The 56863-nt window shown below is 66.8% G+C and carries 51 protein-coding genes (1 of these 51 cut by a window edge); 20 read left to right on the top strand and 31 right to left on the bottom strand.

Going from position 1 to position 56863, the window contains the following annotated elements; genetic code table 11:
- The 14 genes in view from GQY20_RS12370 to GQY20_RS12305 are tightly spaced (at most 33 nt apart) and all read right to left on the bottom strand, a layout consistent with a single transcriptional unit that may run on beyond the window.
- Window positions 1-1487, bottom strand: the 5' portion of a protein-coding gene (locus GQY20_RS12370) for a putative baseplate assembly protein (RefSeq protein ID WP_157217414.1). 523 nt of this gene lie to the left of the window's left edge; 1487 of the gene's 2010 nt are visible here — the first part of the coding sequence; its start codon is at window positions 1485-1487; the stop codon falls past the left edge of the window.
- Window positions 1477-1896, bottom strand: a complete 420-nt coding sequence (locus GQY20_RS12365; RefSeq protein ID WP_157217413.1) for a GPW/gp25 family protein — start codon at window positions 1894-1896, stop codon at window positions 1477-1479. Before GQY20_RS12365 ends, GQY20_RS12370 begins: the two co-directional genes overlap by 11 nt.
- A complete protein-coding gene (locus tag GQY20_RS12360) occupies window positions 1893-2660 on the bottom strand; it encodes a hypothetical protein (RefSeq protein WP_157217412.1) in 768 nt (255 codons plus the stop codon). Before GQY20_RS12360 ends, GQY20_RS12365 begins: the two co-directional genes overlap by 4 nt.
- 7 nt (window positions 2661-2667) lie before the next feature.
- Window positions 2668-3183, bottom strand: coding sequence for a phage baseplate assembly protein V (locus tag GQY20_RS12355; protein ID WP_157217411.1), 516 nt, complete (start codon window positions 3181-3183; stop codon window positions 2668-2670).
- The gene (locus GQY20_RS12350) at window positions 3180-4397 is read right to left on the bottom strand and encodes a phage late control D family protein (protein ID WP_157217410.1); all 1218 of its coding nucleotides are present in this window, start codon (window positions 4395-4397) and stop codon (window positions 3180-3182) included. Before GQY20_RS12350 ends, GQY20_RS12355 begins: the two co-directional genes overlap by 4 nt.
- The gene (locus tag GQY20_RS12345) at window positions 4394-5131 is read right to left on the bottom strand and encodes a CIS tube protein (protein ID WP_157217409.1); all 738 of its coding nucleotides are present in this window, start codon (window positions 5129-5131) and stop codon (window positions 4394-4396) included. The genes GQY20_RS12350 and GQY20_RS12345 overlap by 4 nt, the downstream gene beginning before the upstream one ends.
- The gene (locus GQY20_RS12340) at window positions 5131-5310 is read right to left on the bottom strand and encodes a hypothetical protein (RefSeq protein ID WP_157217408.1); all 180 of its coding nucleotides are present in this window, start codon (window positions 5308-5310) and stop codon (window positions 5131-5133) included. The genes GQY20_RS12345 and GQY20_RS12340 overlap by 1 nt, the downstream gene beginning before the upstream one ends.
- Window positions 5311-5315: 5 nt before the next feature.
- Window positions 5316-5834, bottom strand: a complete 519-nt coding sequence (locus tag GQY20_RS12335) for a phage tail protein (RefSeq protein ID WP_198350938.1) — start codon at window positions 5832-5834, stop codon at window positions 5316-5318.
- Window positions 5831-8170 (bottom strand): phage tail sheath subtilisin-like domain-containing protein, encoded by a 2340-nt coding sequence (locus tag GQY20_RS12330; RefSeq protein ID WP_157217407.1) that lies wholly within the window; start codon window positions 8168-8170, stop codon window positions 5831-5833. Before GQY20_RS12330 ends, GQY20_RS12335 begins: the two co-directional genes overlap by 4 nt.
- 4 nt (window positions 8171-8174) lie before the next feature.
- Window positions 8175-8621, bottom strand: a complete 447-nt coding sequence (locus GQY20_RS12325; RefSeq protein WP_157217406.1) for a phage tail protein — start codon at window positions 8619-8621, stop codon at window positions 8175-8177.
- 11 nt (window positions 8622-8632) lie between these two features.
- Complete coding sequence (locus GQY20_RS12320) at window positions 8633-10693, bottom strand: phage tail sheath C-terminal domain-containing protein (RefSeq protein WP_157217405.1); 2061 nt, start codon at window positions 10691-10693, stop codon at window positions 8633-8635.
- Window positions 10694-10726: 33 nt separating this feature from the next.
- Complete coding sequence (locus tag GQY20_RS12315) at window positions 10727-11785, bottom strand: hypothetical protein (protein WP_157217404.1); 1059 nt, start codon at window positions 11783-11785, stop codon at window positions 10727-10729.
- Window positions 11785-12372 carry a DUF4255 domain-containing protein gene (locus GQY20_RS12310; RefSeq protein WP_157217403.1) on the bottom strand — a complete coding sequence of 196 codons (588 nt, stop codon included), beginning with the start codon at window positions 12370-12372 and terminating at the stop codon, window positions 11785-11787. Before GQY20_RS12310 ends, GQY20_RS12315 begins: the two co-directional genes overlap by 1 nt.
- Window positions 12365-12727, bottom strand: coding sequence for a hypothetical protein (locus GQY20_RS12305; RefSeq protein ID WP_157217402.1), 363 nt, complete (start codon window positions 12725-12727; stop codon window positions 12365-12367). The genes GQY20_RS12310 and GQY20_RS12305 overlap by 8 nt, the downstream gene beginning before the upstream one ends.
- A gap of 630 nt (window positions 12728-13357) precedes the next feature.
- On the opposite strand from GQY20_RS12305, the gene GQY20_RS12300 reads away from it, so the two are divergent.
- Window positions 13358-16546, top strand: a complete 3189-nt coding sequence (locus GQY20_RS12300) for a beta strand repeat-containing protein (RefSeq protein WP_157217401.1) — start codon at window positions 13358-13360, stop codon at window positions 16544-16546.
- A 78-nt stretch (window positions 16547-16624) separates the two neighbouring features.
- On the opposite strand, the gene GQY20_RS12295 is transcribed toward GQY20_RS12300, so the two are convergent.
- The 6 genes from GQY20_RS12295 to GQY20_RS12270 all read right to left on the bottom strand — a co-directional run bounded on the left by GQY20_RS12295 (window position 16625) and on the right by GQY20_RS12270 (window position 26235).
- Window positions 16625-18244: a dipeptide ABC transporter ATP-binding protein gene (locus tag GQY20_RS12295; protein WP_157217400.1), complete on the bottom strand. Its 1620-nt coding sequence runs from the start codon at window positions 18242-18244 to the stop codon at window positions 16625-16627.
- The gene (locus GQY20_RS12290; RefSeq protein WP_232476025.1) at window positions 18241-19035 is read right to left on the bottom strand and encodes an ABC transporter permease; all 795 of its coding nucleotides are present in this window, start codon (window positions 19033-19035) and stop codon (window positions 18241-18243) included. The genes GQY20_RS12295 and GQY20_RS12290 overlap by 4 nt, the downstream gene beginning before the upstream one ends.
- A gap of 8 nt (window positions 19036-19043) precedes the next feature.
- Window positions 19044-21575 (bottom strand): ABC transporter substrate-binding protein, encoded by a 2532-nt coding sequence (locus GQY20_RS12285; protein ID WP_157217398.1) that lies wholly within the window; start codon window positions 21573-21575, stop codon window positions 19044-19046.
- 107 nt (window positions 21576-21682) lie between these two features.
- Window positions 21683-23047, bottom strand: a complete 1365-nt coding sequence (locus tag GQY20_RS12280) for a tetratricopeptide repeat protein (RefSeq protein WP_157217397.1) — start codon at window positions 23045-23047, stop codon at window positions 21683-21685.
- 2 nt (window positions 23048-23049) lie between these two features.
- Window positions 23050-24006 carry an alpha/beta fold hydrolase gene (locus GQY20_RS12275; protein ID WP_157217396.1) on the bottom strand — a complete coding sequence of 319 codons (957 nt, stop codon included), beginning with the start codon at window positions 24004-24006 and terminating at the stop codon, window positions 23050-23052.
- Window positions 24007-24015: 9 nt separating this feature from the next.
- Window positions 24016-26235 (bottom strand): TonB-dependent receptor, encoded by a 2220-nt coding sequence (locus GQY20_RS12270; protein WP_157217395.1) that lies wholly within the window; start codon window positions 26233-26235, stop codon window positions 24016-24018.
- A 218-nt stretch (window positions 26236-26453) separates the two neighbouring features.
- On the opposite strand from GQY20_RS12270, the gene GQY20_RS12265 reads away from it, so the two are divergent.
- The 8 genes from GQY20_RS12265 to GQY20_RS12230 all read left to right on the top strand — a co-directional run bounded on the left by GQY20_RS12265 (window position 26454) and on the right by GQY20_RS12230 (window position 34256).
- Window positions 26454-27107 (top strand): CerR family C-terminal domain-containing protein, encoded by a 654-nt coding sequence (locus GQY20_RS12265; protein ID WP_157217394.1) that lies wholly within the window; start codon window positions 26454-26456, stop codon window positions 27105-27107.
- The gene (gene hlyD, locus GQY20_RS12260; protein WP_157217393.1) at window positions 27104-28111 is read left to right on the top strand and encodes a secretion protein HlyD; all 1008 of its coding nucleotides are present in this window, start codon (window positions 27104-27106) and stop codon (window positions 28109-28111) included. Before GQY20_RS12265 ends, hlyD begins: the two co-directional genes overlap by 4 nt.
- 7 nt (window positions 28112-28118) lie before the next feature.
- Window positions 28119-29891, top strand: a complete 1773-nt coding sequence (locus tag GQY20_RS12255; RefSeq protein ID WP_157217392.1) for an ATP-binding cassette domain-containing protein — start codon at window positions 28119-28121, stop codon at window positions 29889-29891.
- Window positions 29888-31012, top strand: a complete 1125-nt coding sequence (locus GQY20_RS12250) for an ABC transporter permease (RefSeq protein ID WP_157217391.1) — start codon at window positions 29888-29890, stop codon at window positions 31010-31012. The genes GQY20_RS12255 and GQY20_RS12250 overlap by 4 nt, the downstream gene beginning before the upstream one ends.
- Before the next feature lies 1 nt (window position 31013).
- Window positions 31014-32114 carry an ABC transporter permease gene (locus GQY20_RS12245; RefSeq protein ID WP_157217390.1) on the top strand — a complete coding sequence of 367 codons (1101 nt, stop codon included), beginning with the start codon at window positions 31014-31016 and terminating at the stop codon, window positions 32112-32114.
- 4 nt (window positions 32115-32118) lie between these two features.
- Complete coding sequence (locus tag GQY20_RS12240) at window positions 32119-33510, top strand: efflux transporter outer membrane subunit (protein ID WP_157217389.1); 1392 nt, start codon at window positions 32119-32121, stop codon at window positions 33508-33510.
- A 97-nt stretch (window positions 33511-33607) separates the two neighbouring features.
- The gene (locus GQY20_RS12235; RefSeq protein WP_157217388.1) at window positions 33608-33880 is read left to right on the top strand and encodes an AbrB/MazE/SpoVT family DNA-binding domain-containing protein; all 273 of its coding nucleotides are present in this window, start codon (window positions 33608-33610) and stop codon (window positions 33878-33880) included.
- Window positions 33867-34256, top strand: coding sequence for a type II toxin-antitoxin system VapC family toxin (locus tag GQY20_RS12230; protein ID WP_157217387.1), 390 nt, complete (start codon window positions 33867-33869; stop codon window positions 34254-34256). Before GQY20_RS12235 ends, GQY20_RS12230 begins: the two co-directional genes overlap by 14 nt.
- Before the next feature lie 184 nt (window positions 34257-34440).
- Here the strand turns inward: GQY20_RS12230 and GQY20_RS12225 are convergent, their stop codons facing one another.
- Entirely contained in the window at window positions 34441-34941 is a 501-nt protein-coding gene (locus tag GQY20_RS12225; RefSeq protein ID WP_157217386.1) for a nuclear transport factor 2 family protein, read from the bottom strand.
- A 237-nt stretch (window positions 34942-35178) separates the two neighbouring features.
- Here GQY20_RS12225 and GQY20_RS12220 point away from each other — a divergent pair, with 237 nt between their 5' ends.
- The 5 genes from GQY20_RS12220 (at window position 35179) to GQY20_RS12200 (ending at window position 38059) form a co-directional block, all read left to right on the top strand.
- On the top strand, window positions 35179-35583 hold the full coding sequence (locus tag GQY20_RS12220) for a RidA family protein (protein ID WP_157217385.1): 405 nt from the start codon (window positions 35179-35181) through the stop codon (window positions 35581-35583).
- A 25-nt stretch (window positions 35584-35608) separates the two neighbouring features.
- Window positions 35609-36448, top strand: a complete 840-nt coding sequence (locus tag GQY20_RS12215) for a Coq4 family protein (RefSeq protein WP_157217384.1) — start codon at window positions 35609-35611, stop codon at window positions 36446-36448.
- 7 nt (window positions 36449-36455) lie between these two features.
- Window positions 36456-37079: a TetR/AcrR family transcriptional regulator gene (locus tag GQY20_RS12210; protein ID WP_198350937.1), complete on the top strand. Its 624-nt coding sequence runs from the start codon at window positions 36456-36458 to the stop codon at window positions 37077-37079.
- Between the two features lie 23 nt (window positions 37080-37102).
- Window positions 37103-37522 carry a hypothetical protein gene (locus tag GQY20_RS12205; RefSeq protein WP_232476024.1) on the top strand — a complete coding sequence of 140 codons (420 nt, stop codon included), beginning with the start codon at window positions 37103-37105 and terminating at the stop codon, window positions 37520-37522.
- Window positions 37523-37621: 99 nt separating this feature from the next.
- Window positions 37622-38059: a hypothetical protein gene (locus GQY20_RS12200; protein WP_157217381.1), complete on the top strand. Its 438-nt coding sequence runs from the start codon at window positions 37622-37624 to the stop codon at window positions 38057-38059.
- Between the two features lie 25 nt (window positions 38060-38084).
- On the opposite strand, the gene GQY20_RS12195 is transcribed toward GQY20_RS12200, so the two are convergent.
- The 8 genes from GQY20_RS12195 to GQY20_RS12160 all read right to left on the bottom strand — a co-directional run bounded on the left by GQY20_RS12195 (window position 38085) and on the right by GQY20_RS12160 (window position 49451).
- Window positions 38085-38708 carry a TetR/AcrR family transcriptional regulator gene (locus GQY20_RS12195; RefSeq protein ID WP_157217380.1) on the bottom strand — a complete coding sequence of 208 codons (624 nt, stop codon included), beginning with the start codon at window positions 38706-38708 and terminating at the stop codon, window positions 38085-38087.
- 169 nt (window positions 38709-38877) lie between these two features.
- Window positions 38878-40131, bottom strand: coding sequence for an MFS transporter (locus tag GQY20_RS12190; RefSeq protein WP_157217379.1), 1254 nt, complete (start codon window positions 40129-40131; stop codon window positions 38878-38880).
- Window positions 40128-41222 (bottom strand): amidohydrolase family protein, encoded by a 1095-nt coding sequence (locus GQY20_RS12185; RefSeq protein WP_157217378.1) that lies wholly within the window; start codon window positions 41220-41222, stop codon window positions 40128-40130. The genes GQY20_RS12190 and GQY20_RS12185 overlap by 4 nt, the downstream gene beginning before the upstream one ends.
- A gap of 181 nt (window positions 41223-41403) precedes the next feature.
- Window positions 41404-43875: a TonB-dependent receptor gene (locus GQY20_RS12180; protein ID WP_157217377.1), complete on the bottom strand. Its 2472-nt coding sequence runs from the start codon at window positions 43873-43875 to the stop codon at window positions 41404-41406.
- 195 nt (window positions 43876-44070) lie between these two features.
- Window positions 44071-45222 (bottom strand): thiolase C-terminal domain-containing protein, encoded by a 1152-nt coding sequence (locus tag GQY20_RS12175; RefSeq protein ID WP_157217376.1) that lies wholly within the window; start codon window positions 45220-45222, stop codon window positions 44071-44073.
- Window positions 45219-45599 carry a Zn-ribbon domain-containing OB-fold protein gene (locus tag GQY20_RS12170; protein WP_157217375.1) on the bottom strand — a complete coding sequence of 127 codons (381 nt, stop codon included), beginning with the start codon at window positions 45597-45599 and terminating at the stop codon, window positions 45219-45221. Before GQY20_RS12170 ends, GQY20_RS12175 begins: the two co-directional genes overlap by 4 nt.
- Before the next feature lie 228 nt (window positions 45600-45827).
- Complete coding sequence (locus tag GQY20_RS12165) at window positions 45828-48317, bottom strand: CaiB/BaiF CoA transferase family protein (RefSeq protein WP_157217374.1); 2490 nt, start codon at window positions 48315-48317, stop codon at window positions 45828-45830.
- Window positions 48318-48431: 114 nt separating this feature from the next.
- Window positions 48432-49451: an AraC family transcriptional regulator gene (locus GQY20_RS12160; protein ID WP_157217373.1), complete on the bottom strand. Its 1020-nt coding sequence runs from the start codon at window positions 49449-49451 to the stop codon at window positions 48432-48434.
- Window positions 49452-49857: 406 nt separating this feature from the next.
- Here GQY20_RS12160 and GQY20_RS12155 point away from each other — a divergent pair, with 406 nt between their 5' ends.
- Together GQY20_RS12155 and GQY20_RS12150 are read left to right on the top strand one after the other, a co-directional pair.
- Window positions 49858-51192: a carbohydrate porin gene (locus GQY20_RS12155; protein ID WP_157217372.1), complete on the top strand. Its 1335-nt coding sequence runs from the start codon at window positions 49858-49860 to the stop codon at window positions 51190-51192.
- A 108-nt stretch (window positions 51193-51300) separates the two neighbouring features.
- Window positions 51301-51576, top strand: a complete 276-nt coding sequence (locus tag GQY20_RS12150; RefSeq protein WP_157217371.1) for a hypothetical protein — start codon at window positions 51301-51303, stop codon at window positions 51574-51576.
- 95 nt (window positions 51577-51671) lie between these two features.
- Here the strand turns inward: GQY20_RS12150 and GQY20_RS12145 are convergent, their stop codons facing one another.
- Window positions 51672-52502 (bottom strand): acyl-CoA thioesterase, encoded by an 831-nt coding sequence (locus GQY20_RS12145; protein WP_157217370.1) that lies wholly within the window; start codon window positions 52500-52502, stop codon window positions 51672-51674.
- A 101-nt stretch (window positions 52503-52603) separates the two neighbouring features.
- Complete coding sequence (locus tag GQY20_RS12140; RefSeq protein ID WP_157217369.1) at window positions 52604-53608, bottom strand: aromatic ring-hydroxylating oxygenase subunit alpha; 1005 nt, start codon at window positions 53606-53608, stop codon at window positions 52604-52606.
- 267 nt (window positions 53609-53875) lie between these two features.
- On the opposite strand from GQY20_RS12140, the gene GQY20_RS12135 reads away from it, so the two are divergent.
- From GQY20_RS12135 to GQY20_RS12120, 4 genes are read left to right on the top strand one after another with little or no spacing between them, the layout of a single operon-like run.
- Window positions 53876-55030 (top strand): acetyl-CoA C-acetyltransferase, encoded by a 1155-nt coding sequence (locus GQY20_RS12135; protein ID WP_157217368.1) that lies wholly within the window; start codon window positions 53876-53878, stop codon window positions 55028-55030.
- Window positions 55030-55488 (top strand): MaoC family dehydratase, encoded by a 459-nt coding sequence (locus GQY20_RS12130; protein ID WP_157217367.1) that lies wholly within the window; start codon window positions 55030-55032, stop codon window positions 55486-55488. Before GQY20_RS12135 ends, GQY20_RS12130 begins: the two co-directional genes overlap by 1 nt.
- Before the next feature lie 2 nt (window positions 55489-55490).
- Entirely contained in the window at window positions 55491-55811 is a 321-nt protein-coding gene (locus GQY20_RS12125) for a 2Fe-2S iron-sulfur cluster-binding protein (RefSeq protein ID WP_157217366.1), read from the top strand.
- Between the two features lie 25 nt (window positions 55812-55836).
- Window positions 55837-56721, top strand: a complete 885-nt coding sequence (locus GQY20_RS12120) for an SDR family NAD(P)-dependent oxidoreductase (RefSeq protein ID WP_157217365.1) — start codon at window positions 55837-55839, stop codon at window positions 56719-56721.
- Window positions 56722-56863 lie beyond the last annotated feature (142 nt).

Genomic DNA, 56863 nt, shown 5'->3' with positions numbered 1-56863 from the left:
GCGCGGCGCACGCCCGCCTCCAGCGCGCGCACCTCGAAATCCTCGGTGGTGACGGCGCGGGCATTGCTGCGAATCTCGCCCGCCGCGCGGAGCTTGGCGGCGCCCACAGTCTCCTCTTCCGCTCCGCCCTCGGCCGGATAGGGGTTGGTGACGGAGGAAATCCCCGGCAGGTAGGTCTGGATCGCCGTCAGCGTGCCGGCAGCGAGGTTGCCGCGCCGGCCGCCGCCGGTCAGATAGCTGCGGGCGACGATATTGCCGCGTCCGCTGGCCGGCACGAATGCGGCAGGAATGCGCCCGTTCACATTGTCGCCGAAGCCCACCACGCCGGTCGTGCGGTTGAGCGTGAAATGGGGATCGTCGGGCCCAGATCCGTAGAAATCCGGCACCTCCTGCCACACCGCAGGTCCGGCCCCCTCGTCCACCTCCAGCCGCAGGCTCGTCACGGTCATGCCGGCGCCATCGGCACCGACGACCTGCTCGGGCGCATCGAGCATCAGCACGGGCCGGGCGGCAAGCGCAAAGCTCTGCCCCGGCCGCGCGTTGGAGAGGCCGAGCACCTCATCCTGCATCAGCGAGGCCTGCATCGCCGGCACACAGTTGATCAGCACGGCATCGAGCCGCGGCGCGCGATCCCAACCTGGCGCCTCGACCCGGCAGCGCAGCCAGAAGAGCTGGTCGGCCACGTCGCCGATCTTGGCCTTACGCGCCGCAGCCCCCGGCCCGCGCAACACGATATGGCCGTCGCGGATCAGCCCCTGCGTACCATCCTCCATCACGGTCAGCGGCTGCCACTGGACGAGATCCCAATATTCCCAGTGCAGCTTGGCCGGCGGCGGTATCGTGCCGGCGGTCGTATCGAAGGATTCGAAGCCGTCCGCTCCCGCCTGCGGATCCGGCACCGTGCCGTCCCGCCCGATCCGCACCAGGAGGTCGATCCCGCCGGCGGTCAGCTGCCCCGAGGAGGCGAAGCCGAGCAGCAGCGCGGAGCCGTCCCTGGCATTGGGGCCGAACGGATAGAACCACTGGCCGTCCGCCGCCGCCTTGGTGGTGACCACCTCATAACCGAGCCCGTCATAGGCTTGGATCGCCGCCAGCTTGGCGCCGAGCACGGCGAGCGGCTTCAGCGTTTCGAACAGGATCGGGCCGTCCGCGTCGGCCGGCGCCGCGACCTGGGTTCCCTCGGACACCCAGGTTTCGGGAATGTCGTCGCGCGCGGGCACGAATTGCAGTTCGGCCCGCGCCGCCGCGGCGGGAATCCGCTCGATCCCCACCATCTGCAGGAACTTGACGTAGTTGCGCTCCGGAACCTGGTTGAGCCGGAACAGGGTCAACTCGGTCATCCAGGCGAACAGCTTGGCGATCGCGATGCCGGGATCGCTGTCATTGCGATCGGTCCATTCGGGCGCCCAGCGGGGGATCAGCGCGCTCGCGTCGGAGACGATATCGGGAAAGCGCCGATCGTCGAGATTGGGAGCCTCAAGCGGCATCCTGCCCTCCCACGCCGTCGAGAATGTAGAATGGATAGACCAGGCTGCCGAACGCATGGTTCGAGCGCAGCCGATAGTCGATCTCGATCATCAGGGTGGTTTGCGTGTCGCCGGAACGCACGCGCACGTCCATCAGCTCGATCCGCCGTTCCCATTCCAAGAGCGCGTCGCGCACCTGATGGGCAAGCTGGGCGCGATTGGCCGGCGTGTCCGCCATGGACACGAAATCGTGGATGCCGCATCCGAAACGGGGATTGCGCTGCATCTCACCCTTGCCGGTCGCCAGGATCACCCAGATGGATTGCTGGACGAGCGATTCCTCGCTGGCCCAGGCGATGCCGCCCTGCGGCGTCACCCGCAGCGGAAAGGCCGGCCCCTTGCCGAGGAAATCGCGGGACGGCGCGGTCATGGCAGCGTCTCCAGCACGGACTCGATGGTCGTCACCGTGTCCTTGAGCGTGTCGATCGTATTCTGCAGCGCCGCACTGTCCTCGGCGCTGCCGAGCGCCGGCAATTCCAGGCTCACCCCCGCCATTTCGAGGAACACGCTCACCAGCGGCATGATGTTGGTGACTGGTCCCAGCGACTGGCCGGCGTGATTGGCCGCGTTGGTCGCATTTTCCTTGGCGCATTGCAGCACGGCGGCAAGCTCGGTGTTGCCGGCCGCCTCGGCCTCCCCGAGCCGCAGCTCGATGCCCTGCATGATGCCCAGCACGGTTTCGAGCTGGCCGATCAGGCATTTGATGATCTTGATGATGAGGAGCAGCAGGTCCTTCACGAAATCGAAGATACCGGCGGCCGGGATGAGGATCTTGAAGCAGTCGGCCAGTCCTTTCAGCGCATCGATCACGCCGCCGACCGAACCGGCGATCTTCACGAGATCGGCCGACTTCAGCGCCTCCATCACGTCCATCAACGGCTTCAGCACCGCGAGGACCTTCACCAGGCACTCGATGCTCGCCAGAAACGGCGCGAGCTGCAGGAAGATGTTCGCGACCAGCGAGCAATCGGTCGGTATGCCCTTGGTGAGATCGGGGATCGCCTGGATCTTGGCGCCGGTCGGCAGGCGCAGCACCAGCGGCTCCATATCGGGCAGCGAGATCGCGGAGCAGGTCGGGATCTCGAACAGCTTCTGGAGATCGACCGGAATGGTGATGGGATCGTCGTGCGTCATGGCTGCCTCACAACGGCGACTGGTTGGGCGTCACCACCCGTTGCCAGCCCGGCCCGCCGATGGTGACGACGGGCGCATGGATTTCGACGACCGCGACTGCATCGAGACGGATCTTTCCGTTCGACATGACCACCTTGTTGCCATTGGCATCCTCGATGGTGATCGATCCCGAACCCTGTGCACCTTTCGGCGAGTCGATCATGCGGATCACATGGCCGTTGTAGGAACGGATGATCCGCTCGCGCGGGTGGGAACTGGGCGAGGCATCCTTGCCGTTCCAGGTGAAACCCAGCACCACCGGCTGGTCCACGTCGCCGCTGAGGAAACCGACCACCGCCTCGTCGTCGAGTTCGGGCATGAAGGCGAAGCCGCGATTATTGCCGGCCATCGGCATCGCGATCGGCATCCAAGCCGTGCGCGATCGACCTTCGAAGGCGGGGTAATCCACCTGGATCCGGCCCTGGTTGTCCGGATCGTCGACATCCTTGACGATGCCGGTGACGAGGCCGGCCATCCGGGTCATGATGCGAACTCCGGGCCGATGCGGCGGGCGGTGAAGCTGGTGCGATAGCCGTTGTCGGCCAGCGTGTGGGTGCTCGAGACGACGGCATAGCGGCCATCGAAATGCCAGCCGGTGCCGCGGATGTTCACGGTGCGGCCCGCGCGCAGATCCGGCAGGCCGATCGTCGTTCCCGTCGCCTCGACGAGGCCCTGCTGGCTGGTGACGAGGATCGCGTCGGCGCGGTCCTTCGCCTCCTTGTCCGTCCGCGCCGGCGGTTCGGCGACCACCTCCTCGCGATTGCAGACCTTCACGACATCGACATGATCGGCATTGGGCAGCGGCGCACCCTGCGGCGGATCCTTCAGCAGATCGTCGATCGTGCGGCGCACGGAGATCGCCTTCTTCGCGGTGCGATCATAGCCGCCCACGGTCGCGGCATAGACGCGCTTCGAATCCGAGAAGCTCGGATGGAAGGAGATCAGGGACTTGCCCCATTCGAGATCATAGGCGACGTCCCTCAGCGACCGGGTCGGGCCGAAATAGACATGCTGGCTGACCTTGCCGTTCTCGTCCGCCTCCTCGCCCAGCAGCACCTCGTAACCGCGCTCGCGGGCGCGCTGCATCAGGAACAGGATCGGGAACTGGTTGCTCATCACGATCTTGTCGAGCGGTGGCTCCTTGCCCTTGGCCGCGTCGTCCACGCGCACCTCGATGCCGAAGCCCGGCTTGCCGCGCTTGTCGTCCGGCTTCGTGGCGAGCGCGAGCGCGACGTCGCTGTCGCGGATGCTGAGGCTGCCGTCGTCGGGCCATGTCCAGGTGAACTGGCGCGTGCGCAGTTTGTCGAGGATGTTGAGGCCCGATACGACCAGCTTCGAATGGCCGGTCTCGGGGAATTGCACGTCCACCGATGTGACGCGGCCGGTCATCATCAACCGCGTATCGCCGGTCCAGCCCATGAACAGCATGAGCTCGGTGCCCGGTTCGAACAGCGTGGGATGTTCGGCCGTCGGCTCGTCTTTGTAATAGCCATAGTAGATCGGCCGCTGGGTCTGGGCGTTCCAGTTGTTGACGGTCAGCGTGAAGCCGTCGATCCGCTCCAGCGCGTCCTCATATTTGATCTCGATGATATCCCGCACGACGGTGGGCGCGGCCGGGCTGTTGAATACCCACAACTCGAAATCGGGCGCATAATAGGCGTCCTTGGACGCGGTGAGCTGGATCACCTCGGCGCTCATGCCGCACTCCCCTGCTGCTGGCGGGGCGGCAGCTGCAGCACCTGGCCGGGCACGATCGCGAAGGGATCGTCGATGCCGTTCCACTCGGCGATGCGCCGCCAGTCCGCCCCGGCATCGCGCGAGCCGTCATTCTCCAGCTCGGCGATGCGGGTGATCGTCTCGCCCGCGGCGACGACATGCGCCTTGGTGCGGTCGGGCGACTGCTTGTTGAGCTCGGCGATCTGTTCGGCGAGCGTCTTATATTCCTTGATCACCAGCGAAAGTGTCGCCCGCAGCGGCACGCCGAGCGACGAGAACATGGTGTAGCGCTGGCGAATGCTCTCGACGATGCCCTTGAAACCGAACCGGTTCTGCCCGGCGAGCGTGTCGTAGGTCCGCGCGCCGGGAAAACTGTCTTCGCCCCAGCTGAACAGCACGATCGGCGGCGCGTGGCTTTGCGCCTCAATCTTCAGCAGCCGGTAGAAAGTATCGGTCTTGTCCGTCACCGACTTCGCATCGGCGCCGGTCCCGCCGTCGTCGCTACTGTCGAAGAAGAGATCGAGGGTCAGCGTCTCGGATTGACCGCGAATGAACTGGATGAGCGGCGATCCGAGCCCGGGAATGGGAATCTCGGCGAACTGATTGGTCTTGCTCAGCGTATATTCGGTCGGATTGAACAGCACATCTATCGCCGCGCCGACCGCCGTGCCGTCGGCCTTGAGGCGCTGGACCTGGGCTTTTGCCAGCCACTGCATCAGAGGTCGTCCGGCCGGCGCGATGCGCCATCGGCGAGCTTGCGGTCATTTTCCCGCCGCTTCTCGAGCCGCTTGTCGTCGGACAGGCGCGCCATCACCTCGGCGATCACCTCCGCCTTGATCGCCTTCAGGTCCATGACCGTCAGGCTCGCGTTCATCTCTTCGATCTCGACGTCCATCGATCCTATCCGAACAAGTTGCTGACGGTATCCGCCAGGCTGCCGCTGCCCGCGCCGGTCTGGCGCAGGCCCTCATGCGCGATCTCGATTTCCTCGACGGCGACCTGGCCCTGCATCGCGTTCATCGCCGGCCCCTGCCAGCGCACCGGCAGGCCGCGGCGGAAGCGCCAGACGCGCACCGAATGACCGGTTTCGTCGAGCAGCGTGATCACCCCGTCACGCCGCTTGCCGCCGCCTTCGATGAAGTCGTTGTGCCAGCGCCACAGGTCCGCCGAAGTGACCACGCCCCGTTTCAGCCGGATGTTCGACCAGCTGGCACGGCCGCGGAACTTCAGCGTCGTGCCGTTATTGCCGCCCTCGGCATAGCTCTCCGCCGGGATCGCCACTTCCAGGCCCGAGCATTCGGCGAAGCCGCCCTGCGGCGGCCGCCCGATGCTGGCCTGAATGAAAGCCCCCGCGCTCGCCGTCTCCGCCATCGAGATGGTGAAGTTGAAGCCCAGCACCGGATCGCCGACACGGTTCATTTCGGCCAGCCTCCATCCTGGATCTCGGCGACGTCGAGCCGGTCCGCGGTGCGCGCCAGGCGCAGGATCAGGAATTCCGCCGGCAGGCTCGGCGCGATGCCGATCTCCAGCACGAAGCGGCCATTGTCGAAATCGTCCTGGGTGGTGCGCGGCGTGACGTAGAAGGCGTCCTGCGCCGTGGCGCCGCGCAGGCGCTGCGCAATCCACTCGTCTTCCAGAAAACCCTCGATCACCGCGATCACGGTGTCGGTCAGATGCCGGTCATTGGGTTCGAACGTCGTCCAGTCGAGCGCGCGGGCCAGCAGCAGCTTCAGGCGGATGACCAGACGGCGGACATTGAGCATCTTCCAGTCGGCATCCGAGGAAAGCGTGCGCGCGCCCATGATCCGCGGCCCCCGGCCGGGACGGCAGGTGAGGACGTTGATGCCCGCCTCGTTGAGCAGCGCATGCTCCTCCTCGCCGACATCCTTGGGTAGGGCCGCGACCCAGCCGAGCGGCCGGTTGGCCGGGACAGGCCGTCCCGGCTCGGCATCGGCGAGCGAGAATTGGCCGAGCGCGTGGCCCGATGCGGGGATGGCGCGCGTCGTCGCCGGCGGCGTGGCGATCGGATCGACGATCGTCGCCCACGGGAAATAGGCGGCGGCATAGGAAGAGTCGAAGCTCTGCCGCCAGCTCTGCAGATCGTCGATCGCATAGGGATCAGGGCCGGCGGCGAGCGGCGGATCGACCAGCGCGATACGCATGCCCGATGCTTCGCAATGCGCGATCAGCCCCTCGTCGATCGTCCGCACGTCATCGGCGGAAAAGGTCGGCGACGCCTCGATCCGGACCGGCACCGGCAAGGGGCGCGACGGCACCGCGAGGCCCGGGCATAGCAGGCAGGGATCGGGCGCGGGCGGCACCGGCACGTCGCGCATCACCGCCGCCATCGCCGGGATCACCGCATCCGGGATGGCGAGCGCGCTGGGCTCGCCAACCACCTCGAAACGACGCAGGCCGCGCCGCTCCGCCTCGTCGGCGCGGCCGAGCAGGTCGTCCGGGCGCAGCATCGCGATCCCGTCCCGTCCGCCTGCGAGCAGGCAGCGGCCGAGATGGAGCAGTCCCGAGGCCGGATCCGGCCAGCCATAGTCCGCGCCTCCGGCGATCGGACGGATGCGGATGGTGCGCGATCCGACATTCACCGGCGAGGCATCGACCGTCGCCGCCGTCGGCAGATCGAGATCGACGAAGGTTTCGACCAGCTGGCCTTGGTTCGCGATCGAGAGGGTGAAGGACCGGCGGCGCAGGCGGATCGGCTTGGTGCCGGCCGCCGCCCCCGCCAGATCGAAGCCCGCCAGCGCGAGATCGAGGCCGACCCGGCGCGTCGCCGGATCCAGCGACGCGACGCGCCGGCGCACCGTCGTCGCGCCGTCCTGGAGCAGTTCGACGAGGCTGCCGACGGCAAGGCCGGTCAGCGCCTCCACCGAAAGCCGATCGGCCGCGTCCGGCGCATCCCGCCGACGGGTTTGCGTCTCACGCGCCAGCGTCGTCGTCACGCGTACGGCAAGTCCATTGCCCCATTGGCCGGGGCTCGCCGCGGCGATGCCGAGCAGCGGCAGACCGTCCTCGCCGGGGATCGTGCCCCCGGCGGTGCCGGCGCCGGCCGCGAGCGTGAGCGGCAATGCCGGATCCAGTCGCCCGGCGATCGGGCGATCCCAGCCGATCGTCGTGCCGCCGATCGTCGTAACCAGCCTGTTGTCGGCATAATGAGTCGCGAGGCTGATCGGCTGGGTGATATCGAAGCCGGCCGGCAGCGGCTCTGCCCAGTAGATCCGCTTGGCCGGCAGATCGACGGCGCGCACCCGCGCCACCGCATTGGGTGCCCCCGGCTGAGTGACGAGCACCGGCGCGCCCTCGGCGAAACCATGGGCATCGAGCACAAGCGACGAGGCGCGATCGGCCGGCTGCACGCCGGTGGTGGCGACGGTGGTCTCCTGCGTCAGCGTGACAAGCGCGCCGGGCAGAATCGGGCCGGTCACCGCAACAACGGACGCGCTGCCATCCGCCGGCTGCGCCCCCGTCGTGACGGTCAGATATTCCGGCGCCGCGGCGCGCACCACGATGCAGCGCCGCCCGCCATTGTCGAAGAAGCCCCGCACCGCATAAGCGAGAAAGGCGTTGGGCAGGAAATCGCCGAACTGCGCGACGAACTGCGGCCATCCCGTCAGCGTGACGGCCGTGCCGACCGGACCCTTCGCCGCGATGCCGACGAACCCAGCCGTATCGGTGGCGAACTCCACCGGTGCGGCCGGCGGCGGCGGCGCGACATGGACACCAGGGGCAAGGCCGGCGGGCATGGGATCAGGCCGCCTTCGTGAGCTCGACGCGGTCGACGCAGATCTCGATCATCTCGATCGCGACGTCGTTGGCCGTGGCGTTGAAGCTCGGCCCTTCCCACTTGCTGATCCAGCCGTTCTTGAAGGACCAGCGGATCCGGTCCTTCTGCACCTCGTCGGTCAGGATGATCGCGCCGTCGCGCAGGTTCGCGCCGCCGACCAACAGCTCATGATACCATTTGTAGAGCTGCAGGTCGGTGGTGATGCCGCGCTTGGCCTGCAGGTTGGTGAACTTGCGCAGGCCGAACAGCTTGCGCACGTGCAGATGCTGCTCGTTGCCTTCGCGATATTCCACCGGATCGATCTCGAAGGTGAGGCCGCTCACCTCGCGGAAGGCAGCGCCGGTCACGCCATCGAATTCCACCCGGAAATTATAACCGCGAAACGGATCGGGCACGGGCCGGTCAGGCATGATGTGTCTCCTCAGGCTTCTTCGGCGAAGGAACCGCCGGCCCATTGGCCGATACGGATGATGACGAATTCGGCGGGTTTCACGGGCGCCACGCCGATTTCCATGATCAGCCGGCCATTATCGATGTCGTCCTGCGTCATCGTCGACAGGCCGATATTGATGTAGAAGGCCTGCGTCTTGTCGGCGCCCATCAGCGCGCCCGCGCGCCACTGGGTGGTCAGGAAGGCGTCGACGCTGTCGGCCAGCTTGTCCCACAGCCGCTGGTCGTTGGGCTCCAGCACCGCCCATTGCGTACCGATGTCCAGGGATCTTTCCAGGAAGACGAACAGGCGCCGGACCGGCAGATATTTCCAGTCATTGTCGCTGGTGATGCAGCGCGCGCCATAGATGCGCAGGCCCCGGCCGCTGTCGCGGAAATCGCGGATCACGTTGATATTATTGGGCGCGGGATTGAGGACTTCGTGCTCGCCCTGGGTCAGGATCGCCTCGATGTCGACGATGTTGCTGATCGTCTCGTTGCCCGGCGCCTTGAACACGCCGCGCTCATTGTCGACCCGCGCGCAGACGCCCGCCATGTGGCCGGAGGCGCCGATCGCGCGGTTCGCATCGTTCACGTCGCGGACGATGATGCGCGGATAATAGATGGCGGCATATTTGGTATCGAACTGCAGCCGCTGCGTCTGGATGTCGTTGAGCGACGGCGCGGTGCCGCCGGACACGTCGGGATCCAGCAGGGCGACGCGATATTTCAGCCGCTCGCACTGCTCGATCATCGCTTCCTGCACGGAGATCTCGCCGACGCCGGGCACCACGATGATGCTGATGTCGGCCACTTCCTCCAGCGCGTGGAGGCCACTGCGCTGGCCCGGCCCATTGTCGACGCCACGGATCGCCGCCGCGTCCGGATCGTCGTCCACTCCGGCGGTGGTGACGGTCAAGGTCAACCCATCGTCGCCGCTCGGGAAGAAGAAGGGATTGGTGTCGGCCGGCAGCGCCGCGTTGATGCGCAGCAGCCTGGATCCCGAATTGATCACGTCCGTCACGAACTTGCCGGTGACGTTCTCGAGTGTGAGCGACGGGAAGCTTTCGGTCGTGCCGTCCAGGCTGGCGGTGAGCGCGAATTCGCGCACGGACAGGAGCGTTTCGGTGACCGAGGCGTCGGGAGCGAAGTCGCCCGCCACCAGCGCCGGGCCCGCAAGGGTGACGACCGGTCCGTTGACCGCGAGAACCTTGCGGAACCGGCGCGCCACCGGCGATCCGCGATCGATCTCGACCCAGGCGTTCACATAGAAGCCGCTCGCCGATTTGAGGCGGACCTGGTTGGCGTCCACGCCGCTGCCGTCCAGCGACACGAACACGCCGCGCGCGGCGCGCACCGGGCTGGCGGTGATCACGATGCCGCTGCCGGCGGCGCCGACATCCGCCGCATCGATGACGATGCTGGCCGGGCGCGCGCCGGTCTGCGGAATGCCATCCGCGTCCAGCCCGTTGAGCTGGGTGATCACCGCGGTGCTGCGCGCCGCATAGCTCGCCGGGCCGGTGGGCGTGATGTCGAGATTGCCGCCCAGCGTCACCGCGCCGGTCGCACGGTTGATGCCGCCGGCAGCGATCGTCTCGGCGGTGGCGACATAGGTAACGCCGTCGCGCAGCATCGAAAGCTGGATCGATGCGCCGTCCATCAGGCCCATCGTGTCGGCCGGCCGGATCACCGCCTGTCCGGTGGCGGCGTCCGCCCCGGCGGCGAGCCGGCCGATGAAGCCGCCCCGCGTCGCGAACTGCGCCGCGCTGGCCGCCGCCCCGGCCGCGCGCACCACGTAGAGTCGCCGGCCGCCATTGGCGAAGAAGCCCTGCGCGGCATAATAAAGCTCGCTGCCCATGCCCGTGCCGGTCACCGGCCCGCCGAAGCTCTGGCGGAACTGGAACAGGTTGGTGACCAGCACCGGCCGCCCGACCGTCGGCCCGCGGAGCGCGGCACCGACCATGCCGGTCGTCGAAGTGCTGACTCCTTCGATCGAAGGCGCCTTGAGCTGCACCTCCTCGAGGAAAACGCCTGGCGCTAGATACTCGGGCATGAGCTTAGTCCTTTGCTTGCGCGGATCGGCACGTCACGGCTGCAGCCGCCAATCGAGGGTGAAGGAGCGTCCGGTGTCGGGCAGAGGCACCATCCGGGTCTGGCCGGAAAAACCAGACGCCGTGATCGCGAGACGCAGCTTGGCAAGGCGCGCCACCCCGTCGATCGCATAGTCGCCCGACGCGCCGGTGAGTGCCCCCAGGCCGTGATAACGCGGCGGCTCGGGCGGATCGGTGATGACGAGGATGGCTCCGCCGGGCGCAGCGTCGGCGATGAGGATGCCCTCCCCGGCATAGGCCGCGCCCAGCGCCGAAGCGAGCGGGCCGACCGCGGCGTTGAGCGCGAACGGCGCCGCCGGATCGCCCTCCCGCACCGATCGGGCCAGCGGCTCGGCCAGCCGCACGAGCCCCGGTGCGCCCGGCAAAAGCGCGATCTCCGTCCAGAAGGCCCGGTCGGGCTGGCCGAAGCGCAGCAGGCTGCCCGGCGACAGACCTTGCAGATCGTCGAGCACCAGCTCCCGCGATCCGGCGGTCGCGGCATGCGCCGTCTTGATCGGCACGGGCGACGCGATCGGGGCGATCCCATGGCCCTGCAGTTGCGCTCCACCGCTCAGATTCGCGACCAGCGGCGAAGACAGCAGCACGGCCACCGCCGGAGCCGCCAATACCGGCCCGGTCAGCGCGACGGCCGCACCGGCTATGCCCGCGCCGGTGGCGGCGTTGATGACGCGGCCGGTCAGGCGCAGCGGCAGGCGGCGGAGCGCGACCGGCCGCACCAGCGGCAGGATCGGGTTTGCGGGCACCGTGATCGTCTGCGTGGCCGGGCGATAGCCGTCGCTGGTCACGCCGATCTGCAACGCATGGGCGATGCTGGTGTCGGCCAGCGCCACGTCCGGATCGCCGGCCAGCGCGTAGCCGAGATCGTGGATACTCGCGTCGAGCAGCGGTTCGTCCACGCTCACCGCGTAAGGCGGCAGCATCGCGCTTCCATCGCTGTCGTCGCTCACCGATCCCCAGACGAAGACCTGGCGCCGCGTCACGATATCGAAATCGATCTCGTAGCGGCGGCCTGCGGTGATGACGACGGCGTCCATCAGGCCACCCGCTCGATCGCGGCATAGCCGGTCAGCTTCTCGAGGACGGGGGGCGCATCCATGACCGAGAGCGTCGTCTCGATCGGGACATATTGGAGGAGATAGGCCGTCGAAAGCTGATAGGGCTGGTGCAGCGCGTGCCAGATCCGTGTCGCCTCCTCCAGCGTCTGCGGTTCCAGGTGGATGCCGATCGGGCTGTCGCCGCTGTCGATCAGCGCGGTGTGGAGAAATTCGGCGTTCAGGCGCGGCTCCTGATGGAGCGCCTGCATGCCGATGCCGAGCAGCCGCTGCGCGGTGAGCGCGTCGCCGGCGATCGGCGTCATCAGGAAATGCAGGTTCAGCGGTAGCGGACGCTGCACGATCCGGCCGTCCGGACGCCGGACCGGCGGCGCATTGTTGAGCTCGTCGAGCCGGGTCACGCGATAGAGCCAGAGCGACAGCAGCGCCTGGCTGCTGGCGGCGCCGATCTCGCGCGGTGAACGCAGATCGACCTGCGCCGTCGACAAGGCACCGCTCGCCGCGATCGCCGCGCGCAACAGGGCCCGCAGGCTTTCCGTCACATGGCTGATGCCGGCGGCGTCAGCCATGGCTCGCTCCGCTGCGTCCGCGCACCGCTTCCAGCAGCGCCGCCGATGAAAGATCGCCGATCACCGCGACGTGCGGCCGCAGCTCGTGCAGGCACGCTTCCTCTCCCTTTGCGGAGAGTGCGATCACGCGCACCGGCCGCCCGCCGCCACACATCAACGCGTCGAGCGGCGGGGCGTCGAGCCCCGCTGCGTTGAGGATCACCACGTCCGGCCGCAGGCTGCTCACGACATCGGCCAGATCGCCGGCCGGCACTGCATCCGCGACGATCGCACCTTCTGCCGCGAGGGCGACATCCCGCACGATGCCGGCGAGGACTGGCGGCATCTCCCCCTGGACTATGCGTATCTCGGCCAAAGCGGATCTCCGCCGTGCCGCGCCGGACCATACCGGGCGAACGGCATAGCGATAGGACACCGGCTTGCGGGCGGAGACCGCCCAAGGATGCGTTTTGGGTTCCGATCCGAAGGGCCGGTCCGTGGAGTGGCCCGATCCGGACCGCTGCTGAACCAAAGGATGCAGACGAAGATCCGGATCGCCGCCCGTCTCGCGACGAATGCGATCGCCCCGTTGCCGCGCGGCGAGGCTTACGGACGGTAATCATTGCTAAAATTTCGATGATGATCGGATCGCGCGCATCACATGGATAATATCCGTGCAAGATTGCCCAAGCACCGGGAGAGAAATAATCAGTCCGATCTGAGTCGTTCCTGGCACCTGACGTTGCATTGTCACGAATTCGAAGATAATTTCTTGTTAGAAGCCTTTGTCCTTTCCGCATGCCGGGAAGGTGTCCGAAGTAGATACGGTGCTTTTACGGGGCAGCACGGGGGAGGAATGATGAACGCGGCCTATCGCCCTTCGGCAGCAATGCTGGCCACCAACGGCGACGCTCCCCCACCGCGTCCCCGCGCCAGCGCGGCGCACCCATCCTCTTCGCTTCGCTGAGCCTTCGCCGGAAACGGCGCATCCAATGAAGGAGCCGACATGCCTACCTACAACGGAACATCCGGCAACGACACGATCAACGGCGATCAGGGCGGTGCCGCCGCGGATATCATCAACGGTCTGAATGGTGACGACACGCTCTCAGGTGGCGCGCTCAACGACCAGCTTTATGGCGGCAGCGGCAGTGACACCCTCTATGGCGGCGACGGTAACGACAACCTCGACGGCGACACAGGCGTCGACAGCTATTATGGCGGCGCGGGAGACGACGTCCTCAACGTCACCTATGTGGACGGTTCCAATCCGATCGACGCGGGCGAAACGCTGAGCGGCGGGGAGGGCAACGATCGCCTCTCTATCGTCGGGACTACGTTCGTCCCTGGATTTAATGTCGGAAACGACACCATCGATATCAGCGCCCTGAACATCGACGACAGCGTAGAGTCGATCGACACTTATGGCGCCTGTTATATCGAATTGGATTTCTTCGTGTATTATTACAATCTCTGGATGACGGCATCGCAGTTGGACCATTTCTCAGGCGTCTATCTGTTCGATGGCGGTATCCAGCTGACCACCGGCGGCACGGTGGATTTGACCGGCGCGGACATCGAAACGAACTGGATCGGCCTTAACGGTTCCGGCAACACGTTGATTCTCACCGGAGTGGACAGCCAGGGCTTCTGGGTTCTCGGAGGAGGGGCGGCGGATACTGTTCTTGGTGGTGTCAAGGATGACAGGCTTTCGGGCTATGACGGCAACGATACGCTGAGCGGGCAGGAGGGCAACGATACGCTCGACGGCGGCGCGGGGCTGGACATGATGAGCGGCGGCATCGGAGACGATCAGTTCGTCGTTTCCCACGCGTCCGACGTCATTGCCGGCGAGCAATATGATGGCGGCGATGGCACCGATACCCTCACGCTAAGCTTCGCTGGCGGCTCCGTTGACTTCTCTGGGACTACGTTCACCGGCATTGAACAACTGACGGGCAATGGCCAAAGCGTCACTTTCACGGCAATGCAGCTCGACGCTCTCACCACCGTGACCGGCATCGGTTCGATCACGCTCACCACCGGTGGTACGGTCGATCTCGCTGGCGGCCAGGTCCAAGTCGGAACCTTCAACCTGAGCGCCGCAGGCAACACGCTCAATCTCGGCGGGCTCACCTCATCCGCCTTCACGGCCAATGGCGGCGCCGGCGCCGACACGGTGACCGGCGGCGAGCTCGGCGACAGCCTTTACGGCGGCGCCGGAAACGACGTGCTGAATGGCGCGGGCGGCAACGATCTGCTGCTGGGCGGCGCAGGCAACGACGCGCTGAACGGCGGAGCCGGCAACGATACCGCCTCCTATGCCGGAGCGACCGGCGCGGTGACCGCCAATCTGGCGACCGGCAGCGCCAGCGGCGGCGGCGGAACCGACACGCTTACCGGCATCGAGAATCTGGTCGGCTCCTCCTACAGCGACACGCTGACCGGCGATGCCGGCGACAATGTGATCGACGGCGGCGCGGGCACGGCCGCCGACACGCTCTCGGGCGGCGGCGGGATCGACACGCTCAGCTATGCGAACGCGACCAGCAAGATCACGGTCAGCCTGGCGCTCTCCGGGGTGCAGGCGACGGGCGGCGCCGGCAACGACACCATCTCCGGCTTCGAAAACCTCATCGGATCGGCCTATAACGACGCGCTCAATGGCGACGGCAACGCCAACATCATCTATGGCGGCGCGGGCAACGACGTCATCAGAGGCGCCGCCGGAGCGGACACGCTCTATGGCGGCGCCGGCGACGATACGCTGAACACGGTCTCCACCGGCGGCGCGACGCTGGACGGCGGCACGGGCAACGACATCGCGTCCTTCGCCGGGCTGGGTGCCGCGGTGAGCGTGACGGTGGAAGCCGGAACCGGCATCGTCCATGCGACGGGCGGCGCGGGCAATGTCACCATGACCAGCATCGAGGGGCTGATCGGCACCGACTTCGCCGATTATCTGAGCGGCGACGATGGCAATAACAGTCTCTATGGCGGCGCCGGCAACGATGTGATCGACGGCCGCGGCGGCAATGACGTGATCGACGGCGGTGCCGGCGTCGACACCATCTATTACAACCATGCCGCATCCGGCGTGACGGTGAACCTCGCCACCACTTTCTCGCAGAATACCGGCGGAGCGGGCACGGATCTCATCCAGAATGTCGAGAGCCTCTATGGCTCCGACTACAATGATGTCTTCACCGGCAATCAATATTCCAACACGCTCATCGGATCATTGGGCGACGACACGCTGAACGGCGGCCTCGGCAATGATTTCCTCTACGGCGGCGACGGCATCGATACGGCGAGCTATGCCAACGCGACGGGAGCGGTGCGGGTCAGCCTGGCGATCACGACCGCGCAATCGACGGTGTCGGCCGGCTCGGACACGCTGTCCGGGATCGAGAATCTGGCCGGCGGTACCTATGACGACCAGCTCACCGGCGATGCCGGCAACAATGTGCTGACCGGCAATGCCGGCAACGACACGCTGAGCGGCGGCCTCGGCGACGATACGCTCTATGGCGGCGCCGGCAACGACACGGCCAGCTACGCTTCGGCAGCCTCGGCCATAACCGTCAGCCTCGCCCTCGCCACGGCCCAGGACACGCACGGCGCGGGCATCGATACCCTGTTGTCGGTCGAGAACGTCACCGGCTCGGCCTATGACGATGTGATCACCGGCTCGGCGCAGGCGAACATGCTCTATGGCGGCAACGGCAACGACATGATCGATGCCGGCTCGTCGAACGACACGGTCGATGGCGGCTATGGCAACGACGTCCTGAAAGGCGCCGCCGGGGACGATATCCTCATCGGCAATGTCGGCGCCGATACCCTCACCGGCGGAGCCGGCGCGGACACGCTCACCGGCGGCGCCCAGAACGACATCTTCGTCTACACCGCGGTCAGCGACAGCAGCGTCGCGGCATCGGACCTGATCACGGACCTCGCCAGCGGCGACAAGCTCGATCTCTCCGCAATCGACGCCAACAGCACGGTCAGCGGCAACCAGGCCTTCCACCTCGTCGGAGCCTTCACTCACAGCGGCGGCGAATTCACGCTCAGCTACGACGCGGGAGCCAACCAGACCACCGCGCTGTTCGATACCAATGGAGACGCCAATGCCGACATGGCTATCCTCTTTACCGGCAACGTCACGGCGCTCTCGGGTAACTGGCTGCTGTAGGCGGCGGAGAGACACCGCGGTCGTTCGGCCCGGACTGGGCCATCAGGACACCTTGATGATCCGTCACGGCCGGTAACCCTATTCCGCAGGATCGCGCGCAGAAAGCGCGCGGTCCAGATCCGGCGTCGCCGCCAGCAGCGACGCCGTATAGGGATGGCGCGGTGCCGCGATCAGCTGCGTCGTGCTGCCCTGCTCGACGATCCGTCCCGCCTGCAGGACGATCAGCCGGTCGGCGACCTTCCGCATCATCGCCATGTCGTGGGATACGAACAGATAGGCGAGGCCAAGCCGGTCGCGCAGGTCGGCGAGCAGATCGAGGATGCCGGCGCGGACCGACATGTCGAGCGCGGATACCGCCTCGTCGAGCACGATCAGCTTCGGCCGGATGATCAGCGCGCGGGCGAGCGCGATGCGCTGGCGCTGGCCACCGGAAAATTGATGCGGGAAGCGGCCGGCATCCTGCGGCGCGAGGCCCACCTGCTCCAGCGCCTCTTCCACCAGCCGCCGCCGCTCGGCCGCACCGGGACGGGCATCGAGAAGATGCATCGGCTCGGCCACGATCCGCTCGATCCGCTGGCGCGGATCGAGGCTGCCGGCCGGATCCTGGAACACCGCCTGCACGTCGCGGCGCAGCGCGCGCAGCGCTGCCCCGCGGGCGCGAACGATCGACCGGCCCTGCAACAGCACATCGCCCCCTTGCGGCGGATCTAGCCCCAGCACGGTGCGCAGCAGGGTCGTCTTGCCCGATCCGGATTCGCCGACCAGCCCCACCGTCTCGCCCGCGGCGACCGTGAAGCTGGCGTCGTGCAATGTCGTCCGCGCCGGAGCGCGGCGCAGGCCGGTGCGCAGGTCGGTGCGCACGCCGGGCCAGCTGCGGACGAGATCGCGAACCTCCAGCAGCGGCGCGCCGGGTGCCTGTGCAGGAGCCGCCGGCACATGCGCGGCCGCAGCGATCAGCCGCCGCGTATAATCGGCGCGCGGACGCCGCAGCACGTCCTCCGGCGTCCCTTCCTCGACGATCGCGCCATCCTTCATCACGGCAACGCGATCCGCCACCTCGGCAACCATCGCGAGATCGTGGCTGACCAGGAGCAGCCCCAGCCCATCCTCTTTCACCAGCCGGCGCAGCAGCGCGAGGATGTGCGCCTGGGTGGTGACGTCCAGCGCGGTGGTCGGCTCGTCCGCGATCAGCAGCGCGGGCCCGGCAGCGATGGCGATGGCGATGGCGACACGCTGGCGCTGGCCACCGGAAAGTTCGTGAGGATAGCGCGTCGGCGGTGCGATCTCGGGCGGCAGGCCGGCCCGCGCCAGCGTGGCCGCCGCACGGGCATCGGCCTCGGCGCGGCTCATGGGGTGATGGATGCGGATCGCCTCGGCCACCTGCGCACCGATCCGCATGCGCGGATTGAGCGCGCCCATCGGTTCCTGGAAGACCATCGAGAGCGTGCCGCCGCGCAGCCGGTCCTGCTCCGGTGCCGTCAGATCGGCCATCGCGCGGTCGTCGATCCGGATCTCGCCGCCCACCACGGCAGCGGACGGCAGCAATCCCATCGCGGCGAAGGCGGCGGTGGACTTGCCCGACCCGGATTCGCCGACCAGCGCGACGATCTCCCCGCGGCCGACCGAAAGCGACAGGCCGCGCACGGCGGCGCGTCCTGCATAGGAGACCGTCAGGTCCCGGATGGCGAGAAAGCTCATCCGCGCATGTCCAGCCGGTCGCGCAACCCGTCGCCCAACAGGGTGAAACCCAGCACCACGAGCAGGATGGCAAGGCCGGGAATGACCGCGAGGCGCGGGGCGACGCCGATCAGCGTCTGCGCGTCGCCCAGCATCCGCCCCCAGCTGGCCGCGGGTGGCTGCACGCCCAGGCCGACATAGGAAAGCCCGGCCTCCGCGATCAGCGCGAGCGAGAATTGGATGGTCGCCTGCACGCCGATCGCGGCAAAGATATTCGGCAGGATATGCCCGATCGAGATCGCGGCCCTCCCCCTCCCCGCCAGCCGGGCCGCGGCGACGAAATCGCGCTGCCACAGGCCGAGCGCGGCGCCTCGCGCCACCCGCGCGAACACCGGAATATTGAACAGCGCGATCGCCAGCACCGCGTTCGACGCGCCCGGCCCGAGGATCGCGGCGAGCAGGATGGCGAGCAGCAGCGAAGGAAAGGCGAACAGCACGTCGGCACCGCGCATCGCCACCTCGTCCCGCCACCCGCCGAACGCCGCCGCGGCAAGCCCGATCGGCACGCCGACCAGCATCCCCGCGGCCACCGCGAGCAGCGACACCGCAAGCGACACCCGCGCGCCCGCCATCACCATCGAAAGCATGTCCCGGCCGAGTTGATCGGTACCGAGCGGATGCGCGGCCGACAGCGGCAGCAGGCGCGCGCCGATATCCACTGCCGAAATGTCATATGGCGTCCAGACGAGCGAAAGCAGTGCGCCGAACGCAGCCAGCGCCACCAGCACGCCGCCGCCCAGCATGGCGGGCATGCCGCGACTCATGCCGACCGCCGCAGGCGCGGATCGAGCGCGGCGAGCGCGAGGTCGGCGAGGAAGCTGGCGAGGATCGTCGCGGCGACGAGCAGCAGCGCAACTGCCTGCACCACGATCAGGTCGCGCTGCGCGATCGCCTGCAGCACCAGCCGGCCGAGGCCGGGCAGGAAGAAGATGGTCTCGACGATCGCGCTCCCTGCCAGCAGGAACGGCACCTGCAGGCCGAGCACGGTGACGACGGGGCCGAGCGCGTTGGGCAGCGCATGACGGGCCAGCGCCGCATTGCGGCTGAGCCCCTTGGCACGCGCGGTGCGGACATAGTCGAGCTCCATCGTCTCGAGCAGCGAGGTGCGCATCACCCGGGCGAGGATCGCCGCCTGCGGCAGCGCCAGCGCCACCGTCGGCAGCACCAGCGCGGCCAGCGCGGCGCCCCACCCGGCCTGCCAGCCCGGAAAACCGCCCGATCCCAACCAGCGCAAGCCGACCGAGAACAGCAGCACCAGCAGCACCGCCAGCCAGAAGCTGGGAATCGCGATGCCGATGCGCGCGATCCACAGCACCAGCCGATCGCCGACACCGCCCTGCCCGCGCGCGGCGAAATAGCCCGCCGGAATACCGATCGCGATCGAGAGCGAGGTCGCGAACAGGGCCAAGGGCAGCGAAACCACCAGCCGTTCGCTCAGCAAGCCCGCCACCGGCACGCGATAGGTATAGCTCAGCCCGAAATCGCCGTGCAGCAGGCCGGCGATCCAGGCCAGGTAACGGGCATGGGCCGAGCCCTCGAGACCGAGCTGGGCATGCAGTGCGGCGATCGCCTGCGGATTGGCGTCGAGGCCCATCATATAGGCGGCGGGATCTCCGGGCGCGATCTGGACCAGGGCGAAGATCAGCAGCGTCGCCGCAAACAGTGTCGCGATCACTATGCCAATCCGGCGGGCCAGCGCGACTGGCCCGATCCAGCGCCCGAGCGCGACGAGCGCGACGAGCGCGACGAGCGCGAGGGCAAGCAGTATCCAGCCGCCCAGGGAAGCCGGCGCATCCGCCAGCCTCTCGCTGCCGGAGCCGCCTTGCCGATCGCCGAAATTCGCTCCGGCAAAATCCAGCGCCTCGTTGGGCGTGTTGATCCAGATGTCGCGCAAGCTGGCGTCCTGCACGCCGAGGCCGGGATATTCGAACAGGAAACCATTGGCGGCATCGTCCGCCAGCCGCTGCTGCAACGCGACCAGCAGGCCATGGCGGGCCGCGGGATCGGCGGTCGTCTTGAGCCGGTCGAGCAGCGCATGCACCGCCGCGCTGCGATAACCGAAATAATAATCGTCGCGCCCATAGATGTCGTAATCATAGGGCTCGGCATGATTGACGATGGTGAGATCGAAGGCGTGCCGCTTGTACACCTCGTCCAGCCAGGACGCCCATTCGAGATTGCGGATGTCGACGCGGATGCCGACGGATGCCAGCTGGGCCGCCACGATCTCGCCGCTGCGTCGCGCATAGGCAGCGGGCGGCAGCTTCAACGTCAGATCGAGGCCATGGCCATAGCCGGCCGCGGCGAGCAGCCGCCGGGCGGCGGCGGGATCGTGCGGATAGCGGCCGGTGAGATCGACATAATCGGGATCCTGCGGCGCGAAATGGCTGCCGATCGGCGTGCCATAGCCGAACATCGCGCCATCGATGATCGCCCGCCGGTCGAGCGCATGGCTGATCGCCTGCCGCACGCGCAGATCGGCCAGCGGCCCGCTGCGCTGATTGAAGGCGAGGATCACCTGCCCTTCGGTCGGCCCGATCGCGAGCTTGATCGTGGGATCCGCCTGCAGCTGCGCGAGCGTCTCCGGCGCTGGGAAATCCTTGAAGATGTCGACGTCATGCGCCTTGATCGCGGCGAAGGCGGCGCTCGGATCGGCGATGAACCGAAAGACGATGCGCGCCAGGCGGGCATGGGCGCCCCAATAGGCATCGTTGCGCGCCAGCGTAATCGCCTCGCCGCGCCGCCACGCCGAAAAGCGGAAGGGACCGGTGCCGATCGGCGCGCTTGCCAGCGCCGACGCCGAACGCGGCGAGACCATCGCGGCATCGCCATAGCTCAGCAGCCGCAGGAAATCGGCATCCGGCCGCTTGAGCGTCACGCGCAGGATGAGCGGCGCAACCGCCTCCGCCCGTGCGATTACGGAGAGCGCGCCGGCCTGCGCATTGGTCGATCCCGGCGCGATGGCACGCATCAGGCTGAACGCGGCATCGCGCGCGGTAAACGGCGCGCCGTCGTGGAAGCGCACGTCGGGCCGCAAGGTGAAGCTGTAGATCAGCCCATCGGAAGAAGCCGTCCAGCGCTGCGCCAGCCACGGCTTGACCGTGCCCTGCGCATCGAGCCGGACGAGCGTTTCGAACACCGTGCCGTAGGTGACCTCGTCGACCGCCACGGCCGCGCCGGACGTGGGATCGAGATTGGGCGGCTCGAGCTGGAGCGCGACGGTGAGCGTGTCGCGCGCATGGGCCTCGGCGTGGGGACATGCAATGACGCCCAGCAGGACAAGAAACGCCATCCCCAGCAAGCGAGAGAGAAGGCCTAAACTTCTTTCTCCGTCATCCCGACTTTCGTCGGGATGACGTGGGATGCTCCAAGGCCAGCACGGCCAAACCCAACCCCGGTTCAAGGCAGGCGCGCCCTCACCCGCGCATCGGCCGCATCCGCCAGCGCGGGCAGGCCGAGCGCGCGGTAGACCGCGGCCAGGCTGCGATTGAGCGGCACGCCGTCGGGATCATGGGCGCGGCGCAGCGCCAGCATCTGCTGCGCCTCGACGAAATCGCCGGAGCGGATGCGCGCGTCGAGCAGGACGATCTCGAACAGGTCGCGCTGCGCATGGCTGCCGCCGAGCCGGATCAGCCGCGGCAACACGTCGGCAAGCTGCTCCGCGGCCGCGGCAAAGCCGCCACGGGCATGCGCGACGAGCCCCTGGGCGAGCGGCAGCGCGACCTGCTGCCAGACAAGGCGATCCTGCCGCTCCTTGTCCGCTGCAGCAGCCGCGATCGCGTCCAGCAACGCATCGGCCTCCTCGCGACCGGCCCGCGCGAGGCCGTAGAGATATTGCACGGAGAGGAAGGGCTGCACCACGTCTGTCTTCCGCGCGGCGAGATGCGTGCCCAGATCCTGCCAGCGCGCGCCCACCGCGACGCCGCCCATCTCCAGCCGCGCGAGCAGCGAGACGGCCCCGATCTGATCCTGCGAATAGTCCTTGGCGACCGCCCAGACCTGATCGTCATAGGCGGCGAGCGCGTCCGCCTCCCGCCCCGCGCTGAGATAGAAAAGCGCGAGGTGCCACCACAAATGGGTGAGCATGAAGGAATTGAGCCTGGTCCAGCCGGGCCGCGCGGTTTCGAGAAAGCCGATGCCTTCGTCGATCCGCCCTTCCGTCAGCATCACATGGGCCAGGGCATGCTGCGCCCAGGGCTCGCGCGGCTCGATCGACAGCGCGCGGCGCGCGGCCGCCTCGGCTTCGTCGAGCAGATGGAGCTGCTCATAGCCGAACGCGGCCATGCCATGGACATAGGCCAGTTCCGGCGCCGCGGCCACGGCGAGCTCCGCCGTGCGCAGCAGCCCTGGAAAATCGCCGCGGTTGAAAAGATGATAGTGGAGCAGCTTGAGCGCGGTAAGATCACGCGGATATTCGGCAACGAGCGTTTCCAGCTCCAATATCGCCTCGTCGATCGCACCATCGATCCAGGCGCGCAGCGCGACGAAATGGCGCCGCTCGCGCGGATTGGCGCGGTCGAGCCCGGCCTCCGCCGCGGCGAGCCAGGGCCGCGCCGCCTGCACGGCCGCCTCATGCTCGCCGAGCAGGGTCAGCACCCCCGCCCATGTCGCGACCAGCGGATGCGTCGCATCGGCCTCGGCGGCAGCGAGAATGGTGGCGGCCCGCGCCTCATAGGCGACGAGGCCACCGGCAAAGGCGTCGATCGCGGCGAGCGCCGCACGGCTGCCCTCGCTGACCGCATTGCCCCACAGATCGGCCGGCATCCCTATTCCTTATGGCGGGCGAGGAAGGCAGCGACGTCCCGCGCCGTCGCCTGCGCGGCTTCGACCTGCGGCAGATGCCCGGCATGGGGATAGAGGATCAGCTCCGATCCCGGAATGGCATCGGCGAACTTATGCGCGCTCGCGACGTCGATGATCTGGTCCTGCGCGCCCCACTGGATCAGGGTCGGCACCTTGATCGCCGCCAGCGTCTCCTTCGATGCGGCGAGGCCGCCTGGTTGCATCGACATCAGGATGGTGCGGTGCCCGGGCAGGCGCTGCAGGTCCGCCCAGCGTTGGATGAAGGCGTCGGTCAGCACGGACTGGTCGACCACATCCTTCTTGAGGCCCTCGCGGATCAGAGGCGTATTGTCGATCGATGCGATGATATCGCGGCCCAGCTTGTAGCGCATCAGACGGAAAGCGAGCGGCGGCTTCTTCAGCGTCTCGCTCGGCCAGCCGGCGGCGTCGACCAGGATCAGGCGGCCCACCTTGTCCGGATGCCGCAAGGCGAGCTGCCAGGCGACCGCGCCGCCAAGCGAATTGCCGGCGACCGCCACCCGCGAGAGGCCGAGCTTGCCCAGCAGTCCGTCCAGCACATCGGCAAAACGGGCGGGATCGATGCTGAAATCAACCGGTGTCTCGGTGAGGCCATGGCCCGGCAGATCGACCGCCAGCACATGATAGTCGGGCGCGAGCACCTGCGTCCAACCGTCCCAGGAGAAGCTGTTGTCGCCGAAGCCATGGATCAGCAGCACCGTCGGCGCACCTGGCCTGCCGCTTTCCAGATAATGCAGCCGTGCATCGCCCGGCAGCGCGGCGTAGCGCGAATTGGGCCGGCCGTAACGGGCCGCCAACTCGCTCGCCGGAATGTCCGGTGCGCGCAGATAGAGCCACCCACCGAGCGCCGCGACCGCGATCAGCAGGATGAGCCCGCCCAGGATGAAACCGATCAGACGCATGCTCCGTCCTCAGATATGAACACCGACGCGCAGGCCATAGGTGGCCGGGCGGCCCGGCTGGGCGATCGGCGCGCTCGGCAGGAAATAGTTGCGAGTCAGGTCATATTTCTCGTTGAAGATGTTGCGCCCATAGACCCCGACATACCAGCCGTCGTTCGAGCGCAGGGTCAGGGTGGCATTGGCGAGCCAGAAACGCCTCACCGCGAATTCCGCCCCGAGGAAGGACGGCGTATCGCTGCGATAGCTGTAGTCGGCTTCGGTCTCGATCGAATAATTGCCGACCGGAACGGTCCAGTCGATCGAACCGCCATAGCTCCAATGCGCGAAGGGCAGGCGCTTGCCCTTGAAGTCGATGGGCACCGCTACCCACAGCCCGGTGTTGGGATCCTTGTACGAGGCGGTCGAATCATTGTCGAAATATTTGACGTAATTGCCGTTCTTGTAGCCGGCCGTCTGCGAGATGCGCAGGCCTTCGAAAGGCCGATATTCCAGTTCCAGCTCGCCGCCATAGATTCGCGATTTCGGCGCGTTGGTGATCCGGCCGATCGGGCCGTTGACCGGATCCACCACCGTGCCGAGCACCTGCTGGTTGCGATAATCATAATAGAAGCCCGACGCGTTGACGCGAAGTGTGCGCGCCACATCGGCCTTCACACCGACTTCATAGGCGTAGAGCACTTCCGGCTTGAACGCATTGATCTGATCGGCCTGGGGTGAGTTATAGGCCGTGAAACCGCCCGATTTCACGCCGCGGCTCGCATTGGCATAGAACAGCAGACCGGGCCGGGCATGATATTCCACACCCACCTTGCCGGTGACTTCGTTGAGGCTCGTATTGCGATCGCCATCCACGAAAGTCGGCTGGTTGTAGGAGGGCGGGATGATGATCGCCGTCGCGAAATCGCGGAGCGTGCGCCGCTCATGCTCGTAGCGCAGGCCACCGATCAGGGTGATCTGATCGGTCAGCTTATATTCGCCCTGGCCGAAGCCGCTGATCGATCGGGCGCGCTGCGTGTAGCTGGTATCGGTGTAGAAGCCGAGGCTCTGGGTGAAATCGGTGAGGAACGTCTCGCCGATCTTCTGCCAGCTATAATAGCCGCCGAGCACCCAGGTGAAGCGGTCCGCATGGATCGGCGCCAGCCGCACTTCCTGCGAGAAGACCTGGACGTTCGATCCCCAGAATGTGTTGGATTCGTTGCCGGCGGTCGCATCCCAGTCGCCGAGTTCGCGCCGGCGCAGCTTGTCATAGGCGGTGATGCTGCTCAGCCGCAGAGTGTCGGTGAGATCGATGTTGGCGTTCAGGCTGGTGCCCCAGCTATGATTGTCGCGGTGCGGCTTGTCGCCCGGCGCGACCCCCGCCAGCTTGGCGAACGCCGGATCGAAGCCCCAACCCGTATCGCGGATGCTGGTGTCGGCCGGAATGCCGGAGATCATATCCTCGCCGATCAGGTTGAGGCCGGTCGATTCCGACTTGTCGCGCCCGCCATGGACGTTGAGCGTGACATCGACGCCGGCAGCCGGCGTCCATTCGATCACGCCGCGGCCGAACAGCCGGTCGGCATCGCCGAGATGCTCGCCAGTCGTCCGGTTGTGCTGGAAGCCGCCGCCGGACTCGCGCACGCCGGACAGGCGGATCTTGAGCGTGTCGGTGATCGGCCCCGACAAATATCCCTCGAGCCGGAACTGGCCGAAACGCCCATATTCGAGATCAGCGCCGGTGCTCACATGATCCGTCGGCTTGCGCGTGACGAAGTTGATCGCGCCGCCGGTGGTATTGCGCCCGTAGAGCGTGCCCTGCGGCCCGCGCAGCACCTCGACGCGGTCGATGTCGAACAGCACGCCCTGCGTCGCCACCGGCACCGGATAGGCGACATCGTCGACATAGACGCCGACGGTCGGCGTATTGTTGGTCGCATAATCCTCGAAGCCGACGCCACGCAGCCGGAATTGCGGCTGGCCGCCGCCGAAGGCCGGCACGATCTCGAGGCTCGGCGTCTGATATTGGAGCTGGTTGACATTGCCGACACCGCGTTGGGCGAGCTTCGACCCATCGATCACCGAAATGGCGATGCTGACGTCCTGCACCGATTGCTGCCGGCGCTGCGCGGTGACGATGATGTCGCCGACGCCGGACTGATCGGCCGCAGCCGCATCGGCGGCCTGGGCCTCACCCGCGGCTAAGAGCGCGACGGCAAGGGCGGTGAGAGCGGTGGCGGCATGGTTGCGCATCGAAGACCCCTTTTCGACATGAGCTTATCCGATCGTTCCGATCGTGCCAGTGCTGCGGTGCAACACCCCCGATCCGAGCGTCGGCAACGACGTTGTTGTTGCGCGCAATCTCTACTTACTAAGTAGGGAATTGCGATGAAGCTTTCATTTAAAGGTTGCGAGCGGGACTATCATCTCACCCTTCCCTTGTTCGTTCGAACGAACTAGGCTGTTCAGCCATGACGGACACACCCGAGTCGCCCGATCAGCTCGTCCTCGCCGCACTCGACCTGTTCGGGCGCTATGGCTTCGACGGCGCCAGCACCCGGGCGATCGCCCGGGCGGCGGGCAAGCCGATGTCGGCGATCACCTATCATTTCGGCGGCAAGGAAGAGCTGTACGTGGCAGTGGCGCGCTACATCGCGGGCCGGATCGGCACGCAGATGGCGCCCGCGATCGAGACCGCCGCGGCGGCGCGCGAGGATGACAGCCCTGCCGCGGCCCGCGCGCAGATCCTGCGGATCTTCGCGGCGCTCGTCTCGATGCTGGTGCAGAAGGAAAGCGCCGCCTGGGCGCGCTTCATCGTGCGCGAGCAGATGGAGCCGACGCGCGCCTTCGATGAGCTTTACAACGGGCCGATGGGGCCGATGCTCCATCACATCACGCGGATGCTGTGCCGGGCCGCCTCGCACCGCATCGGGCCGGACGAGGCGCGGCTGCGCGTGATCGCGATGTTCGGCCAGGTGCTGGTCTTCCGCGTCTCGCGCGCGGTCGTACTCCGGTCCAACGGCTGGGACGATATCGGCGCGGCCGAGACCGAGCAGATCCGCCGCGTCATCCTCGCCCAGGTCGACGCCATTCTCGATTCCCTCGCGGCAAAGGACGGGGCATGAGCAAACGCCTGCGCATCGCATCGATCGTCGCCGCCGTGGCGGCGCTCGTCATCCTCTTGATCGTCACCCACGGCTTCGGCCTGTGGAAGCCGAAGGATGACGGCCTGACGCTCTACGGCAATGTCGACATCCGCCAGGTCGATCTCGGCTTCCGGGTCGGCGGACGCATCGCCGAGATGCCTGTCGAGGAAGGCGCACATGTGAAGGCGGGCACCCGCCTCGCCCTGCTCGACACCCGGCCGCTCGACGACAAGGTGGCGGCGGCGAGCGCGCAGGTGGCGCTGGCCAAGGCCGATCTCGACAAGCGCCGCAACGGCAACCGCCCGCAGGACATCGCCCAGGCGCGCGCCGCGCTGGCGCAGCAGCAGGCCAACCTCGCCAAGGCACGCGAGGATTATGAGCGGCGCAAGCCGCTGATCGCGAGCGGCGCCATCTCGCAGGCGGTGTTCGACCAGACCGTCGCCGCCTATCGCGCCGCGCAGGCGCAGGTCGACGCGGCAGCGCAGGCGCTCTCGCTGCAACGCGTCGGCTCGCGCCGCGAGGATATCGAGGCCGCCGCCGCCCAGTACGACAATGCCCGCGCCCAGCGCGCAAGCGCGACCACCGACCTGTCGGACGCAGTGCTGGTCGCGCCGGCCGACGGCACGCTGCTTACGCGCGCCCGCGAGCCCGGCGCGATCGTGCAACCGGGCGAGACGGTGTTCACCCTCACCATCGACCGGCCGGTGCGGGTGCGCGCCTATGTGCCCGAACCCGATCTCGGCCGGCTTTCGCCCGGCATGGCGGTGACGGTCCGCAGCGACGGCAATCCGAAGCTCTACCACGGCACGATCGGCTATATCGCGCCCACCGCGGAGTTCACGCCCAAGACGGTCGAGACCGAGAACCTGCGCAGCGACCTCGTCTATCGCCTGCGCATCATCGTCATCGATCCGGACGGCGCGTTGCGCCAGGGTCAGCCGGTGACGGTGTCGGTTCCCGGCGCACGTCCGGCGCAGCGCTGACCGGGCGATGGCCGCCCCCTCGCCCGAGCCGCTGGCTTCCACCGAAGCGCTGGTCAAACGCTTCGGCAAGGGCGATCCGGCGCTGGACGGCGTCTCGATCGCGATCCCCCCCGGGAAGATCACCGGGCTGGTCGGGCCGGACGGCGCAGGCAAGACGACGCTGATCCGCCTGCTCGCCGGCCTTCTACGGGCCGACAAGGGCGAAATCCGCGTGCTCGGCGGCGCGCCGGGCGCGGATCAGGACCGGATCGGCTACATGCCCCAGCGCTTCGGCCTCTACGAGGACCTCAGCGTCCGCGAGAATCTCGATCTCTATGCCGACCTGCGCGGCCTGCCGAAATCCGAGCGCGAGGAGGCGTTCGGCAAGCTGCTCGACTTCACCGATCTCAAACGCTTCCAGCAGCGGCTGGCCGGCAAGCTCTCCGGCGGGATGAAGCAGAAGCTCGGCCTCGCCTGCGCGCTGATCCGCACGCCGCGCCTGCTGCTGCTCGACGAGCCCGGCGTCGGCGTCGATCCGGTCTCGCGCCGCGAACTGTGGGCGATGGTGAAGCAGCTCGTCGAACCCGACCAGGGCGCCGGTCGGGATGGCGGCATCGGCGTGCTCTGGTCGACGGCCTATCTGGACGAGGCCGAGCGCTGCGACAGCGTGCACCTGCTCGATCGCGGCAAGCTGCTCTTCTCCGGCCCGCCGGCCGAGCTCACCGGCCGCATCGCGCACCGCGTGTTCCGGCTGAGCGGTTTCGGCGGCGGGCGGCGCAAGCTGCTCGAACGCGTGCTGGACCGCGAGGACGTCGCCGACGCGACCATCCAGGGCCGCGCCATCCGCCTGCTCGCCGCGCGAGACACCCAGCCGCCGTCTCCGCAGGCGCTCGATGCGGGCAAGGATGCTGTGCTGGAGCCCGCCCCGCCCCGCTTCGAGGACGGCTTCATCGACATTTTGGGCGGCGGCCCCAAGGGCACCAGCGCGCTCGCCGAGGCCTATCGCACCATTCCCGAGAGCGACGCTCCCGCGATCGAGGCGAAAGGTCTCACCAAGCGCTTCGGCGACTTCACCGCCGCCGAGGACATGGACTTCACCATCGCGCGCGGCGAGATATTCGGCCTGCTCGGTCCTAACGGCGCCGGCAAGTCGACCACCTTCAAGATGCTCTGCGGCCTGCTGAAGCCGAGCGGCGGGACTGGCTCGGTCGCCGGCTTCGATCTGCGTCATGCCGCCGCCCAGGCGCGCGGCGCGCTCGGCTACATGGCGCAGAAATTCTCGCTCTACGGCGATCTCAGCGTCGCGCAGAACCTCGATTTCTTCGCGGGCGTCTACGGGCTCGAACGCAGCGAGGCCAGGGCCGCGATCGATCGGTCGATCGAGATATTCGATCTGAAACGCTATCTCCCCTCCAATGCCGGCGAGCTGCCGCTCGGCTACAAGCAGCGGCTCGCGCTCGCCTGCGCGGTGATGCACCAGCCGCCCGTCCTCTTCCTCGACGAGCCGACATCGGGCGTCGACCCGATCACCCGGCGCGAATTCTGGACGCATATCAACGGGCTGGTCGGCAAGGGCGTGACCGTGCTCGTCACCACCCATTTCATGGACGAAGCCGAATATTGCGACCGCATCGCGCTGATCTACCGCGCACGCGAGATCGCGACCGGGACACCCGACGAGCTGAAGCAACAGGCGATGGCCGAGGCGGAACTCGACGATCCGACGATGGAAGACGCCTTCATCGCGCTGATCGAAGCCTCGGACCGCGCCCGCGAAGCCGGCGAGAAGCAGGCGGCATGAGCATGCTCGTCGATCGCCGCCGCCTCGTGGCGATGCTGCGCAAGGAAACCAAGCAGATCCTGCGCGATCCCTCGACCATCCTGATCGCCGCGGTGCTGCCGCTGATCCTCATCTTCCTGTTCGGCTACGCCGTCTCGCTCGACACCAGCCGCTCGAAGATCGGAGTCGCGCTGCAGGACAGCAGCGCCCCCGCGCTCGGCCTCGCCCAGGCCTATCAGCGCTCGGTCTGGTTCGACGTCACGATGGCGCGCAACGTGACGCCCCTGAAGCCGCTGCTCACCGGCGGCGCGATCCGCGCGATCGTCGTCATCCCGCCGGACTTCGGCAGGCTCCAGGCAGCCGGCCGAGGCTCCATCCAGATCATCACCGACGGATCGACGCCGCAGACCGCCAATTTCGTCGCCGCCTATGCCGACGGGGTACGGCAGAGCTGGGCGCAGGGCATGGCCGGCGGATCCGCGGCGCGCCAGCAGCCGGTGATCGCGCTGGCCCCGCGCTACTGGTTCAATCCGGAGCTCAAGAGCCGTAACTTCCTCGTCCCCGGCGCGATCGCGATCGTGATGACGATGGTGGGCACGCTGCTCACCGCCCTCGTCGTCGCGCGCGAGTGGGAACGGGGCACGATGGAGGCGATCATGGCCACACCGGTCAGCATGGTCGAATTCCTCGCCAGCAAGCTCATTCCCTATTTCGTGCTGGCGTTGGGATCGATGACGATCTGCACGCTGATCGCGGTCTTCGCCTTCCATGTCCCGTTTCGCGGATCGCCCGTCGCGCTGCTGATCATCGCCTCGGTCTTCCTGGTGCCCGCGCTCGGCCAGGGCCTGTTGATCTCGGCCGCCACCAAGAACCAGTTCGTCGCCAGCCAGATCGCGCTGCTTTCCGGCTTCCTGCCGTCCTTCCTGCTCTCCGGCTTCCTGTTCGAGATCAGCTCGATGCCGCGATGGATCCAGGCGATCACCTATGCCGTGCCCGCCCGCTATCTGATCCCGCCGCTGCAATCGGTGTTCATGGCGGGCGATCTGTGGGGCCTGTTCCTGCCCGATCTTGCCGTGATGCTGGCGTTCGGCGCGCTGTTCTTCGCGCTCGCCTTCCGCGTCACCCGCAAGAGGCTCGACTGAGATGGGTCGGCTGCGCGCGATGACGATCAAGGAATTCTGGGCGATCCTGCGCGATCCGCGGGCGCGCATGGTGCTGTTCGTCCCGCCGCTGCTCCAGCTTTTCGTCTTCGGCATGGCTGCGACGCTGGAGGTCAAGAATTTCGACGTCGGCCTGCTCGATCGTAGCGGCGGTCGCGCCGCGGTCGAGTTTGCCTCGCAGCTTGCCGGCAGCCCCAATGTGGGCAGCGTCGTGCCGTTGCGATCGGAGGCCGCGCTGCGCGATGCGATCGACAATCGCAAGGTGATCGCGGCGATCGTGCTCGATTCCGATTTCGACGCGAAGGTCGCGCGCGGCGAGACCGCCACCGCCGGCGTCGTGCTGGACGGCCGGCGATCCAATGCCGCGCAGATCGTCGGCGGCTATCTCCAGCGCATCGCGGAGGCCACGGGCGCGGTGCTCCGCCCGACAACGACGTCGTCGACAGGCGGCAGCATCATCCGCAACTGGTTCAATCCCAATCTCGATTATCTCTGGTTCACCCTGCCCAGCCTGATCGTGATGATCGGCGCGGTCAGCGGCATCTCGGTCACCGCCCAGTCCGTGGCGCGCGAACGCGAGCTCGGCACCTTCGATCAGCTCATGGTCTCGCCGCTCCGCGTCCACGAGATACTGATCGGCAAGATGGCGCCCCCGGTCGCGGTCGGCCTGATCAACGGGACGGTCTATCTGGTGGTGGCGCAGCTCGTTTTCGGCGTACCGTTCACGGGATCCGTGCTGCTTTTCTATCTGTCCCTGTTCGTGTTCCTGCTGGCCCTGATCGGCGTCGGCATGGCCATCTCGGCCGCGTCGCAGACCCAGCAGCAGGCCTTTCTCGGCGCATTCCTGATCACCGTGCCGCTGATCCTGCTCTCCGGCTATGCCAGCCCGATCGACAATATGCCCGGCTGGCTGCAGGTGGTCAGCCTCGCCGATCCCTCGCGCTGGTTCCTCGAGATCGTCGACGGACTCTTCCTGAAAGCGATGCCGGCCGCCGACGTGCTGCCGCGCATCTATCCCCTGCTGATCATCGCGGCGGTGACGCTGAGCCTCGGCGCCTGGCTGTTCCGCGCCCGGATGGAGTGATCCCATGGCCCGCGCCTCTGCCCTCCTCCTCCTGCTGACGCTCGGCGCCTGCACCGTCGGGCCGAGCTATCGCGAGCCGCCGAAAGTCGCGGCCGCGCCCGCGTGGGTGGAGCCCGGCTCCAGCGATCCGGTGGATGTGCGCTGGTGGGAAAGCTTCGGCGATCCCACGCTCGCCCGCCTGATCGCCGATGCAGACGCCGCCAATCTCGACATCCGCTCCGCCCGCGCCAGGCTGGCAGAAGCACGCGCCGACCGGGCGTCCGCCGCCGCGGGGTTGCTGCCCCAGGTCAACGCCAGCGGATCGGCGACCACCAACCGGCTGAGCGAGAACGGCCAGATCCCGATCGGCAAGATCCCGGGCTTCTCGCGCGATCTCGATCTCTACGACGTCGGCTTCGACGCGAGCTGGGAGATCGACCTGTGGGGCAAGACGCGCCGCACGATCGAGGGCGCCGAAGCCCGCATGGCCGCGGCCGATGCGGATCGCCGCGCGACGATGGTCAGCGTCCATGCCGAGGTCGCGCGCAGCTATATCGATCTGCGCGCGGCCCAGGCGCTCCATGCCAGCCTGAAGAGCGACGCTGACGCACAGGCGAAGATCGCCGATCTCACCCGCCAGCGCTTCCGCGCGGGCGAGGCATCGCGCTTCGATGCCGAGCGAGCGGATGGCGAGGCGCGGTCGACGGCGGCACAATTGCCTGGCGCCGAGGCCGATGTCCACGCCGCCGCCTACCGGCTGGCGCTGCTCACCGGCAGGCCGCCGGAAGGCCTCGATCCGAAGCTGCTGGAGCCGGCACCGATCCCGAGCGCGCCGGACGTGATCGCACGCGGCCTGCGATCCGATCTCCTGCGCCGCCGGCCCGACATCGTGTCCGCCGAGCGGCGGCTCGCCGCGGCGACGGCGGATATCGGCGTCGCCACCGCCGATCTCTTCCCCAGCTTCTCGCTGCTCGGCTCGATCGGGCAGCAGGGCCGCTCGCCCGGCGATCTCACCGCCAATGGCAGCATGCGCTATCAGTTCGGCCCGACCCTGCACTGGCCGATCTTCGACGCCGGCCGCATCCGCGCCCAGATCCGCGGTGCCAAGGCTCGGGCCGAGGGTGCGGCAGCCGCCTATGAAGCGGCCGTGCTCGGCGCGCTCTCCGACAGCGAGACCGCCGCCAACCGCTTCGCCCGCGCCGGCGGCACCCGCGCCCAAAGCCGCGCCGCCCGCGACGCCCAGCGCGCCGCGCTCGACCTCGCCCGCCAGCGCTACCGTGCCGGCGAGGCAGACCTGATCGAGCTGCTGACCGTGGAGACCGCCTATCTCACCGCCGAACGCGCCGCGATCGACGCGGAATCCGCGCGGTCGGACCAGGCGATCGCGCTCTACAAGGCACTCGGCGGCGGAGCGTAAAAGACGTCGCCCCTGCTTTCGCGGGCGTGGCGATCGGGGTTGCGCAGAGTCCTCAGGTTTCTTATCTTACTACAGTCTTACCTCAAGAAGCATTCCCATGGGCAAGCATGATCGGCTGACGACGATAATCTCGACCAAGGGACAGGTGATCCTGCCGAAGGCGATTCGCGATCTGCGCCATTGGACGCCCGGCACCAAGCTCACCGTCGAGGATACGCCGGATGGAGTGTTGCTGAAAGCGAGCCCCCTTTTCCCGCCTTCGGACGTCGAGACGATGTTCGGATCGATGCGGCATGACGGCCCAGCCCTGTCGATCGACGAGATGAACGAAGCGATCGCCCGAGAGGCGGAACGGCGTGCGCGCGATTGACACCAATATCGTCGTCCGCTTCCTGACCGCGGACGATCCGGCTCAGGCGGCCGCGGCGCGGACGGCAATCGCAGCCGGCGACATCTTTATTTCGGCCACCGTCTTCCTGGAAAGCGAATGGGTGCTGCGCAGCGGCTATCGTTTTCCGGCGGCTCGGGTGGCGGACGGACTGGCCGGGCTGGCGGGCCTGCCGGGTGTGACCGTCGAAGATCCTGCGGCCTTGTCGCTGGCAATCGAATGGATGCGCGACGGCATGGATTTCGCCGACGCGCTCCATCTCGCCAAGGCCGAAGGGTGCTCGGCGTTTCTGAGCTTCGACAAGGCGCTGGCCAAGAGTGCGAAGAATAGGTCGCCGGTGCCCGTGATCGTACCATAAGTCGTTCTGCTGGGATCGCTTCAGCCCTTCTCCCGTTCGTCCCGAGCGAAGTCGAGGGCCAGGCCGAGCGAAGCCGAGGCCGGCGACGGTGCTGTTCTCGACTGCGCTCGAACGGTCCCTCGACTTCGCTCGGAACGAACGGAGAGAGGGGCCGCGCTTCGACACCCTCTCCGCCTGACCAAATCTACTTCGGCAGCGATCCGCCCTCCATCGGCGGGTCGAACTTCGCGAACAAATGGCTGTGCAGGTCGATCGGCGTGTCGCGATACTCGACCTTCTCATAGGCGCGGACATAGCCGCTGTGGAGGATCTTCCATTCGCCGTCCCGCACCACATAGCGATCCTGGTAGAAGGCCGCGCCCTGCGTCTCGCGGTTGGTGGCGAGGTTGAACGCCCAGTCGATCATGTACCAGCGGCCCTCGGCGGTGTCCGCGTCGTGCACGGTGATCTCGGGCATCAGCGCCAGGTGCATGCCGACATATTGGTTGTTCTGCATCTGGCTCAGCAGCCCGACGATCTCGTCGCGGCCGGCGGCTTCGTACAGATAGCTGCCGCCTTCGTAGCGGATCGTCGCCTCTGCCACGAAGCAATCGCGCAGCCCGTCGCTGTCGCCGCTGTCGAGCATGCGCATGTAGCGATGCTTCAGCATCTTGATCCGCTCGATATCCTCCAGCCTCATCGTCATCCCATCCTCCTACGGCTCCCTCCTGCTCGCCCATGGCCGCGGCGGGATCAAGCGAGGGTGGAGCATGTCGGGTTCGCGGGCCACCATCGATGGCCGTCGGCAACAACGCGTCCGCTTCTCCAAAGCGTGGCCCTTTTCAACGGCAGTTCGCAGCCACCCGCAATTTACGATCCGGGGCGGAACGTATATCCCGTGCGGCAAGGCCGAACCCGGCACCGCTACAGGAGAGACTCGCTCATGGCCGTCGAACACATCAACCCCGACAGCCTCTTCAAGCTCGACGGCTTCGCCCAGATCTCCGTGCCGCCGGCCGGCAAGCGGCTGGCTTTCGTCGCCGGCCAGACCGCGCTCGACGCCAGCTTCCAGGTGCAGGGCGAGAGCTTCCACGATCAGGTGGTCCACGCCTTCCAGAACGTCGCCAAGGCGCTCGCCGCGATCGGCGCGACGCCGGCCGACGTGGTGAGCCAGACCTTCTATGTCGTCGGCCTCACCGACGAGCGCTTCCAGCAATTCGTCGGCGCGATGAACGTCGCGCTCGACGGCAAGCCCTTCCCGCCCAACGCGTCCTCGATGATCGGCGTCGAACGGCTGGCGCTGGGCGCGCTGCTGATCGAGATCGCAACCGTCGTCGCGATCGACTGAACGAGACAGGAAGAGGAGAGCAGCCATGGCGACAGCCGTCGAATTCAAGCTGGCCGAATCCGAAGCCATCTACATGAAGGGTGGCAAGGAGCCGGTGACGAGCAGCGTGCTCATCAGCAACTCCAAATATCTCAACAATCCGCTGTTCCGCGATCTCTACGCCCAGATGGGGCTGAAGCGCGACGGGCACGACCTGCCGGCCGCCTTCCTGATCCCCGAGATCAACCGCGCTTTCGGCGAGGTGATCGACGTGCCGCGGCTGATGGAGATGCTGGAATCGGAGAAGAAGCGCATCCCCGAATTCGGCGACTGGATCGACAGCCGCTTCGTCTCCGATCTCAGCATCGAGACGGTGAAGGGCTATGCCGCCGGCACGCTCGGCCGGCGCATCCACGATTTCATCGAGGAGACCGGCTACCAGCTCGACTTCATGTTCACCGGCGAGCCGCGCAACGACTATGAATATATGAACAAGCGGCGCGTGCAAGTGCACGATATCGAGCATATGGTCACCGGCCTCGATCCGAGCCCGGTCGGCGAGATGGGGCTCGTCACCGCGCACATGATCGCCAATATGAACTATTTCGAGCTGGAGTTCGCGGCCGAGATCAGCCGCCACGGCATGTTTCTCTGCTCGACCAGCATGATGCGTGCCGCCTGCCACTATCCGGTGATCCTGCCCGCCTATTTCGAATCCCTCGCAATGGGCCGCGCGCTCGGCGCCAAGCAGAAGAAGCCGATCTTCATGATCCGCTGGGAAGATTATTACGACTGGCAGATCGCGGACATACGCGAGGAGTTCAGCTTCCAGGATGGGCCGCCCGACGGCCACTGGCAGTGGACCTTCGACGCCTCGACCGGCTGATCCGGTCATGAACCCGCGCGCTGCGGTGCTTGCCTTCCCCGCGCCTCGCGCGCGGGGCCGGCCGCGCGATCCGGAGGTGGATGCCCGCGTGATCGGCGCTGCGCGGCGGCTGCTCGCCGAAAAGGGCTATGAGGCACTGAGCTTCGAGGCGATCGCGCAGGAAACCGGCATCGGCAAGCCGACCATCTACCGCCGCTGGCCGACCAAGGCGCATCTCGCCGCCGAGATCGCAACCGGCGACGGCGCCGAGGGCCTGCCCGACATCGTCGTCCAGGAGGGGCTGGCGGCACAGATCCGCGCGATATTCGCGCAGGCAGCAAGCTTCTACGGCAGGCCCGGGATGAAGGCCGCGGTGCTCGGCGTGCTGGCCAGCGCGCAGTCGGATGCGGCGCTACGCGACCAGTTCAACCGGCTGGAGGAGGCCACACGCGGCGAACTGCGCACCATCGTCGCCAAGGGGCAGGCCGCCGGGCTGATCCGCGACGGTATCGACGTCGACACGCTGTTCGACATGATCAGCGGCAGCGTGATCTTCCGCATGATGCTCAGCGAAGCGCCGATGCCGCGCGATTATGTGGACGCCGCCGCCGCGCAGATCGTGCGCAGCCTCGCGCCTGCCGCGACCGAATAGAATTCACCACACAGGAGAAGATGATGAAGGGCCCCGAGGCGATTTGCAAAAGCTACGGCCAGGCGATGCTGGACAAGGACGGCCGCGCGATCGCCGGTCATTATCTGTTTCCCTATATCTCCTTTACCAATGGCGGGGTCCACACCTTCGACGACCGGGCGACCGCCGACGAAGCCTGCACCGGCCAGGTCGCGCGTTTCGAGCGGACCGGCGTCGGCTCCGACATCCGCCTCAAGGATTTCAAGGTCGTCCCCGTCTCCGCGGACAGCGCGCTCTGCCACCTCACCTGGGAAGTCTTTCCCGAGAACGGCACGCCCGGCTGGACCTGGCTCAACATCTACGGCTATCGCCGCCGGGGCGACGAGGAAGGCTTCGAATTCAACATCTCCGACAATGAGATCGGCGAGTTGCTGAAGCGCTTCCCGAACTTCTTCGAACTATAATTTCGCAGGCGCTCACGCGAAAGAAGCGGGTATTCCATAAAATGCGTCATGCTGAACTCGTTTCAGCATGACGAAAACAACGACAGAGAGGAACCCGAAATGGCCGCACCCGTGCAATGGGCACGATTCCTGATCGTCACGATCATCGCGTCGATCCTGATCTTCGTCCTCGATATCGCCTTCCACCAGCATCTGGCGCCGGTGCTGTTCGGCGACTATCCGGCGGCGGACTATCCGTCGCGGCCGCCTGCCGACATCATGCCGCTGCTGCCCTTCCTGTTCCTTACCTATTTGCTGCAGATGCCGATGTTCTGCTATCTGTTCCTGCGCGTCTATCCGGGGCGCGGCATGGGGCCGGCGATCTGGTGGGGTATCTGGGGCGGCTTCTTCGTCGTCATCCCCAACATGCAGTTCTTCGTCGCGGTCGATCACACCACGTGGAAGATGCTGATCCTGCAAGTGATCGAAGGCATTGCCCTGATGATCTTGCTCACCGCGATTTTCGAGATCGCCTATCGCCCGAAACCGCGGGGCTGATTTTCGACGGCCTGCCAGGCCTTGCTCAAGCCTCCGCCGCCCGGTGGCGCAGGATCAGCAGGATCTGGTGCGCGATGTCGCGCGGGCTCGCCGATCCCTCCGGCCGATACCAGATGGAAATGCTGTTCATCATGCTGAGCAGCAGCTTGCGCAGGATGGCGCGGTCGACGCCCTCGGGAAAGGGCACGGCCGCCAGCAGCTCGCGAAAGATCCGCTCATAGGGCTCTCGCTGCACGCCCAGCGTCTCGCGCGCCTGCTCGCTGAGGCCCGGCGGATACATGAGCACGACGAGAACGCGAAAGCCGCTGCGGTCGAGCAGCGCCTCGGCATGCGCGATCAGCGCCGCCTCCAGCCGCGCCCATGGATCCTCGACGCCGGCAATCCCCGCCTCGAGCGCGCGCTGCATCTTGGCGACGCTTTCGCCGGCCACCGATACGAACAGCTCCTCCTTGGAAGAGAAATGGTGATAGAGCGAAGCGGGCATCAGGCCGGCCGCAGCGGCGAGATCCCGCATCGACGTCGCCTCGTAGCCGCGGCTGGCGAACAAGGTGCCGGCAATCTCCTGGATCGCGCGGCGGCGCGTTTCGGGCAGCCCGGCGCCCCCCTCCTCGCCCGATGCGCGCATCGCCTTGCCGGATCGCCGTGCCACCTAGCGGAGCCGCCCGCCGGCCGGGCAGTGGGTCTTGCGCTCGATCATCGGCTTCCGTTCTTCCATCTCATCCCGAATATATGCCGCCCGCCGTCATGGCGCCGCCATAGCCGCTGCGCGCGCCGCGTGCAAAAAGCGCTTGAACCGGTCGTCCGAAACGGGGGCTCGCTCAACCCGCCAGTGCGGGACGGTCCCCTCCACCCGGTTCGCCGCGCGCCGGCATGCGCGCCAGGAAGATGAGCAATATGGTCAGCAGCGAGGCCGCCAGGAAGATCCGGAACGCCTGCGCATAATCCCCGTGCGCGTCGTAACTCGCGCCGACGAAGCGCATCGCCGTCATCGAGAGCGCGAGCGAGATCGGCCCCATCGCACCCATCACGCTGCCGAAGGAGCGCGCCCCGAACAGGTCCGCGATCAGCGCGTACCAGACCGGGATCGTCCCGCCCAGCACCAGCCCCATCACGCAGCACACCGGCAGCAGCACCGCATAAGGCGGCTCGCCCAGCAACAGTGCGAGGAAGGCGGCGTTGGAGAGAGCGATGACGCAGAACAGCAGCCGCTTGTCGACGCGATCGGCTAGCGCGGCGATGGCGAGCTTGCCGGCAATGCCCGCGCCGGTCAGACAGGACATCAGGAAACCGGCCTCGACCAGGCTCAGCCCGCCATCGGTGGCGAAGGGAATGAGCGAGGCGAGCAGCGCCTGATCCACCGCCATCAGCGTGCCGGCGGCTAGCGCCACCAGCCAGAAATTGCGCAGTCGCAGGAAATGCATGACAGGGATCGGCGCTGTGCGCGATGTCGCCGTGCGCGCGCCCGCGTCTTCCGTCGGCCCATCCGGCCAGTCGCGTACCACCAGCAGCGCCAGCAGCACCACTACGACGCCGACGGTTATCCCCTCGATCATCATCGCTGCGCGCCAGCCGACATGGGAGACGAGCCAGACCACCAGCGGCACCACCACCAGGCCGCCGGCAGAGGTGGACGCGGCGATGATGCCCATCGCCAGCGCCCGCCGGTCGCGCACCCAGCGCACCGCCAGGGTCGTGCCGATCAGCGATCCCGTCGCCACCCAGCCGAAGGCGAGCGGCACCAGCAGCGCGACGGCGATCACCCAGAGATTGCTGGTCGACGCGATCGCGACAAAGGCGCCTGCGAACAGGAATCCGGCGACGACCAGTATCCAGCGGGCCGAGGCGCGGTCGATCATCCTCCCGATCATCGGGCCGGCCACGGCCCCACCGAGCTGGAGCAGCACCAGCCCCATGTTCACCGCGGCGCGCGACAGCCCCAGTTCGGCACTGATCGGTTTCACCAGCACGCCGAAGGCGTAGAGCGTGGTGCCGACGCTGAGCATGGTGGTGACGAACATCGCCGCCACGATCGCCCAGCCCCGGCCGGCGGACGCGCCGGCGGCCATGCTCATTTCAGTGCGAACATCCTGAGACCATTGTCGCAGGTGATCTTCCTGCGGTCCTCGGCCGAGACACCCGCAGCGGAGAATTGCTTCTCCATGAGTTCGCGGGAATTCGGCCAGGAGGTCGCCGGATGCGGGAAGTCGGTGGACCAGTAGAGGCAGTCCGGTCCGAAATATTCATAGCAATATTTGAGGCCGAGCGGCTCGTACATGAAGGTCGCGCCCATCTGCCGCTTGAAATATTCGCTGGGCAGCAGCTTGAGATTCGGGAACTTGTAATGCCCCTGGACGATGCGCCCGTCGAGCACGGTGTCGAACAGGAAGGGCAGCCAGCCCAGCCCCGGCTCGACGAACATCACCTTGAGCTTCGGGAATTTCTCCATCGTGCCCGGCAGGATCCAGAAGGCGATGGTCTCGGCCAGCGCGAGGCTCGGCAGACCGAGCGCGATGCCCTTCTGCGGGGTCGGATCGCGCTTGATATGTTCGTAGCTCTTCTCGTTATTGTCGAGATGGTTGAGGATGGTGAGCCCGGTTTCCTGGAGCGCGCCCCACAGCCGGTCATAATCCTCGTGATAATAATCCTTGAGGCCGATCTCGCTCGGGAAGGACGGCAGCTGCACGCAGCGCGCGCCTTTCTTCGCGATGCGCTCCACCTCCTTGATCGACGCGTCGACGTCATAAGGCAGCAGCTGATAGGCGCAGAGCAGACGCTCCGTGTCAATCGAGGCGAAATCGCCGATCGCGTCGTTGAAGCCGGACAGCATCTCCTGCCAGTCCCGGCCCATGATCGACGGGCCGCACATCTTGGCGCCGCCCACCTCTGGGAAGATCACCTCGGCGAACACGCCGTCGCGGTCCATCGCCTTCAGTTTTGCGTGCGGTTCATAATGGCCCGGATCGTTCCAGGCATAGGGATCCATGATGTCGACGATGTCGGGAATGAAGCCGCCGCGCTTGTCGAGCTCGAGCTGCTGATACCGCTTGTTGCCGTCCACCCATGTCTGGCGCAGCCGCTCGGGCAGCCGCGGCGTCACCCATTCGTCGGTGAAGAAGACGTGCGAGTCGACGGAAACCAGTTTTTCCTGTGGAGCGCTTGCCATGACTCTCTCTCCGCTTGGTCTTTGGACGCCTGTGAATGGCGTAAGCCCCGCGCGGAGCGCTCGACATGGCAAAAGCTGACAGAGGACGGCACAAAAACTAACAGCATGGCCGGCCAGCTTCCCAAAAAAAGAAGGCCCGGCAGCGGGCCGGGCCTCCAAGTGGGAGCCGATGACTAAGCGCTCAGCGCGTGGCAGAAGTTCCGAAGCGATAGCGCAGCTGGACGCCCATCATGCGGGGTTCGCCCCAGGTGTCGGCGACGACGCCCAGCGAGGCATAGGTGGTGAGGCGGCCCTGCACATAATGCTTGTTGGTGGCGTTGGTCACGAAGAAGGACGCGTCCAGCGGTTTTCCGCCGATCTGGTTCCAGTCGACCCGCACGTCGAGCGTGCCGTATCCTGGCAATTTCGCATAGGGCACTTGCGGCGTGTTGAGCCCGTAGAAGCTGCTCTGATGCGAATAGCTGACGCTTGGGATGACCCGGCCGACGCTTTCCGGCAGCGGCAGTTCGTAGCGTGCGCTCAGATTATATTTGTTCTTGGGCGAGAAGGTGAAGACCAGAGGCGAGGAAGACGCATATTTGGCGTCGGTATAGCTGTAGAAGCCGGTCAGTTCGAAGCCGGCAAAGGGTATCAGCGCACCTTCGAACTCAACGCCCTTGATGCTCGCCTTGCCGCCGTTGACGATCACCGACGTCGCCTGGCCGTTCACGGTGATGCCGGTCTGTTGGATGATGTTGTTGTACCAGTTCTTGTAGACCGCGACGTTCGCCCGCAGCTTCGCATCGCCGCCAAGGCTCCAGTCGGTCTTGGCGCCGAGTTCGAGATCGGTCACGGTTTCGGGATCATAAGTCAGATATTGATCCGAAGGCGCTCCGAAGTTGAACCCACCCGGCTTGTAGCCGCGCCGCGACGTCGCATAGAAAAGCAGATCGCGCGTCGCCTGGTAATCGAGCGAGAAGGTCCATGTCGGCTGCCGGAACTTCTTCGACTGATCGAAACGGCAAGTCTCGTCGTTGAACGGTTTGCCGTTGCCCGGCGCGCCGCCCAGCGAACAATTGCCGGTGATCGGGTTGAACTGTTGCGCGGTGCCCGCCCGCTTGTCCCACGTATAGCGTCCGCCCGCCGTGAACTTGAGGCCCGGCAGGATTCCCCGCAGGTCGAGCGTCCCTTGGGCGAAAATCGCATAGGTATGGCCGAACGATACCGGGCGCTGGACGTTCAGCCCGCCGATCGTCGAGGAAATCGTCTGGGATTTGCCACCGGGCCGGCTCCATTCCGCAAAACCGCCGACGACCCAGTCCAGCATGTTGTCGAAGCTGTGCCCCTGCAATTGCAGCTCTTCGCTGAAATTATCCTGCGCCAGGAGATTGCCGTCCGCCTTCGTGTTCTTGATTCCGATCAGGTCCAGCGGCGTGCCTTCATAGTCGAACGCATAGCGCGACTGCTGATGGCTGTATCCGAAGATGTTGCGGACGGTGAGCGTGTCCGAGACGGTCCAATCCGTCAGGTTCGAGACGAGATGCGTCTTGGCATGGTAATTTTGCAGGAACCCGTCGAACACGCAGCGTATGCCGCACGCATCCTGCCGCGCCTGGATCGCCTCCAGCGTCGCGTCGGAGAAGAAGCTGAAGCGGCCCGCCGCTTTCGCGGCCAGCACCGTGTTGACGAAATCCGTCGAAAGACCGGAGGTCGGCGGCCCGCCGGCCAGGGTGAGCGGCAGCGGGTTGGTGAGACCGAAGGCGCTCACCACCGATGCGGGGAGCGCCGCGCGCAGGTCCGCCGCGAACACCGCATCGCGGTTGAAGGTACGCAGCACCGCGGCGTCGCCGTTCCGATTGCTCTGGAAATAATTGTAGATGGTGGTGTTGCGCAGGTTGCTCGCCGGCTGGAACAGGATCGAGATGCGGCCGCTCTGATAGTCGCGATCGTCCAGCTTCTGCGTGCCGAGGCTGGTGAAGCTGTTGTCGGCGTTGATGCGCGATGCATAGTTGGTGGTGAAGCCGTCGCGATGATATTCGACGCCCGCGATGCGGATCGCCAGCACGTCCTGGATCACCGGCAGGTTGACGGCGCCTTCCACGCCATAAAGTCCGTGGCTGCCCCCCTGCACCTGGATATAGCCGTCGGTCGAGAAGGTCGGCCGCCGCGTCTCGAACAGGATCGCGCCGCCGGTGGTATTGCGCCCGAACAGCGTGCCCTGCGGCCCCTTCAGCACCTGCACGTTCTGAAGATCATAATAGCTGCCGACGCCGGCCTGCCCCGGCACCTCGTTGAAATAGGTCTGCACCGAATTCACCGCGGTGGTCGCCACCTGCGCGCCCTGGCTGGCGCCGAGTCCGCGGATCGAGAAAGATTCGGTGGTGCGATTGACAGCGGTGGCGACGCTCAGCGACGGCACGATCTTCTGGAGATCCGCCGCGGTCTGGATATTGCGCTCACGCACGCTGTCCGCGCTCAGCGCGGTGATCGCGATCGGCACGGTCTGCAGGCTTTCCGCCTTGCGCCGGGCGGTCACGACGATGTCCTGGATCGCCACCGGATCGCTGCTCTCTCCCGCCGTGGCGGGCTGGGCGCCGTTCTGCGCGAAGGCCGGCGTAGCGAACAGTGCCGGCACCGCGGCTGCAGCCAGCATGAGGCAGCGTGAAGATGGCATATTTTCCTCCCCGATGAACGACGCCTGCCGGCCCGTTCATCGGGCGCGCGGTCGTTTCGGGGGGATTTAGGCTGCAGCCCCCCGCTGCAGCCAGAGCGGAAAACGACAATGCTTCGGTGCAAAAATCGACATGGCTTAAGAAGAAAAATACGACATCGTCATGCTGAAACCCGTTTCAGCATGACGAGCCGATGATTATAACGGACCCAGGATCATGCCGCTGCGGCTCGCCGAAACGAGCACATGCTGTGCCCCCGCCACCTGATTGGCGGCAGTGCCGCGGATCTGGCGGACGCCTTCCAATATGTTGTTGACGCCATGGATATAGGCCTCGCCCAAGAGGCCGCCATGGGTATTGACCGGCAACGATCCGGCGAGCCGAATGTGTCCGTCCCGGATAAAGTCCTTCGCTTCACCGCGCTTGCAGAATCCATGGCCTTCCAGCGCCAGGAACACGACGGGCGTGAAATTCTCGTAGATCATCGCGACGTCTATATCCTTGGGACCGAGCCCCGCATCCTTCCAGAGCCGCTCCGACATCGTCCGCGTCTCTTCGAATTCGGCGAGATCGTCGCGATAATAATCGAACATGATCTGCCCGCCGAAGCGATGCGACTGCGTCGCTGCCTTGACCCGTACGCCGCCATTCTTCATGTCCTTCGCGCGATCGGCGGAGGTAATGACGATCGCGACGCCGCCGTCGGATTCCTGGCAGCAATCGAGCAGGTGCAGGATCGGCTCGACGATCCAGCGAGAATTCTGGTGATCGTCCAGCGTGATCGGCTTGCCGTAATACCAGGCCGCCGGATTGGTCGCCGCATGGTCGCGCGCGACGACGACGTAGCGGCCGAGATCCTCGCTCGTCACGCCATATTTGCGCATGTAGCGCTGATACCAGAGCGAATAGATCTTGGCCGGCGTATCGAGGCCATAGGCGAAGTGGAAATCGGGCCCGCCCATCATCGCCGCATAACCACCCGCGTCCGGCTGCCCGAAACGCTTGCCGGAACGCTCGTTGAAGGCGCGATAGATCAGCACCGCCTTGGCAGCGCCAGAGGCGACCGCCGCCGAGGCGAGCTGCACAGTCGCCGATGCGGCAGCGCCGCCAAACGGCCCGCGCGCCGTCCAGTTCAACTCGGTAATGCCGAGGCAGCGCATGAGATCGAGCTCGTCATTGCTGTCGAGCGTGAAGGTGACCATGCCGTCGATGTCCGACGGCGAGAGCCCCGCATCGCGGATCGCGGCCAGACTCGCTTCGGCGGCGAGCTGCAATTCGCTGCGGCCCGAATCCTTGGAAAATTCCGTCTGCCCGATGCCGACGATCGCGGTGTCGCTAATGTTGCTCATGCCCGGCCCTCCATGACCCGGAATTGAGGCATGACATGGCCGTTGATCTCTTCGAAGAAGACTTCGACCGGCAAGCCCGGCTCGACATCGTCGAGCGCGATGTCGCGCAGGTTGGAGACGAGACGCACCCCCTCCTCCAGGTCGATCAGCGCGACGATCCGCGACGGCGATTCCACGCGCGAGGGATGGCGCGAGTCGATCCAGGCATAGACGGTCCCCCGCCCGCTCGCCTGCCGCGTGCCCCATTCGAGCGAATGGCACTGAGGGCACATCGGCACCGGCGGATGCGCGATCCGGCCGCACTCTGCGCAACTGCGCAGCAGGAGTCGTCCTTCACGGGCTCCCTCCCAGAAATAGATGTCGTCCTTCTGCGCCATGCCCTCTCCCCTATCGTGGTTCGCGTCAGCCTAATCTGCCGTCTCGGCGGCGGACAGCGCCGAAGGCGACAACGCAGCCATGCAAATTCGGACTGACGTCGATTGAAAGTCTGCGCTCCCTCACCACCGTTTGGGCTGAGCTTGTCGAAGCCCTCCCTTCCTTTTCGATCATGGACAAAGAAGGGAGCACTTCGACAAGCTCAGTGCAAACGGTGATGGGAGCCGTGCCTACTCCGCCGCCTTCGCCGGAGCATCCGGCACCGTGGTCGCCGGCGCCTCCCAGCGGCTGGCGAAGACGCGGTGCGTTTCGCCCGGTGCCCAGGCCATGGCGACGCTCTCGGCGAGCAGCGTCTCGATCTCCTCGTCGCCGCGGCCGAGCTCGGCGAGGATCGCCCGCGTATCCTGGCCGACGACCAGCGGCGGCCCCTGGATGGCGCCGGGCGTGTCGGAAAGGCCGACGAGCAGGCCGATCTGATCGATCCGGCCTACGAACGGATGCGGATAGGAAGTGACCCAGTTGCGGCGCTTGAGCTCAGGATCGTCATGGATGCGCCGCGAGATCTCCGGATCCGAGATTTCCGCCGGCACACCCGCGGCATCCAGCGCCGCGAGCCAGTCGGCCGCGCCGCGGGTGCGGAACCGCTCCGCCAGTGCCGCGCGCACCGCCTTGTCCTCGCCGTCCAGCGCGACGCCGGTCACCTCGGCAAGCGCCTTGCACTGCTCCGGCGAGACCGCCGCGATGCACAGCCAGCCGCCATCGCTACCCTGATAGAGACCATAGGTAGCGGCAAGGCCGCTCTGCATCCGGTCCAGCCGCGGCCGATCGAGCGCGCCGCCATCCGCCTTGGCGATGGCAAAGGAGCAATTGAGCAGCTGCGCGTTGACGATCGAGGTGTCGACCCGCTGTCCCTTGCCGGTCAGCGCCCGGTGGCGCAGCGCCTGGCAGATGCCGATCGCCGAGAGGAAGCCGTTGCCGGTGTCGCCGAAGGAGGTGAAGGACCACATCGGCTTGCCGCCGTCGGCCATGCCGCCATCCTCATATTGCACGCCGGCCAGGCAACCGCCGGTCTGGTCGTTGCCGGGCAGCGCCTGGCGCGGGCCATGCTCATGGCCCCGGGTGTGGCAGTAGATGAGGTCGGGCTTGATCGCCTTCAGGCTCTCATAGTCGATGCCGAGCCGCTCGGCCGCGTCATAGCGCATATTGTGCTGGACGACGTCGGCGCTGTGGATCAGCTCGATCAGCACCTGCATCGCGCGCGGATCCTTGAGATTCAGCGCGATAGAGCGTTTTCCGCGATTGGCCATGTAGGCGATGTGGTTGCGATGCCAGTAGGTGTCGTAGAGCGCGTTGACCTTGATCACCTCCGCGCCGAGATCGGACAGCAGCTGCGTGCCGAACGGCCCGGCGATCGCAAGGCCGAGATCGAGCACGCGAATGCCGGCCAGCGGCCCCTTCCCGCTTGCGCCCGATGCGCCCTTGCCGGCTTCGGCCGGCGCGGCGGCCGCCGCTTCGGCGCGCACTTCCGCACCATGCTGGTCCACCTTCGGTGCCTGGCCGCCTGGCACGCCGGGGCTGTCGGTAAGCGTGTAGCTGATGCCGACCTGGTGGATCGGCCCGAGCTCGGGATCGTCCACCGCCACCGCGCAGCGGTCCGCCACCATCAGCGGATCGGTCAGCGCCTCCTCGGGCGGACGCGCCTCCTGCATGGTGACGCCGGCCACGGCTGCCGCGTCCACCCAGGCCTGCGCCGGGAAACGCTTCATCGCCTCGGCCAGGATCGGCTGATAATAGGACATGGTGACCAGCTCTTCGGGCCCGGTGCCGAAGCGGTCGGGATCGTTCTGTACCGACAGGTCCGGCGTCGCGTCCAGCGTCTCGCCGGCCGATGCGGTCAGGATGAAGCGCGGATTGGGCACCCAATTGTGGATCCAGCGCCCGTCCGAACATTCATAATGGCCCTTGGGCGCGCGCGACCCGAGGATCCAGCTGTTGAACATCTCGGCATCGATGTCCTCGGCGCGCTGCCACACGCCGGCGCCGCCCGCCATCGCGCCCTGCAGCAGCGTCGCCTCGACATGCTGGCCCCGGCCGGTCCGCTCGCGCGCGAACAACGCCGCCGCGATGCCGAGCGAGGCCGAATAGGCGGCGCCCATGCTGGGATAGGGCACGGCGGAGAAAAGCGGCCCCTCGCGCGGCGGGCCCTGCACCCAGTCCGCCTCGATCTCGACGTCGGCGAACGGGTCCTCGCGGCCCGCCATATGGTTGAGCGCACCCTCCGGCCAGCCCCGCTGCTCCCACTGCAGCCCCGAGCGCGCCGCGACCAGGGCGTCGTAACCGGGACGGCCGGCATGATCCGGATGATCGCCATAGGCGGTGATCGAGCAATGGATCAGCCGCGGATTGATCGCGGCGAGCGTCTCATAGTCGATGCCGAGGCGCTTGGTGGTGCCCGGCGAGAAGCTCTCCACCAGTACGTCGGCGCCGCGCACCAGGTTGAGGAACAGCGCGTGGTCGCCCGCCTCCTTGAGATCGAAGACGGCGCTGCGCTTGCCGCGCTGCCACGCCTTGTAGCCCAGCTGGTCGCGGAACGGATCGCCTGCGGGCGGTTCGATCTTCGTCACCTCGGCGCCATGGTCGACCATCAGCATGGTCGTGATCGGCCCGGCGATCCCCCAGGAGAGATCCAGCACCTTGAGCCCGCTCAACACTCCACTCATTGCATCTCCTCCTCCGCATCCTGACGCTCTCGGGCGTCGGCACGGGCGGGGAAGGATAAGGTGACGACGGCCGGCGGCACAGATCGGAAGGTGACAACCGTGGCCGGCAAAACCTTACGCGGATCCTTCGGGCACTGTCTGGCCGGCGGCCACCATCGCACGATAGTCGGTCGGGCTGACCCCGACCCAGGAACGAATGGCGCGCGACAGGCCATTGGGTTCTGCAAAACCGGCGCGCAACGAAGCCTCGTGGATCGGCATGGCGTCGTCGTTGAGGCATTTGAGCGCCACTTCGCGCCGCACCTCCGCCTTCAGCGCGCGATAGCTCAGGCCCTTCGCCTCCAGTCGCCGCCGTAGCGTCTGCCCGCATATGCCGAGCTCGCGGGCCAGCACCTCCAGCTTGGGCATCACCCGATCACGCTGCAAATGCCCCTGCAGGCGTGAGCGGAGCGCCGCCGCCAGCCCCGTCTCGACGCCATCCACCGATACCAGGTCGACGGGCCGGGGAGCCAGGAAACGATGCAGATCCTCCACCTCGCGCAAAACCCGCCTGTCGAGCAGCGGGGCAGCGAAGCATAGCCGCGCGGCGGTGGTGCCGAACCGTATGTTGCCGCCCAGAACTTCGAAATAGTCGCCGAGCGCCACCGCCGGCTCATGCTCGAATTCCACGGACAGGATCGGAATCTCTTCGCCGATCAACCATTGGCCGTAGCGCTGCCAGAAGAGCAGCCACCACTCGGGCAGCACGCAGCGCGGATCGCGGCATGGATCGGCCACGGTCATCGAAATCGTGGCGACCGCTCCCTTCACCTCGAGCGCGAAGCCGACGTCACCGGTGAGCAGCGCATAGAATCGGAAGGCGCGGTTCAGCGCATCGCCCAGCGTTCGGCTCAGCGTCGTCAGCTCGCACATGAGCTGCAGCGATCCGATCGGCACCACATGCTCGGTCAACCCGCCGAACTCGTCGCCCATCAGCATCTTCGCGTTGCGCGAGATCGCCGCCAGCTCCTGCTGGCCGAACCGTTTGTCGTCCAATGCGGCGTCGGGACACAGCTGCTCGCGCCGCAGCCCCCGTGCTTCCGCGCTTTCGAGAAATGCGCGGGCATAATGATCGATCAGGGCTTCCGCCGCCATATAAGGTCTCCTCTCCGAAAACCCGGCGCCGCGGACTTCTTGGAACGGTCCGCCGGCAACCGATTCGAAATCTAACGATCGTTCGTTAAACTGCAATGTCCTTTTGCTGGGCTCGGTGGGAGCATAGCTGGCGCTGGCTGACCCTCCAATCCCGAAGCAATGCCGGCACCGACGCGACCAGGGGCGACAGGCAATTATCACGAAACCAGCATCCGCTATACGGGCCATGGCCCTGCCGCTCATCGGCCATGGTAGCGCGCGCTAAAATCCGGCCCGCGCGCGAAAGCGGCGCCGTTCGCGCGGTGTAACACATCGCCGCTAGACAAGCCGTCGCCCGTGGCTGATGGGCGCCCGGCGCGAATCCTGATCCAGTTTGCGAGCCGTCGCTCGCCCGAGGAGTTGAACGATGATGAACCGGACGGGTCCGGGATTGGCGCTGCTCGGCCTGGCTCTCGCCTCCTGGCCCGCGATCGCCCGCGCGGACGAGGACACGCCACCCGCCAAGGCCGAGAATTGGGCCATACATGCCCAGGCCACGTTCGTCCTCCAGGCGACGCCGGGCTTCCGTTCCCCTTATGCCGGCGCGAACAGCCTCACCCCGCATCAGGCCAAGGAGACCCTGGACGCCACCTTCTATGCCGGCGTTCGCCCGTGGAAAGGCGCGGAGCTGTGGGCCAATCCAGAGGTCGACCAGGGCTTCGGCCTGTCCAACACGCTGGGCGTCGCCGGCTTTCCCAGTGCCGAGGCCTATAAGGTCGGCAAGTCCGATCCCTATGTCCGCCTGCAGCGGCTGTTCTTCCGCCAGACGATCGATCTCGGCGGCGCGCGCGAGGCCGTCGCCGGCGCCGCCAACCAGCTCGGCGGCACGCACAGCGCGAACCGGATCGTGCTGACGTTCGGTAAGCTGAGCGTCGGCGACATCTTCGATACCAACCGCTATGCCCATGACCCGCGGGCCGATTTCCTGAACTGGTCGATCGTCGACAGCGGCACCTTCGATTATGCCGCTGACGCCTGGGGCTACAGCTATGGCGTCGCTGGCGAATGGTATCAGGGGCCGTGGACGCTGCGGCTCGGCGCGTTCAACCTCTCCAAGATACCCAATGGCGATACGCTGGAGCGGGACTTCAGCCAGTATCAGCTGGATGCCGAGATCGAGCATCGCCATCGCATCGGCGGGCGCGACGGCGCCGTCCGCCTCACTCTGTTCCGCAATCGCGGCCGGTTCAGCCGCTATGCCGACGCCATCGCGCTCGCCGCCGCGAGCGGCCAGCCGGTCGATCCCAGCCTCACGCGCCGCCCCACGACCCGCATCGGCGGCAGCCTGAACGTCGAGCAGGAGGTGACCGACACGCTCGGCCTGTTCGCGCGCGCGGGCATCGCCGACGGCTCGATCGAGCCATATGACTTCACCGACATCGATCGCACCGTGGCGATCGGCGCTGCGCTCGGCGGCGCCGGCTGGGGCCGGACGGACGACCGGATCGGCTTGGCCGCGGTCGCCAACGCCATCTCGAGGGCGCATCAGCGCTATCTCGATGCCGGCGGCCTCGGCGTGCTCGTCGGCGACGGCAGCTTGCCGCATCCTGGCAAGGAATGGATCGCGGAAGCCTATTATGACTGGCAGCCCGTCCGCGGCATCGACGTGACCGTCGATTATCAGCTGGTCGGCAATCCCGGCTACAATCGAGATCGCGGACCGGCGAACGTCTTCGCGCTTCGCCTCCACGGGGCGATCTGACCTTGGTGCCGGACGATTCTTACGGATCGGTAATGTCATGGAAAACGGTTCCCAAGGTCGCGGGGACCAAAATGCCGCCATGGTCGACTAAAGGCATGGAGGCCTGTCATGTTACGCATCTTCGTCGTTCCCGCCTTGGCTTCGGCGCTGCTGATTCCCGCCATGGCGAGCGCGCATGGCCAGGCCGGCGATGCGCCGGCCTCGGCTCCCGCCGTCGCGCCGCCGGGCGCGAACATACCGTTCCAGCCCGTGCCAGGCGCGAGGATCGTGATCGATCCGTCCGCCGAGGCCGCGGTCTTCGCGCCGCAACCCGCGACGCAAAATTATCCTGCCTGCTCGGCGCACGTCACGGACCGCTGCACCGAACCCCATAGCCGGGGATAGGCCGGGTCGCAGGGGGAACCGGCAGGGGCTTGCTCCTGACCGGTTCCCTTTGCCGGGACTAGAGCGATCGGTCCGATGCCCTAGGGCCGGTCGCTCTAGACGTCGGTGTCCGCCCGGGCATGCGCCCTCGGCGCATGGGCGGCACGAATGACCATCGACTGGCTGGCCATCGCCAGCAGCGTGCCATCCTGCGCGAACAGATGCATGCGGCCATGGCCGAAGCCATCGGCGGCTCCGTTCAGCGCGACGTCGCACAGCACCCATTCGGTCTCGACCAGGCTCAGGAAACGCATGCAATTGTCGAGGCTGTTGACCACGAGGTCGCGCTGCTCGCGGGCCAGCGCGTTGCCGATCGATGTCGGCACGAAATCGCCCATCAGCGCCAGCATCGGGCGATCGATCGGATAGTCCTGCGTCGGCCGGATCCAGAGGATCGCCCGCCCGTCGGCATCGCGATCGAAATCCCATCCCTTGGCGACACGCACCTCGATTCGCGTGTGGAGATCGTCGGGCGCCCGGTTCCAGCCGACCGCGGCAACGGGGCACTCGGCCGGCCCAGGCACCTCCGGCGGCTGGATCCATTGCCGGCGCGGGCCGTCCGGCCGCACCCCGAGCGAGAGCGCCGCGCCCAGCACCTCTCGCCCCGCGACATGCGCCGAGGCGCGGGCCTGCGAGGTGTAGCGCCCGTCGACCAGCGGCGACACCGCGATGTCGAGCCGCGATCCGATCGGCGCATAGCTCAGATATTGGGACGTCGCCCACACCGTGGCGCGGCCAAGGCTGCGCTCGACCGCACCGATGCAGGCACCCAGCCCGGCACCGCCGAACAGGAAACCGCCCGGCCCGCCGACGCATTGCCAGGGCGCGACCGGCATGTGCCATGTCAGCGGCCCATCGCCCGGTTCCAACGCAAAATAGCCCGCCATCGATGCTCCCCCGCCTCTCCGGCCCTTTGCCATCGGGGCCGACGCGGACGGAATATCGAAATCTTCCCCCAACGGATCGCAAAATGCGCCCGGGACGCGGCTCAACGCGCTTCGTGCGTGTCCGCATAGAATTGGCCGAACCATTCCCGCCACATCAGGATCGGCCCGTCGCCGTCGCACAGCAGCGGCTGCGGGCGATATTTCTTGTTGTTCCACACGACGAGGTCGACCGATTCGAAACCCGCCGAATCCTCGCCTTCGGCCGCGCCGATGGAATGGGTATAGAGATGCTCGGCGGTGGTGCGCTCCGCCGTGCCTTCGGGATAATCCTTGAAAGTGAAGGCCATGCGGGTGCGCGTCATCTCGCGGCTGACCGGCGTCGGCGTCGAGAACATCAGCATCGTCACGCCATCCTTGTTGAATCGCATGATCTGGATGCCAGGGCCATGATGCTCGCCGGTGATGAAGCCGTGGCCGATGTCCATTTGGAAGCGATGGCCGTCCGGCCGTCCCTCTCCGGGCGGAATCGACGCGCCGCCGTGCAGGAATTTGAGATGCGCGAAATCGACGCCATTCTCGCCGATCTCCTGGATCGCGGTGCCGATCATCCATTCGCCGCGGCGGATGGCGACATGATCCTCCGCTTCCAGTTCGGGCACGGTCGGCACGTCGAACAGCGGATCGATCGCATCGGGATGATACCAGCCGAAGATCGCGCCATAGCGCTCGACGATCGGCAGGCTGCGCAGCACGGGGCGCCGCCGGGCGAGGCCCGGCATCACCTTGGCGTAGGGAATCTTCTTGCACCAGCCGGCCGCGTCGAATTCCCAATGATGGAAGGGACAGCGGATATTGTCGCCGTCCACCACGCCGCCATGGCCGAGATGCGCGCCCAGATGCGGGCAATAGGGATCGGTCATGCCCACCGCCCCGCTCTCGCCGCGGAACAGCACCCAATCCTGGTCGAACAAATGGATGGTGCGCACCTCGCCCACCGCCAGATTGGCCGATTCCTCGATCATGAACCAGCCATAGGGAATGGGGAATGGGCAGCGTTCCAGTTCCTTGCCGGTCTGGATCCGCTCGATCGGGCTCATCTGATTCATCGTTGCTCTCCTCTCCGCGCGGCCGTGGCGCAGACATGTCGGCATCGGGATAAGCGAGTGAAAATTACCGAACAACAATCGAAAACGACCGTCTGCGACCATGGAACAATGATCATAACATACTGATCAACAATCTTATTTGCCGATAATTTGCACGTCTGGACCCGCCTGCCGGTTTTCGACGCCGATTTGAAAATGGCCGGGGCTTTCCTCGCCGCCCAACTCTCCCTAACGATCGTTCGAAAGGTTCGAATCGCGGAGGGATGGATGCCGGAAGCCTATATCATCGATGCCGTGCGCACGCCGACGGGGCGCAAGAAGGGCACTCTATCCGGGATGCACCCGGCCGATCTCGGCGCGGTGGCGCTGCAGGCGATCGTGGAGCGAACCGGGATCGACGCCGGGCAGGTCGACGACGTGGTGTTCGGTGTGCTCGAGGCGATCGGCCCTAATGCCGGCAATCTGGCCCGCACCGCCTGGCTGGCTGCCAGCCTGCCGCAGGACGTTCCCGCGGTGGCGGTCGATCGTCAGTGCGGCTCGGCCCAGCAGGCGATCCATTTCGCGGCGATGGGCGTAATGAGCGGCCTGCAGGATCTCGTGATCGCCGGCGGCGTCCAGAATATGAACGCCATCCCGATCCTCGCCTCGATGCAGGCCGGCACGCATTTCGGCTTCGACGATCCCTTCTCGGGCTCGGCCGGCTTCACCCGGCGCTATGGCAAGGAAGAGGTCAGCCAATATCGCTCGGCCGAGATGATCGCCGAGAAATGGGATCTGAGCCGCGAGGAGATGGAGCGGTTCGCCCTCGCCTCGCATCAGCGCGCCGCCGCCGCGATCGCCGAAGGGCGCTTCACGGACCAGATCGTGCCGGTGGGCGATTTCGACACGGACGAGACGGTACGCGCCGATACCACGCTGGAGAAAATGGCCAGCCTCAAGACGCTGACCGAAGGCGGCCGCATCCACGCCGGCATCTCCAGCCAGAATGCCGATGCCGCCGCCGCGCTGCTGCTCGCTTCCGAAGCCGCGGTGAAGGCGCATGGCCTGACGCCGCGCGCGCGCATCCACTATCTCGCGGTGCGCGGCGACGATCCCGTATGGATGCTGACGGCGCCGATCCCGGCGACGCGCTATGCGCTGGAAAAGAGCGGCCTGTCCGTCGACGACATAGATCTGTTCGAATGCAACGAGGCGTTCGCCAGCGTGCCCATGGCCTGGATGAAGGAACTCGGCATTCCGCATGAGAAGGTGAACGTCAACGGCGGCGCGATCGCGCTCGGCCACCCGCTGGGCGCCACCGGCGCGCGGCTGATGACGACGCTGCTCGCCGAGCTGGAGCGCACCGGCGGCCGCTATGGGCTGCAGACGATGTGCGAGGGCGGCGGTCTCGCCAATGTGACGATCGTGGAGCGGCTCGGCTGATGCCCGTAATCTTCGCATCTCCGGCCGAGTTGCTGGGCCAGGAGGGGCGCGACCTCGGCGTCACCGAGTGGCTGGCGATCGATCAGCGCCGCATCGACGGCTTCGCCGAAGCGACCGAGGATCGCCAATGGATTCATGTCGATCCGGCCCGGGCGAAGGCGGGGCCGTTCGGCGCCACCATCGCCCATGGCTATCTGACGCTCGGCCTCTTCGCGCATTTCCTGCCGCAGCTCATCGACGTGCGGCAGCTCGCAATGGGCATCAATGTCGGCCTCGATCGGCTGCGCTTCCTCGCGCCGGTCCGGGTCGACGCGCGCATCCGGGGCCAGGGCACGATCCTTGGCGCCGAGGAGATCAAGGGCGCGGTGCAGCTCACCACCCGTCTCACCGTCCAGATCGAGGGCGAGGACAAGCCGGCCTGCGTCGGCGATGTGCTCGGCCGCTATTTTCCGGCCTGACCGTGGCGAAGATCGAGGTGAGGGCGCGGGACGGCGCCGTACAGACGGTTGAGGCGCCGGACGGCACGGTGCTGATGCGGCGCCTGCGCGATGCCGGCCTGGGCGTCGCCGGCACCTGCGGCGGCATGTCCTCCTGCGGGAGCTGCCATGTCTATGTGGAAAGCGGCGGCGAACGGCTCGCACCGCCGGGCGAGGACGAGGCGGACATGATCGCCGCACTGGCGGATGTCGTGGAGGTGCGACCCGAATCCCGCCTCTCCTGCCAGATCGTGATGAACGCGGACAGCGACGGGCTGGCGATCGAAATCGCCCCGCAATTCTGATCTGCGGGTGGAAGGGAGAGGAAGCATGGATTTTTCGGGTCAGGTCGCGATCGTGACCGGCGCCGGACGCGGGCTGGGGCGGGCGCATGCGCTGGCCTTCGCCCGCGCAGGTGCGAAGGTCGTCGTCAACGATCTCGCCGGCAGCGACGGGGATCCGGCGGCCGCGGTGGCTGCCGAGATACTGGCGGCCGGGGGCGAGGCGGTAGCGAACGGCGCCTCGGTCACCGATCGCGCCGCGGTGGACGCAATGGTGGCGGAGACGCTGGAGCGCTGGGGCCGGATCGACATCCTCGTCAACAATGCCGGCATCCTGCGGGACCGCAGCTTCGGCAAGCTGACCGAAGCCGATATGCGCGACGTGATCGACGTCCATCTGATGGGCGCCTTCCACTGCACCCAGGCGGTGTGGGAAACGATGCGCGCCCAGGCCTATGGCCGCATCGTGATGACCACCTCCGCCTCCGGCCTGTTCGGCAATTTCGGCCAGGCGAACTACGGCGCGGCGAAGCTGGCGCTGGTCGGCCTCATGCAGACCCTGTCGATCGAGGGTGCGCGCTACGGCATCCGCGTCAACGCCATCGCGCCCTCGGCCGCGACGCGCATGACGCAGGACATTTTGACCGAGGACGTGCTCGCCGCGATGACGCCCGAGCGCGTCTCACCCGCCGTGCTGTTCCTCGCCTCGCGCGATGCGCCGACGCGCTGCATCATGACGGCGGGCGCCGGCGGCTTCGAGATCGCCGAGATTGGCATGACCCAGGGCATAATGGTCACCGGCGATCCGACAGGCTTCGCAGACATCATCGCGAGGCGCTTCGACGAAATCGCCGATCGCACCGACGCCATCGTCCCGGCCAATGCGATGGAGCCGCCGATGCACCAGATGGCGAAATTCGCGCAGACGGCCTGAGCGGGAAAGTCGGCGCCGCATCAAAGCTGATGGGGTGGACGCCCCCCGACGGCATCGATGTGCCAGAGTGGAGGTGTTTGAAGCACCACTGAGGGAGGCGTCCGTGTCGCAAGCTATCACAATCGGGCTGGATATCGCCAAG

The organism is Flavisphingomonas formosensis, assembly GCF_009755815.1.
GTDB lineage: Bacteria > Pseudomonadota > Alphaproteobacteria > Sphingomonadales > Sphingomonadaceae > Flavisphingomonas > Flavisphingomonas formosensis.
Note: the sequence above shows the minus strand (reverse complement) of the source record. Positions and strands in the feature narration are given on the sequence as shown.

Coding starts and splice junctions, on each gene's coding strand:
- GQY20_RS12155 (WP_157217372.1), top strand. CDS start 49,858: ATGATGAACCGGACGGGTCCGGGATTGGCGCTGCTCGGCCTGGCTCTC.
- GQY20_RS12160 (WP_157217373.1), bottom strand. CDS start 49,451: ATGGCGGCGGAAGCCCTGATCGATCATTATGCCCGCGCATTTCTCGAA.
- GQY20_RS12185 (WP_157217378.1), bottom strand. CDS start 41,222: ATGGCAAGCGCTCCACAGGAAAAACTGGTTTCCGTCGACTCGCACGTC.
- GQY20_RS12240 (WP_157217389.1), top strand. CDS start 32,119: ATGGCCCGCGCCTCTGCCCTCCTCCTCCTGCTGACGCTCGGCGCCTGC.
- GQY20_RS12330 (WP_157217407.1), bottom strand. CDS start 8,170: ATGCCCGCCGGCCTTGCCCCTGGTGTCCATGTCGCGCCGCCGCCGCCG.
- hlyD (WP_157217393.1), top strand. CDS start 27,104: ATGAGCAAACGCCTGCGCATCGCATCGATCGTCGCCGCCGTGGCGGCG.
- GQY20_RS12135 (WP_157217368.1), top strand. CDS start 53,876: ATGCCGGAAGCCTATATCATCGATGCCGTGCGCACGCCGACGGGGCGC.
- GQY20_RS12150 (WP_157217371.1), top strand. CDS start 51,301: ATGTTACGCATCTTCGTCGTTCCCGCCTTGGCTTCGGCGCTGCTGATT.
- GQY20_RS12265 (WP_157217394.1), top strand. CDS start 26,454: ATGACGGACACACCCGAGTCGCCCGATCAGCTCGTCCTCGCCGCACTC.
- GQY20_RS12175 (WP_157217376.1), bottom strand. CDS start 45,222: ATGAGCAACATTAGCGACACCGCGATCGTCGGCATCGGGCAGACGGAA.
- GQY20_RS12225 (WP_157217386.1), bottom strand. CDS start 34,941: ATGACGATGAGGCTGGAGGATATCGAGCGGATCAAGATGCTGAAGCAT.
- GQY20_RS12190 (WP_157217379.1), bottom strand. CDS start 40,131: ATGAGCATGGCCGCCGGCGCGTCCGCCGGCCGGGGCTGGGCGATCGTG.
- GQY20_RS12355 (WP_157217411.1), bottom strand. CDS start 3,183: ATGACCCGGATGGCCGGCCTCGTCACCGGCATCGTCAAGGATGTCGAC.
- GQY20_RS12290 (WP_232476025.1), bottom strand. CDS start 19,035: ATGCCCGCCATGCTGGGCGGCGGCGTGCTGGTGGCGCTGGCTGCGTTC.
- GQY20_RS12345 (WP_157217409.1), bottom strand. CDS start 5,131: ATGCAGTGGCTGGCAAAAGCCCAGGTCCAGCGCCTCAAGGCCGACGGC.
- GQY20_RS12140 (WP_157217369.1), bottom strand. CDS start 53,608: ATGAATCAGATGAGCCCGATCGAGCGGATCCAGACCGGCAAGGAACTG.
- GQY20_RS12365 (WP_157217413.1), bottom strand. CDS start 1,896: ATGACCGCGCCGTCCCGCGATTTCCTCGGCAAGGGGCCGGCCTTTCCG.
- GQY20_RS12300 (WP_157217401.1), top strand. CDS start 13,358: ATGCCTACCTACAACGGAACATCCGGCAACGACACGATCAACGGCGAT.
- GQY20_RS12245 (WP_157217390.1), top strand. CDS start 31,014: ATGGGTCGGCTGCGCGCGATGACGATCAAGGAATTCTGGGCGATCCTG.
- GQY20_RS12255 (WP_157217392.1), top strand. CDS start 28,119: ATGGCCGCCCCCTCGCCCGAGCCGCTGGCTTCCACCGAAGCGCTGGTC.
- GQY20_RS12275 (WP_157217396.1), bottom strand. CDS start 24,006: ATGCGTCTGATCGGTTTCATCCTGGGCGGGCTCATCCTGCTGATCGCG.
- GQY20_RS12210 (WP_198350937.1), top strand. CDS start 36,456: ATGAACCCGCGCGCTGCGGTGCTTGCCTTCCCCGCGCCTCGCGCGCGG.
- GQY20_RS12350 (WP_157217410.1), bottom strand. CDS start 4,397: ATGAGCGCCGAGGTGATCCAGCTCACCGCGTCCAAGGACGCCTATTAT.
- GQY20_RS12360 (WP_157217412.1), bottom strand. CDS start 2,660: ATGACGCACGACGATCCCATCACCATTCCGGTCGATCTCCAGAAGCTG.
- GQY20_RS12315 (WP_157217404.1), bottom strand. CDS start 11,785: ATGGACGCCGTCGTCATCACCGCAGGCCGCCGCTACGAGATCGATTTC.
- GQY20_RS12335 (WP_198350938.1), bottom strand. CDS start 5,834: ATGAACCGTGTCGGCGATCCGGTGCTGGGCTTCAACTTCACCATCTCG.
- GQY20_RS12170 (WP_157217375.1), bottom strand. CDS start 45,599: ATGGCGCAGAAGGACGACATCTATTTCTGGGAGGGAGCCCGTGAAGGA.
- GQY20_RS12285 (WP_157217398.1), bottom strand. CDS start 21,575: ATGGCGTTTCTTGTCCTGCTGGGCGTCATTGCATGTCCCCACGCCGAG.
- GQY20_RS12340 (WP_157217408.1), bottom strand. CDS start 5,310: ATGGACGTCGAGATCGAAGAGATGAACGCGAGCCTGACGGTCATGGAC.
- GQY20_RS12215 (WP_157217384.1), top strand. CDS start 35,609: ATGGCGACAGCCGTCGAATTCAAGCTGGCCGAATCCGAAGCCATCTAC.
- GQY20_RS12295 (WP_157217400.1), bottom strand. CDS start 18,244: ATGAGCTTTCTCGCCATCCGGGACCTGACGGTCTCCTATGCAGGACGC.
- GQY20_RS12235 (WP_157217388.1), top strand. CDS start 33,608: ATGGGCAAGCATGATCGGCTGACGACGATAATCTCGACCAAGGGACAG.
- GQY20_RS12180 (WP_157217377.1), bottom strand. CDS start 43,875: ATGCCATCTTCACGCTGCCTCATGCTGGCTGCAGCCGCGGTGCCGGCA.
- GQY20_RS12205 (WP_232476024.1), top strand. CDS start 37,103: ATGAAGGGCCCCGAGGCGATTTGCAAAAGCTACGGCCAGGCGATGCTG.
- GQY20_RS12280 (WP_157217397.1), bottom strand. CDS start 23,047: ATGCCGGCCGATCTGTGGGGCAATGCGGTCAGCGAGGGCAGCCGTGCG.
- GQY20_RS12145 (WP_157217370.1), bottom strand. CDS start 52,502: ATGGCGGGCTATTTTGCGTTGGAACCGGGCGATGGGCCGCTGACATGG.
- GQY20_RS12270 (WP_157217395.1), bottom strand. CDS start 26,235: ATGCGCAACCATGCCGCCACCGCTCTCACCGCCCTTGCCGTCGCGCTC.
- GQY20_RS12130 (WP_157217367.1), top strand. CDS start 55,030: ATGCCCGTAATCTTCGCATCTCCGGCCGAGTTGCTGGGCCAGGAGGGG.
- GQY20_RS12310 (WP_157217403.1), bottom strand. CDS start 12,372: ATGGCTGACGCCGCCGGCATCAGCCATGTGACGGAAAGCCTGCGGGCC.
- GQY20_RS12325 (WP_157217406.1), bottom strand. CDS start 8,621: ATGCCTGACCGGCCCGTGCCCGATCCGTTTCGCGGTTATAATTTCCGG.
- GQY20_RS12200 (WP_157217381.1), top strand. CDS start 37,622: ATGGCCGCACCCGTGCAATGGGCACGATTCCTGATCGTCACGATCATC.
- GQY20_RS12320 (WP_157217405.1), bottom strand. CDS start 10,693: ATGCCCGAGTATCTAGCGCCAGGCGTTTTCCTCGAGGAGGTGCAGCTC.
- GQY20_RS12250 (WP_157217391.1), top strand. CDS start 29,888: ATGAGCATGCTCGTCGATCGCCGCCGCCTCGTGGCGATGCTGCGCAAG.
- GQY20_RS12120 (WP_157217365.1), top strand. CDS start 55,837: ATGGATTTTTCGGGTCAGGTCGCGATCGTGACCGGCGCCGGACGCGGG.
- GQY20_RS12220 (WP_157217385.1), top strand. CDS start 35,179: ATGGCCGTCGAACACATCAACCCCGACAGCCTCTTCAAGCTCGACGGC.
- GQY20_RS12165 (WP_157217374.1), bottom strand. CDS start 48,317: ATGAGTGGAGTGTTGAGCGGGCTCAAGGTGCTGGATCTCTCCTGGGGG.